Source organism: Pseudomonas sp. BW7P1, assembly GCF_024981055.1.
Classification (GTDB): Bacteria; Pseudomonadota; Gammaproteobacteria; order Pseudomonadales; family Pseudomonadaceae; genus Aquipseudomonas; species Aquipseudomonas bananamidigenes.
The window spans coordinates 5,337,501-5,394,108 of record NZ_CP103374.1; the positions used below are offsets into that span (position 1 = coordinate 5,337,501).

The 56,608-nt window shown below is 60.1% G+C and carries 55 protein-coding genes and 4 tRNA genes (2 of these 59 only partly in view); 34 read left to right on the forward strand and 25 right to left on the reverse strand.

Annotated elements, in window-relative coordinates; translation table 11 throughout:
• The 5 genes from msrP to NWV16_RS24040 all read right to left on the reverse strand — a co-directional run.
• Positions 1-941: the 5' portion of a protein-methionine-sulfoxide reductase catalytic subunit MsrP gene (gene msrP, locus NWV16_RS24020; RefSeq protein ID WP_260521020.1), read on the reverse strand. It extends 73 nt beyond the left edge of the window; only the first 941 of its 1,014 coding nucleotides appear in the window; its start codon is at positions 939-941; the stop codon falls past the left edge of the window.
• Positions 942-1,004: 63 nt separating this feature from the next.
• The gene (pssA, locus tag NWV16_RS24025; RefSeq protein WP_065261609.1) at positions 1,005-1,862 is read right to left on the reverse strand and encodes a CDP-diacylglycerol--serine O-phosphatidyltransferase; all 858 of its coding nucleotides are present in this window, start codon (positions 1,860-1,862) and stop codon (positions 1,005-1,007) included.
• A gap of 148 nt (positions 1,863-2,010) precedes the next feature.
• A complete protein-coding gene (gene ilvC, locus NWV16_RS24030; protein WP_017903922.1) occupies positions 2,011-3,027 on the reverse strand; it encodes a ketol-acid reductoisomerase in 1,017 nt (338 codons plus the stop codon).
• A 48-nt stretch (positions 3,028-3,075) separates the two neighbouring features.
• On the reverse strand, positions 3,076-3,567 hold the full coding sequence (gene ilvN, locus NWV16_RS24035; RefSeq protein ID WP_003205610.1) for an acetolactate synthase small subunit: 492 nt from the start codon (positions 3,565-3,567) through the stop codon (positions 3,076-3,078).
• Between the two features lie 2 nt (positions 3,568-3,569).
• Complete coding sequence (locus tag NWV16_RS24040) at positions 3,570-5,294, reverse strand: acetolactate synthase 3 large subunit (protein ID WP_065261612.1); 1,725 nt, start codon at positions 5,292-5,294, stop codon at positions 3,570-3,572.
• A 400-nt stretch (positions 5,295-5,694) separates the two neighbouring features.
• On the opposite strand from NWV16_RS24040, the gene NWV16_RS24045 reads away from it, so the two are divergent.
• The gene (locus NWV16_RS24045) at positions 5,695-6,111 is read left to right on the forward strand and encodes a DUF4124 domain-containing protein (RefSeq protein WP_065261608.1); all 417 of its coding nucleotides are present in this window, start codon (positions 5,695-5,697) and stop codon (positions 6,109-6,111) included.
• An 18-nt stretch (positions 6,112-6,129) separates the two neighbouring features.
• On the opposite strand, the gene NWV16_RS24050 is transcribed toward NWV16_RS24045, so the two are convergent.
• From NWV16_RS24050 to mrcB, 3 genes are read right to left on the reverse strand one after another with little or no spacing between them, the layout of a single operon-like run.
• Positions 6,130-6,465: a YqcC family protein gene (locus NWV16_RS24050; RefSeq protein ID WP_260521021.1), complete on the reverse strand. Its 336-nt coding sequence runs from the start codon at positions 6,463-6,465 to the stop codon at positions 6,130-6,132.
• Complete coding sequence (locus NWV16_RS24055; RefSeq protein WP_065261606.1) at positions 6,465-7,220, reverse strand: tetratricopeptide repeat protein; 756 nt, start codon at positions 7,218-7,220, stop codon at positions 6,465-6,467. The genes NWV16_RS24050 and NWV16_RS24055 overlap by 1 nt, the downstream gene beginning before the upstream one ends.
• 16 nt (positions 7,221-7,236) lie before the next feature.
• On the reverse strand, positions 7,237-9,561 hold the full coding sequence (gene mrcB, locus NWV16_RS24060) for a penicillin-binding protein 1B (protein ID WP_260521022.1): 2,325 nt from the start codon (positions 9,559-9,561) through the stop codon (positions 7,237-7,239).
• A gap of 117 nt (positions 9,562-9,678) precedes the next feature.
• On the opposite strand from mrcB, the gene NWV16_RS24065 reads away from it, so the two are divergent.
• The 4 genes from NWV16_RS24065 (at position 9,679) to NWV16_RS24080 (ending at position 12,957) form a co-directional block, all read left to right on the forward strand.
• Positions 9,679-11,235, forward strand: coding sequence for a bifunctional aminoglycoside phosphotransferase/ATP-binding protein (locus NWV16_RS24065; protein WP_260521023.1), 1,557 nt, complete (start codon positions 9,679-9,681; stop codon positions 11,233-11,235).
• A gap of 91 nt (positions 11,236-11,326) precedes the next feature.
• Positions 11,327-11,671 (forward strand): pentapeptide repeat-containing protein, encoded by a 345-nt coding sequence (locus tag NWV16_RS24070; RefSeq protein ID WP_065261603.1) that lies wholly within the window; start codon positions 11,327-11,329, stop codon positions 11,669-11,671.
• Positions 11,672-11,877: 206 nt separating this feature from the next.
• Positions 11,878-12,150 carry a TfoX/Sxy family protein gene (locus NWV16_RS24075; protein WP_003228231.1) on the forward strand — a complete coding sequence of 91 codons (273 nt, stop codon included), beginning with the start codon at positions 11,878-11,880 and terminating at the stop codon, positions 12,148-12,150.
• A 15-nt stretch (positions 12,151-12,165) separates the two neighbouring features.
• The gene (locus NWV16_RS24080) at positions 12,166-12,957 is read left to right on the forward strand and encodes a Crp/Fnr family transcriptional regulator (protein WP_260521024.1); all 792 of its coding nucleotides are present in this window, start codon (positions 12,166-12,168) and stop codon (positions 12,955-12,957) included.
• A gap of 225 nt (positions 12,958-13,182) precedes the next feature.
• On the opposite strand, the gene NWV16_RS24085 is transcribed toward NWV16_RS24080, so the two are convergent.
• Genes NWV16_RS24085 through NWV16_RS24100 form a run of 4 tightly spaced genes read right to left on the reverse strand, consistent with a single transcriptional unit; the run spans position 13,183 to position 16,726 of the window.
• The gene (locus tag NWV16_RS24085; RefSeq protein WP_260521025.1) at positions 13,183-14,031 is read right to left on the reverse strand and encodes a ChaN family lipoprotein; all 849 of its coding nucleotides are present in this window, start codon (positions 14,029-14,031) and stop codon (positions 13,183-13,185) included.
• Between the two features lie 21 nt (positions 14,032-14,052).
• On the reverse strand, positions 14,053-14,820 hold the full coding sequence (locus NWV16_RS24090; protein WP_260521026.1) for a heme ABC transporter ATP-binding protein: 768 nt from the start codon (positions 14,818-14,820) through the stop codon (positions 14,053-14,055).
• Positions 14,820-15,803 (reverse strand): FecCD family ABC transporter permease, encoded by a 984-nt coding sequence (locus NWV16_RS24095; protein ID WP_260523581.1) that lies wholly within the window; start codon positions 15,801-15,803, stop codon positions 14,820-14,822. Before NWV16_RS24095 ends, NWV16_RS24090 begins: the two co-directional genes overlap by 1 nt.
• 50 nt (positions 15,804-15,853) lie before the next feature.
• Complete coding sequence (locus NWV16_RS24100) at positions 15,854-16,726, reverse strand: hemin ABC transporter substrate-binding protein (protein WP_260521027.1); 873 nt, start codon at positions 16,724-16,726, stop codon at positions 15,854-15,856.
• Between the two features lie 163 nt (positions 16,727-16,889).
• Here NWV16_RS24100 and NWV16_RS24105 point away from each other — a divergent pair, with 163 nt between their 5' ends.
• Complete coding sequence (locus NWV16_RS24105) at positions 16,890-17,207, forward strand: Rieske (2Fe-2S) protein (RefSeq protein ID WP_260521028.1); 318 nt, start codon at positions 16,890-16,892, stop codon at positions 17,205-17,207.
• On the opposite strand, the gene sfsA is transcribed toward NWV16_RS24105, so the two are convergent.
• Both sfsA and NWV16_RS24115 read right to left on the reverse strand, forming a co-directional pair.
• Positions 17,204-17,917: a DNA/RNA nuclease SfsA gene (gene sfsA / locus NWV16_RS24110; RefSeq protein ID WP_260521029.1), complete on the reverse strand. Its 714-nt coding sequence runs from the start codon at positions 17,915-17,917 to the stop codon at positions 17,204-17,206. The two genes, NWV16_RS24105 and sfsA, sit on opposite strands and share 4 nt — an antisense overlap.
• Positions 17,917-19,089: a pyridoxal phosphate-dependent aminotransferase gene (locus tag NWV16_RS24115; RefSeq protein ID WP_260521030.1), complete on the reverse strand. Its 1,173-nt coding sequence runs from the start codon at positions 19,087-19,089 to the stop codon at positions 17,917-17,919. The genes sfsA and NWV16_RS24115 overlap by 1 nt, the downstream gene beginning before the upstream one ends.
• A gap of 333 nt (positions 19,090-19,422) precedes the next feature.
• Here NWV16_RS24115 and dksA point away from each other — a divergent pair, with 333 nt between their 5' ends.
• From dksA to NWV16_RS24195, 16 genes are all read left to right on the forward strand, one after another.
• The gene (dksA, locus tag NWV16_RS24120) at positions 19,423-19,866 is read left to right on the forward strand and encodes an RNA polymerase-binding protein DksA (RefSeq protein ID WP_260521031.1); all 444 of its coding nucleotides are present in this window, start codon (positions 19,423-19,425) and stop codon (positions 19,864-19,866) included.
• An 83-nt stretch (positions 19,867-19,949) separates the two neighbouring features.
• Positions 19,950-20,843: a tRNA glutamyl-Q(34) synthetase GluQRS gene (gene gluQRS, locus NWV16_RS24125; RefSeq protein WP_260521032.1), complete on the forward strand. Its 894-nt coding sequence runs from the start codon at positions 19,950-19,952 to the stop codon at positions 20,841-20,843.
• 77 nt (positions 20,844-20,920) lie between these two features.
• A complete protein-coding gene (locus NWV16_RS24130) occupies positions 20,921-21,097 on the forward strand; it encodes a hypothetical protein (RefSeq protein ID WP_003176118.1) in 177 nt (58 codons plus the stop codon).
• Positions 21,081-24,035, forward strand: coding sequence for a sensor histidine kinase (locus NWV16_RS24135; RefSeq protein ID WP_260521033.1), 2,955 nt, complete (start codon positions 21,081-21,083; stop codon positions 24,033-24,035). The genes NWV16_RS24130 and NWV16_RS24135 overlap by 17 nt, the downstream gene beginning before the upstream one ends.
• 22 nt (positions 24,036-24,057) lie before the next feature.
• Positions 24,058-25,494, forward strand: coding sequence for a sigma-54-dependent transcriptional regulator (locus NWV16_RS24140; RefSeq protein ID WP_260521034.1), 1,437 nt, complete (start codon positions 24,058-24,060; stop codon positions 25,492-25,494).
• A 731-nt stretch (positions 25,495-26,225) separates the two neighbouring features.
• Positions 26,226-27,614 carry a polynucleotide adenylyltransferase PcnB gene (locus NWV16_RS24145; protein WP_260521035.1) on the forward strand — a complete coding sequence of 463 codons (1,389 nt, stop codon included), beginning with the start codon at positions 26,226-26,228 and terminating at the stop codon, positions 27,612-27,614.
• Between the two features lie 3 nt (positions 27,615-27,617).
• A complete protein-coding gene (gene folK, locus NWV16_RS24150) occupies positions 27,618-28,103 on the forward strand; it encodes a 2-amino-4-hydroxy-6-hydroxymethyldihydropteridine diphosphokinase (protein ID WP_260521036.1) in 486 nt (161 codons plus the stop codon).
• Between the two features lie 320 nt (positions 28,104-28,423).
• Positions 28,424-29,224, forward strand: coding sequence for a 3-methyl-2-oxobutanoate hydroxymethyltransferase (panB, locus tag NWV16_RS24155; protein ID WP_065261588.1), 801 nt, complete (start codon positions 28,424-28,426; stop codon positions 29,222-29,224).
• The gene (gene panC / locus NWV16_RS24160) at positions 29,221-30,081 is read left to right on the forward strand and encodes a pantoate--beta-alanine ligase (RefSeq protein WP_260521037.1); all 861 of its coding nucleotides are present in this window, start codon (positions 29,221-29,223) and stop codon (positions 30,079-30,081) included. Before panB ends, panC begins: the two co-directional genes overlap by 4 nt.
• Before the next feature lie 144 nt (positions 30,082-30,225).
• Positions 30,226-30,423, forward strand: coding sequence for a hypothetical protein (locus NWV16_RS24165; RefSeq protein WP_260521038.1), 198 nt, complete (start codon positions 30,226-30,228; stop codon positions 30,421-30,423).
• 17 nt (positions 30,424-30,440) lie between these two features.
• On the forward strand, positions 30,441-32,105 hold the full coding sequence (gene pgi, locus NWV16_RS24170) for a glucose-6-phosphate isomerase (protein ID WP_260521039.1): 1,665 nt from the start codon (positions 30,441-30,443) through the stop codon (positions 32,103-32,105).
• Positions 32,106-32,219: 114 nt separating this feature from the next.
• Positions 32,220-34,157 carry an acetate--CoA ligase gene (acs, locus tag NWV16_RS24175; RefSeq protein ID WP_260521040.1) on the forward strand — a complete coding sequence of 646 codons (1,938 nt, stop codon included), beginning with the start codon at positions 32,220-32,222 and terminating at the stop codon, positions 34,155-34,157.
• Positions 34,158-34,207: 50 nt separating this feature from the next.
• On the forward strand, positions 34,208-35,077 hold the full coding sequence (locus NWV16_RS24180; RefSeq protein WP_260521041.1) for an oxygenase MpaB family protein: 870 nt from the start codon (positions 34,208-34,210) through the stop codon (positions 35,075-35,077).
• A gap of 54 nt (positions 35,078-35,131) precedes the next feature.
• The gene (locus NWV16_RS24185) at positions 35,132-36,148 is read left to right on the forward strand and encodes a class I SAM-dependent rRNA methyltransferase (RefSeq protein ID WP_260521042.1); all 1,017 of its coding nucleotides are present in this window, start codon (positions 35,132-35,134) and stop codon (positions 36,146-36,148) included.
• A gap of 109 nt (positions 36,149-36,257) precedes the next feature.
• Positions 36,258-39,209, forward strand: a complete 2,952-nt coding sequence (locus NWV16_RS24190) for a DUF748 domain-containing protein (protein WP_260521043.1) — start codon at positions 36,258-36,260, stop codon at positions 39,207-39,209.
• Positions 39,209-39,505 carry a DUF2845 domain-containing protein gene (locus NWV16_RS24195; protein WP_065261582.1) on the forward strand — a complete coding sequence of 99 codons (297 nt, stop codon included), beginning with the start codon at positions 39,209-39,211 and terminating at the stop codon, positions 39,503-39,505. The genes NWV16_RS24190 and NWV16_RS24195 overlap by 1 nt, the downstream gene beginning before the upstream one ends.
• Positions 39,506-39,666: 161 nt before the next feature.
• Here NWV16_RS24195 and NWV16_RS24200 read toward each other — a convergent pair whose 3' ends face one another.
• The gene (locus tag NWV16_RS24200) at positions 39,667-40,023 is read right to left on the reverse strand and encodes a BON domain-containing protein (RefSeq protein WP_065261581.1); all 357 of its coding nucleotides are present in this window, start codon (positions 40,021-40,023) and stop codon (positions 39,667-39,669) included.
• 299 nt (positions 40,024-40,322) lie between these two features.
• Positions 40,323-40,766: a pilin gene (locus tag NWV16_RS24205; RefSeq protein ID WP_065261580.1), complete on the reverse strand. Its 444-nt coding sequence runs from the start codon at positions 40,764-40,766 to the stop codon at positions 40,323-40,325.
• Positions 40,767-40,992: 226 nt separating this feature from the next.
• Here NWV16_RS24205 and pilB point away from each other — a divergent pair, with 226 nt between their 5' ends.
• The 5 genes from pilB to yacG are packed head-to-tail and all read left to right on the forward strand — an operon-like array spanning position 40,993 to position 45,604.
• A complete protein-coding gene (gene pilB, locus NWV16_RS24210; RefSeq protein WP_260521044.1) occupies positions 40,993-42,693 on the forward strand; it encodes a type IV-A pilus assembly ATPase PilB in 1,701 nt (566 codons plus the stop codon).
• A 2-nt stretch (positions 42,694-42,695) separates the two neighbouring features.
• Positions 42,696-43,913, forward strand: a complete 1,218-nt coding sequence (locus tag NWV16_RS24215; RefSeq protein ID WP_260521045.1) for a type II secretion system F family protein — start codon at positions 42,696-42,698, stop codon at positions 43,911-43,913.
• Position 43,914: 1 nt separating this feature from the next.
• Positions 43,915-44,787, forward strand: coding sequence for a prepilin peptidase (locus NWV16_RS24220; protein WP_260521046.1), 873 nt, complete (start codon positions 43,915-43,917; stop codon positions 44,785-44,787).
• Entirely contained in the window at positions 44,784-45,407 is a 624-nt protein-coding gene (coaE, locus tag NWV16_RS24225; protein ID WP_260521047.1) for a dephospho-CoA kinase, read from the forward strand. Before NWV16_RS24220 ends, coaE begins: the two co-directional genes overlap by 4 nt.
• Complete coding sequence (gene yacG / locus NWV16_RS24230) at positions 45,404-45,604, forward strand: DNA gyrase inhibitor YacG (protein ID WP_260521048.1); 201 nt, start codon at positions 45,404-45,406, stop codon at positions 45,602-45,604. The genes coaE and yacG overlap by 4 nt, the downstream gene beginning before the upstream one ends.
• 6 nt (positions 45,605-45,610) lie before the next feature.
• Here the strand turns inward: yacG and NWV16_RS24235 are convergent, their stop codons facing one another.
• Together NWV16_RS24235 and NWV16_RS24240 are read right to left on the reverse strand one after the other, a co-directional pair.
• On the reverse strand, positions 45,611-45,826 hold the full coding sequence (locus tag NWV16_RS24235) for a hypothetical protein (RefSeq protein ID WP_065261575.1): 216 nt from the start codon (positions 45,824-45,826) through the stop codon (positions 45,611-45,613).
• A 65-nt stretch (positions 45,827-45,891) separates the two neighbouring features.
• On the reverse strand, positions 45,892-46,581 hold the full coding sequence (locus NWV16_RS24240) for an energy-coupling factor ABC transporter permease (RefSeq protein ID WP_260521049.1): 690 nt from the start codon (positions 46,579-46,581) through the stop codon (positions 45,892-45,894).
• 133 nt (positions 46,582-46,714) lie between these two features.
• Between NWV16_RS24240 and NWV16_RS24245 the strand changes: the two genes are divergently transcribed.
• From NWV16_RS24245 to NWV16_RS24265, 5 genes are all read left to right on the forward strand, one after another.
• On the forward strand, positions 46,715-47,341 hold the full coding sequence (locus tag NWV16_RS24245; RefSeq protein ID WP_065261573.1) for a DUF1780 domain-containing protein: 627 nt from the start codon (positions 46,715-46,717) through the stop codon (positions 47,339-47,341).
• Entirely contained in the window at positions 47,338-47,865 is a 528-nt protein-coding gene (locus tag NWV16_RS24250) for an MOSC domain-containing protein (RefSeq protein WP_260521050.1), read from the forward strand. Before NWV16_RS24245 ends, NWV16_RS24250 begins: the two co-directional genes overlap by 4 nt.
• Before the next feature lie 51 nt (positions 47,866-47,916).
• Positions 47,917-48,090 carry a DUF3094 family protein gene (locus tag NWV16_RS24255; RefSeq protein ID WP_003228304.1) on the forward strand — a complete coding sequence of 58 codons (174 nt, stop codon included), beginning with the start codon at positions 47,917-47,919 and terminating at the stop codon, positions 48,088-48,090.
• A gap of 63 nt (positions 48,091-48,153) precedes the next feature.
• Positions 48,154-49,452, forward strand: a complete 1,299-nt coding sequence (locus NWV16_RS24260; RefSeq protein ID WP_065261570.1) for an NAD(P)/FAD-dependent oxidoreductase — start codon at positions 48,154-48,156, stop codon at positions 49,450-49,452.
• Positions 49,453-49,661: 209 nt separating this feature from the next.
• Positions 49,662-50,069: a hypothetical protein gene (locus NWV16_RS24265; RefSeq protein WP_065261569.1), complete on the forward strand. Its 408-nt coding sequence runs from the start codon at positions 49,662-49,664 to the stop codon at positions 50,067-50,069.
• 142 nt (positions 50,070-50,211) lie between these two features.
• Here NWV16_RS24265 and NWV16_RS24270 read toward each other — a convergent pair.
• From NWV16_RS24270 to rluD, 7 genes are all read right to left on the reverse strand, one after another.
• Positions 50,212-50,288 (reverse strand) — tRNA-Pro (locus NWV16_RS24270).
• A gap of 97 nt (positions 50,289-50,385) precedes the next feature.
• Positions 50,386-50,461, reverse strand: a tRNA-Lys gene (locus NWV16_RS24275).
• Between the two features lie 5 nt (positions 50,462-50,466).
• A tRNA-Pro gene (locus NWV16_RS24280) sits at positions 50,467-50,543 on the reverse strand.
• A gap of 9 nt (positions 50,544-50,552) precedes the next feature.
• A tRNA-Asn gene (locus tag NWV16_RS24285) sits at positions 50,553-50,628 on the reverse strand.
• A 286-nt stretch (positions 50,629-50,914) separates the two neighbouring features.
• On the reverse strand, positions 50,915-53,479 hold the full coding sequence (gene clpB / locus NWV16_RS24290) for an ATP-dependent chaperone ClpB (protein WP_065257483.1): 2,565 nt from the start codon (positions 53,477-53,479) through the stop codon (positions 50,915-50,917).
• A 130-nt stretch (positions 53,480-53,609) separates the two neighbouring features.
• Entirely contained in the window at positions 53,610-54,344 is a 735-nt protein-coding gene (gene pgeF / locus NWV16_RS24295) for a peptidoglycan editing factor PgeF (RefSeq protein ID WP_260521051.1), read from the reverse strand.
• Positions 54,341-55,303, reverse strand: a complete 963-nt coding sequence (gene rluD / locus NWV16_RS24300; RefSeq protein WP_065257485.1) for a 23S rRNA pseudouridine(1911/1915/1917) synthase RluD — start codon at positions 55,301-55,303, stop codon at positions 54,341-54,343. The genes pgeF and rluD overlap by 4 nt, the downstream gene beginning before the upstream one ends.
• 142 nt (positions 55,304-55,445) lie before the next feature.
• Here rluD and NWV16_RS24305 point away from each other — a divergent pair, with 142 nt between their 5' ends.
• Positions 55,446-56,462, forward strand: coding sequence for an outer membrane protein assembly factor BamD (locus tag NWV16_RS24305; protein ID WP_065257486.1), 1,017 nt, complete (start codon positions 55,446-55,448; stop codon positions 56,460-56,462).
• 128 nt (positions 56,463-56,590) lie between these two features.
• Positions 56,591-56,608: the start of a PP0621 family protein gene (locus NWV16_RS24310; RefSeq protein WP_260521052.1), read on the forward strand. 216 nt of this gene lie beyond the right edge of the window; the window shows 18 of its 234 coding nt (coding positions 1-18); it begins with the start codon at positions 56,591-56,593; its stop codon lies beyond the right edge, outside the window.

Consider the following 56,608-nt stretch of genomic DNA (forward strand, 5'->3'; position numbering starts at 1 on the left):
GTATCACGCACATTCGGCTTGAACAGACTATTGGGAAGACGTCGCTCCCGAGCCTGAGTCCAGCGAGGATGGTCAACCGTCGGGTTCACATTCGCGTAGAAGCCGTATTCATCCGCTGCAATGCTTTGCCAGGTCGTCTTTGGCTGCTCACTGACCAGACTGATACGCACGATGGATTTGACACTCTTGAAACCGTACTTCCACGGCACCACCAGACGCAACGGCGCACCGTTCTGATTCGGCAATTCCCGGCCATACATGCCCACAGCCAGGATCGCCAACGGATTCATCGCCTCATCCAGACGCAGGCCTTCTATGTAAGGCCAGTCGATCAGGGCAAACCCTGAACGCTGCCCAGGCATGCTCTTGGGATCCTGCAAGGTTTCAAAACGGATGTACTTGGCGTTGGACGTCGGCTCAACCTGCTTGAGCAGCGCTGAAAGAGGGAAACCGATCCAGGGAATCACCATCGACCACGCTTCGACACAACGCAGACGATAGATGCGCTCCTCCAACTGGTAAGGTTTCATGAAATCTTCCAGTGCATAGCGCCCCGGCTTACCCACCTCCCCGTCCACCACCACACTCCAGGGTTCGGTCTTCAGCGATCCGGCATTGGCCGCCGGGTCCCCCTTGTCGGTACCGAACTCATAGAAGTTATTGTAGTGAGTCGCGTCCTTATAGGGCGTGATCGCCTCATCCTTGACGTTCACGGCTCCCCATTTGATAGAAGACTGCTTCTCGGCAAACCAGGCGGGCGCATTGCCAGACTCGACATCGGCATAACGGGCGGCCTCTTCGGCACCGGCCCATCTCGGCAGACTGCTCATGGCCAGACCGGCCGCCGTAGCACCGAGCAATTGTCGGCGAGAGAGATAAATGGATTCAGGCGTGACGTCCGACTCGTGGCAATCAGACGCTTTGGGGAATTTGATCAGCATGACTACTCCGCAGTTTTGGAGGACAGATGCACCCATAGACTGCGGAGTATGAGGGAAATTACATCACTCGACGTTTTTGTGGCGACGAAGATGCAACAAGTACTGCACCGGCCCCGAAGCTGCATAGGCAAGGAACACCAATAGCAGAATGCGCGGAGGATCACTGAACACAACGGCGAACACCAGCACCACGGCCAGAATCGCAACGAACGGCACGCGCCCCTTCAGATCCAGTTCCTTGAAGCTGTTGTATTTGATGTTGCTGACCATCAGCATACCGGCAGCCGCGACCATCAGTGCAACGAGGAACGACATCTTCGAACCCTGGATCCCGTAATCGCTGAATGCCCAGACAATCCCGGCGACCACACCGGCAGCCGCCGGGCTGGCCAGACCGATGAAGTAACGCTTGTCGGCGGTCCCGACCTGAGTATTGAAGCGCGCCAGACGCAACGCCGCACCCGCTACATAAATGAAGGCGACCATCCAGCCGACCTTGCCCATGTCACCCAGCGCCCAGCCAAATGCGAGCAATGCGGGCGCGACGCCGAAGGCAACCATGTCCGACAGCGAGTCGTACTCGGCACCGAATGCACTTTGTGTATTGGTCATGCGCGCCACACGACCATCAAGACCATCGAGCACCATGGCGACGAAGATCGCGATGGCCGCGAAGGCAAAGTACTTGCTCGCGTTCGCCGCGTCCCCGGCGCTCAACGCAGCCTGAGCACTCATCGAGTTGATGATGGAGTAGAACCCTGCGAACAGGTTCGCGGTGGTGAACAGGTTCGGCAGAAGATAGATACCACGATGCCGGACTTTCCGACCTTCTGCGTCATGCCCTTCTTCGACATGTTCATCGATGGGCAGCAGGCTTTCGGCGTCTGAAGCCTGGTTCGGCTCTTCGGGGCGTTCGCTCATGAACATTACCTTGCAACGGATTGGACATTTTCGACAGGTGTCTGGGACGACGGTTCGACCACAAACGATGCAGCTTTATACCAGAACAGCCCGCCCATACGAAAAAACGCGGCCAGGGCCGCGTTTTTTTCTTACAAGGGTCGACGACTCAGTTTTTGGTTTTGTCGACGATCTTGTTGGCACTGATCCACGGCATCATGGAGCGCAGTTGCTCACCGATGATTTCGATACCGTGTGCAGCGTTGTTACGGCGCTTGGCGGTCATCGAAGGGTAGCCGGTAGCGCCTTCGCTGATGAACATCTTGGCGTATTCACCGTCCTGAATACGTTTCAGGGCGTTGCGCATGGCCTGACGGGATTCGGCGTTGATCACTTCCGGACCGGTCACGTACTCGCCGTATTCAGCGTTGTTGGAGATCGAGTAGTTCATGTTGGCGATGCCGCCTTCGTACATGAGGTCAACGATCAGTTTCAGTTCGTGCAGGCACTCGAAGTAGGCCATTTCCGGCGCGTAGCCAGCTTCGACCAGGGTTTCGAAACCGGCTTTCACCAGCTCGACGGTACCACCGCACAGAACAGCCTGTTCGCCGAACAGGTCGGTTTCGGTCTCGTCCTTGAAGGTGGTTTCGATGATGCCGGTACGACCGCCACCAACGCCCGCAGCGTAGGACAGCGCAACATTCTTGGCATTGCCCGAGGCGTCCTGATAGATCGCGATCAGATCAGGAATACCGCCGCCTTTTACGAACTCGGAACGTACAGTGTGGCCTGGCGCTTTCGGCGCGATCATGATCACGTCGAGGTCGGCGCGCGGAACGACCTGGTTGTAATGGATCGAGAAACCGTGGGAGAACGCGAGGGTAGCGCCTTTCTTGATGTTCGGCTCGATTTCGTTCTTGTACAACTGACCCTGGAACTCGTCCGGGGTCAGGATCATGACCAGATCGGCGGCAGCGACAGCGGTAGCCACGTCAGCGACTTTCAGACCGTGGGCTTCAGCCTTGGCAACGGTAGCCGAACCTTTACGCAGGCCAACGGTAACGTCGACACCGGAGTCTTTCAGGTTGCACGCTTGAGCGTGGCCCTGGGAGCCGTAACCGATGATGGCAACTTTCTTGCCCTGGATGATCGACAGGTCACAGTCTTTATCGTAGAAAACTTTCATGAATTTCCCCTTTATATCCAGGCCGCTCAGGCCATTCGCTAATTTGGTTTAGATGCTGAGTACTTTGTCGCCGCGGGCAATACCGGTCACGCCACTACGGACGGTTTCCAGAATCGAGGCGGTGCCGATGGACTGAATGAAGCTGTCGAGCTTGTCGCTGGTACCGGTCAGTTGAACGGTATACACGCTGGCACTGACATCGACGATCTGTCCACGGTAAATATCGGTGGTGCGCTTGATCTCGGCGCGCTGGGCGCCAGTGGCCTTGACCTTGACCAGCATCAGTTCGCGCTCGATATGAGCGCTTTCCGACAGGTCCACCAGCTTGACCACTTCGATCAGCTTGTTCAGGTTCTTGGTGATCTGCTCGATGATTTCATCGTGGCCGACAGTGGTCAGCGTCAGACGCGACAGAGTCGGGTCCTCGGTTGGCGCCACGGTCAGGCTTTCAATGTTGTAGTTGCGCTGCGAGAACAGGCCGACTACGCGAGACAAAGCACCAGGTTCGTTTTCCAGAAGCAAGGAAATAATATGCCGCATGATTAGGTACGCTCCGTCTTGCTCAGCCACATATCGCGCATCGAGCCGTCTTTAATCTGCATCGGGTAGACGTGCTCGCTGGTATCGACCGAAATATCGATCACGACCAGCCGATCCTTCAGGGCGAACGCTTCTTCCATCTTCGATTTCAAGTCTTTCGACTCGGTGACACGAATGCCGACGTGACCATAGGCCTCGGCGAGCTTGACGAAATCAGGCAGCGATTCCATGTAGGAATGCGAGTGACGGCTGTTGTAACTCATGTCCTGCCACTGGCGAACCATACCCAGCACGCCGTTGTTCAGAATGACGATTTTCACCGGCAAACCGTACTGCAGGCAGGTGGACAGCTCCTGGATGTTCATCTGGATACTGCCTTCACCGGTGACGCAGGCGACGTCAGCCTCAGGGAAGCTCAGGCTGATACCCATCGCCGCCGGCAGACCGAAGCCCATCGTGCCCAGACCACCGGAGTTGATCCAGCGGTTCGGCTTGTTGAACTTGTAGTACTGCGCAGCGAACATCTGGTGCTGGCCCACATCGGAGGTCACAAAGGCATCGCCCTTGGTCACTTCGCACAGGGTTTCGATCACGGTCTGCGGCTTGATCTTGCTGCCGTCGCCCTTGTCGTAAGGGAACAGACCGCGATCACCACGCCACTCATCGACCTGCTTCCACCAACTGGCCACGGCGTCCTTGTTCGGGGTTTCGCCGATTTCCTTGAGGATCGCAACCATTTCGGTCAGAACGCTTTCCACCGGGCCGACGATTGGCACGTCAGCCTTGATGGTTTTGGAAATCGAAGCCGGGTCGATGTCGATGTGAATGATCTTGGCGTTCGGGCAGAACTTTGGCGCGCCGTTGATCACACGATCGTCGAAGCGCGCACCGACCGCCAGGATCACGTCGGCGTGGTGCATCGCCAGGTTCGCGGTGTAACTGCCGTGCATGCCGAGCATGCCGATGAACTGACGATCAGTGCCCGGATAGCCGCCCAGGCCCATCAAGGTGTTGGTCACCGGCAGGTTGAGCATTTTCGCCAGCTCGGTCAGCGGCGCGGAGCCATTGCCGAGAATCACGCCGCCACCGGAGTACAACACAGGACGCTTGGCCGCCAGGAGCATTTCTGCCGCCTTGCGGATTTGTCCGGAGTGACCGCGAACGGCGGGGCTGTAGGAACGCAGTTTGGCTTTCTTCGGGAAGATGTATTCGAACTTCTCGGCCGGATTGGTCATGTCTTTCGGGATATCGACCACGACCGGACCCGGACGACCGGATTGCGCCAGGTAGAAGGCTTTCTTCATGACTTCCGGGATTTCCGAAGCGTGTTTGATCATGAAGCTGTGCTTCACGATCGGCCGGGAGATACCGATCATGTCGGTTTCCTGGAACGCATCGGTGCCGACCATGGTGCTTGGCACCTGACCGGAAATGATCACCATCGGAATCGAGTCCATATAGGCCGTAGCGATACCGGTGATGGCGTTTGTGGCGCCTGGACCGGAAGTCACCAGTACCACGCCGGCTTTACCGGTGGCACGGGCATAGCCGTCAGCCATATGGGTAGCCGCCTGCTCGTGACGAACCAGGATGTGGGTCACTTCCGGTTCTTTGAACAGGGCATCGTAAACATGAAGGAGAGCACCACCCGGGTACCCGTAGATATATTTGACGCCTTCGTCACGCAAGAAGCGGACGAGCATCTCACCGCCAGATAAAAGCTCCACGTTGTTCACCTCTAAAACGCCAGAATACCGTCCGCAAAAAGGCGAACGGGTCTTAATAGGTTTACTTCTCGGCAGAGCATGAGCGACGGTGGTCGCCGACTACGTCAGCACTGACTGAGCAAGTATTGGGATCGTCCCAAGTGTTGCGGGCCTTTCCCACCCAGCGCGAGGTAACGCGTTGCGGGTGTAACAGGTCGACGCGGATAGGCGCCTCATGATCTGCCGAGAGGGTCTGCTTCTGGCAGTCCCTGTACAGCGGACTTTGGATTCTTCTGTTTCGCCCTCTCCAAGTCAAGCCGTCAACGTGCTTAATTGTGGGTAACCACATGAGAACGCAAGAAAAAACCTGAAAAGCGCTACTCTGTTAGCGTCAATTGCGCAATTTTGCCAAGGAATCAGCATGCGAACGCTTCTCGCCGCTCTGCTGATCGGCCTCAGTCCCTGGTGCCTGGCCGGTCAGATCTACAAATGGGTCGATGCTCAAGGTGTCACGCACTTCGATGCACAACCGCCGCAAGGTCAGCCGGCAACGACAGTGCAAACGCCGCCCTCGCCTCCCCCGCGTCCGCCAGCCATACCCGGCAGCGGCCCGCTGGGTGATCAGAAAGCCATCGATGACAAGGTCAGAAAACAGGTCGCCGACCAACAGAACCAGCTCAAGGTCTTTTGCGAACAGGCACGCACGAATCTGGCGCAGCTGCAGAACAATCCGCGCCTGAGAGAGGAAACCGAAGGGGAGCTGCGCCGCCTGAGCGATACGCAACGTCAGGAGCGTATCGCGGAGACGCAGAAACAGATCGCCGAAAACTGCCAGTAATCACTGGCAGTCGGCGGTTCAATGAGCTGCAGTGATCAGCAGATCGAATTCTTTGAGCAACACCTGCAACTGCCGGTCCTGGCCCTGCAGATTGCGCTGGGCGAAGACCATCTGGGCCATTTCCTGAATGCCCGAGGCTTTGGGTAACGGCAGATCCTGCTCAAGGATCACCTTCATCCGCGGCAGAAAGATCCATTGCAGCCACTGCTCGAACTCGAGGGTGTCGACCGAGAACGGCTCGACACTGCTCAAGGCTTCGACAGAAGGCTGGACCTCGTCCCACCAACCCTGGGCACGCAGTTCACGCTCGATCAACAACAGTTGATCGGCGACTTTCGAGAGACGCGGGTCCATCACAGCGAAACCCTGGCTTTCTGACGGGCCAGTGCAGCGCCAGCAGAATCACCCTGCTTTTCGCGAGCCTGGGCGATCAGCTCCCAAAGGCTGGCCTGCAGGTCCGGACGACCGTTAGCCATGGTCAGCGCACGGCGCGCGGTTTGCTCGGCTTGCGGGGCATCGCCCTGGGCCATGCGCACTTGCGCCAGACGGTAAAGCACTTGCGGCTCACGCGGTGCAACGCGCTGAGCGCGCTCGAGGCTGGAGGATGCGCCATTCAGGTCGCCGCCGGCCTGCTGTTGCTGCGCAGTGGTCAGCAGAGCGAGTACCGGGCCGTCCAGTTGCTCATCAGCGGACAAACCGCCGCCACTGCTGGCCGAAGGAATGCCGCTCGGCGATGAAGGCATGCTGTAGCTGCCGGAGCTGATCGGCGCGGACTCGACCGGCGAAGGGTTGTAGGGGCCCGGTGTGATACCGCCAGAGGCCGGCCCCGGAACGATCGGCGAAGTGCTGATCGGTGCCGACGTCGCGGCGCCGCCACCGGGCACCATCACCACGACGCCAGTATCGCCCTGCGGGATGGCCTGGGATTGCGCCTGGCCTTGTACCGGGCGCTTGACCGTGGTTTTGCGAAAGCCGCCGTTGGCTGAAAGACGCTCGCTGTTGGACACGGTTGTGCCGGCGTCCACCACCGGGATCGAACCACGCTGTACGGTGGAGCAGCCGCTGAGCAAAGCCACGGCGGTCACCGCTGGAATCAACCACTTGTTCACTTGAAACCCTCTTCGCTTAATTCATCCAGCCCTTGACCCAATCCATCACCGACTCGCCCGATGCCGGGCTTTCGCCCGCACAGGATGCGCCGGGTGGCGGTTCGCTGCCGCGAATATACGGCATCTGCACGGCGCCGGGACAGTTGGCATCAGAGCCCTGGCCAGTACGTGAATCGACCCACGCCTGAACCACGTTGTCCGGCTGCGGCATGTCCAGCGGCAGCGGATCGGCCTTGCGCATGAAACTGGTCCAGACCTGCAATGCACCGGTGGCACCGGTGAACGGCGTCTTGCCGTTATCGTCGCGACCGAGCCAGACCACCGCCAGCAGATCCTGACTGAAACCGGCGAACCAGCTGTCGCGCGAATCGTTACTGGTGCCGGTCTTGCCGGCCAGTGTCAGGGTTTTTGGCAGCACGTTGTAGACCGAGCTGCCGGTACCTTCACGCATGACCCGCTGCATGGCGTTCTGGATCAGATAGATCGACGCCGGATCGAAACGCTGCTCGATCTGGAACGGATAACGTTTGAGCGGCTCGCCTTCGGCGGTCAGTACACTGCGAATCCCGCGCATCGGCGTATTGAAGCCGCCGTTGGCCAGTGTCTGGTACATGGTTGCCACTTCGATCGGCGTCATGCCACCGGCCCCCAGCAGCATCGACGGGAACGCCGGAAACTCTCGGGTCACGCCCAGACGCCCGATGGTCTTGAGCACGTTCGGAACACCCACTGCCAGCCCGAGACGCGAGGTCGACAGGTTGTACGAATGCGCCAACCCCTGATAAAGGAAAACCGTACCGTGGGAGCGACGGTCATAGTTCTGCGGTTTCCAGACCTGGCCGTCCGCGCCCTTGATGGAAAGCGGATCGTCCGACAACCAGCTGGTGAGCGTGTACTGGCTCGGTTTTTCCAGCGCCGTCAGATAAACCGCAGGTTTGACCAGAGAACCGATCGGACGCACCGCATCCAGCGCCCGGTTGAACCCGGCGTAACTGGCCTGACGGCTGCCGATCATCGCCTGGACTTCACCGGTCTCCGGGTTGGTCACGACCATTGCCGCTTCCACATCATCGGAACCCTTGCGGCCGGCAAGACGCTTGAAGGTGTCATTGACCGATGCTTCGGCTTTCATCTGCAGGATCGGGTCGAAGCTGGTGAAAATCCGCAGCCCCTCTTCGGTCAAGTCTTCGTCACGGTAGTCTTCACGCAGTTGACGCTTGACCAGATCGATGAAGCCCGGGAAGGAACTGTCGGCCAGTTTGCCGCGCGTGGTCACGCCCAACGGCATTTTCTTCGCGGCCTCCACCTGTTCGGCAGAAGCCACGCCTTGTTGCTCAAGTACATCGAGCACCAGGTTGCGACGCTCCAGCGCCCGCTCCGGGTTGCGACGCGGGTTGTAATAGGACGGGCCCTTGACCATGCCGACCAGCAACGCGACCTGATGCAGTTTCAGTTCGGACAACGGCTGGCCGAAGAAGAACTGGCTGGCCAGACCGAAACCGTGCACCGCCCGCTGCCCGTCCTGACCGACGAAGACTTCGTTGAGGTAGGCCTCCAGAATTTCCTTCTTGTCGTAATGCAGCTCCAGCAGCATCGCCATCATGGCTTCGGTGAGTTTGCGGGTCAGGCTGCGTTCGTTGGTCAGGTAGAAGTTCTTGACCAATTGCTGGGTCAACGTACTGCCACCCTGGGTCATCCTGCCGCCAGACGTGTTAACCCAGATTGCCCGGGCGATTGACTTCGGCGACACGCCCCAGTGGCTGTAATAATCCCGGTCTTCCACTGCAACCAGGGTTTCCAGCAGATACGGCGGTACCTGATCGAGCTTGATCAGAATCCGGTCTTCAAGGTTTTTCGGGTAGATCCCGCCAATCAGCAGCGGCTCCAGACGTACCACCGACAGCTTCGAACCATTGATCGCCGAAAGTTCGGCCACGTAGTCACCGGAGAATCGCACACGAACCGGCTGCGGTTTCTCGAGGCCTTCATAGAACTGGAAGCCGCGGGTGTTCAGATCGACGGTGTTGCCGTTGACCGCGGCTGCGCCGGGACCGTTGCTCACGGCTTCGCGGCGATAGCCCAGGGCATCGAGTTCGGTGAGGAAATCGTCCTTGCTCAGCTTCTGTCCGACGAACAGCTCGAGCGGGCGCGCGTACACCTTGGCCGGGATGGTCCAGCGCTTGCCGGAGAATTTCTCCTGCACCACGGCATCGAGGTAAACGGCGAAGCCGGCCAGCACCACAAGGCCGACCAGACTGAGTTTCAGGGCCCAGCCCAACCATGGGCGCAGGCCCCGGGAAGGTGGTTTTTTAGGAGTGCGGGGGGATCGAGTACGAGTCATGGCGGCGGATTATACGCACTTTATTCATACTCAACAGGAGCGCTCCGAGGTTTGCGTCGAGCGGGCGAGCGGCCATAATGGCGACCTCGAATTCCCCCAGTCTCTGAAGGATCGCCTGTGAGCCAGTCCCTGATCGCTGCCCTGCAAAACCCGGCCTTATACCCGCACCCTGTCGAAGGGTTCCAGGTCATCGAAACCCATATTTCGTGGGTCCTGCTCACCGGTCCTTATGCTTATAAAGTGAAAAAACCGGTGAACTTCGGCTTTCTCGATTTCACCAGCCTCGAATCCCGCGAGCATTTTTGCGGTGAAGAGCTGCGTCTCAACCAGCGCCTGACCGACGATTTGTATCTGGAAGTGATTCCGGTCACCGGCACTGCTGAAGCGCCGCAATTGGGCGGCGAAGGCCCGGCCATCGAATACGTGCTGAAAATGCGCCAGTTCCCGCAAACCGGGCTGCTGAGCACTCTGCAAGCCAATGGCGAGCTGACAACCACCCACATTGACGAGATGGCCGAGCAGATTGCCCGCTTCCACCTCAGCGCGCCGAAAGTCCGAGCCGAGCACGACGCCGGCACGCCTGAAAGCGTGATGGCGCCGGTTCGTCAGAACTTCGAGCAGATACTGCCATTTCTCAGCGACAAGGCCGATCTGCTGCAACTGGATGCCCTGCAAGCCTGGGCCGAAAGCAGCTTCGAACGTTTGAAACCACTGTTCGCACAGCGCAAGACCGAAGGCTTCACTCGCGAATGCCACGGCGACATTCACCTGGGCAACGCCACGCTGATCGATGGCAAGGTGGTGATCTTCGACTGCATTGAATTCAACGAGCCGTTCCGTTTCACCGATGTCTGGGCCGACACCGGTTTCCTGGCGATGGACCTTGAGGACCGGGGTCTGAAATCCCTGGCCCGCCGTTTGGTCAGCCAATACCTGGAACTGACCGGCGACTATCAGGGCCTGGAAGTGCTGAACTTCTACAAGGCTTACCGCGCACTGGTGCGTGCGAAAGTCGCGCTGTTCAGCATGCCGGCCGACGCAACTCCGGTACAGCGCGCCACCACTTTGCGCCAGTACCGCAACTACGCCAACCTGGCAGAAAGCTACAGCACCATTCCTTCGCGCTTCATGGCGATCACCCATGGCGTATCTGCCGTCGGCAAAAGCCACGTGGCCATGCGCCTGGTCGAAGCGCTGGGCGCGATTCGCCTGCGCTCCGATGTCGAGCGCAAGCGTCTGTTCGGCGAACAAACCGTCGCCAACGATGTACAGGCCGGGATCTACAGTGCCGATGCCAGCCTCGCTACTTATGCTCGTCTGCATGAAATCGCCAACGTGATCCTGCACGCCGGTTTCCCGGTTGTGATCGATGCCACTTACCTCAAGCGCGAACAACGTGACAGTGCAGCCAAGGTTGCCGAGGCCACCGGCACGCCGTTCCTGATCCTCGATTGCAACGCACCACAAGCGGTGATCGAGAGCTGGCTGGCGATTCGTCAGGCTGACAAGAAGGATCCGTCCGACGCCACGCTGGCCGTGATCGCAGCACAGCAAGCCAGCCGTGAAGCGCTGACCCCGGACGAAATCCTGCGCAGCAAACGCGTACAGACCAATGAATCCGGAACTCTGGATACCGTCGTGGCACAAATTCGCCAGCGTCTGCCGGGGCTGTAAGAAACTATTTCGGCCGTGAAGCCCTCGCTCGCTTCACGGCCGTCAAATAGTGGCACTATACTGGCGTCATAAAACCAACAGGTGATCTGACATGAGCCAGCCGAAACTTCTCGACACCCCGCTTTATGCCTTGCTGCACAAGGACGACATTGCCGGTTTCAACAAGGAACGCCCGAAAGACGGCCCGATCGACATGGTCGGTGGTGATTTCCGTGGCCTCGATCTGCGTGAACTGAATGCCGACGGCGTGGATTTCCGGGACGCCTACTTCCGTTCCGCCGACTTGCGTGGCATTGACTTTCGCAATGCATCACTGGAAGGCGCCAGCCTGGCCCATGCGCAGATTTCCGGTGCTTACTTCCCCCCGGAACTCAGTGCCGATGAAATCCTGATGTCGATGAATTTCGGTACGCGTCTGCGTTATCGCACCCGCTGAAACGCTTGAAATTAACCCGTCCAGCGCCCCCGCTTTGCGCTGGACAAGGTGCCATTAGTCTCTCTCCGCCGTATTCCTCAGTGAAAAACTGACACCTCTTAGAAGCTTTTGCGTCGAATCCGACCAAAGAACCACGCTTTTCCTACTGATGGCTACACTCCTGAGAAGATCGCCCACGCACCATTCGGCCGTCGCAAGGAGGCTTGATGAATGATGAACTGCAACACCTGAAGAATCTTGGCAAGACGTCGGCGCAGTGGCTGCATGCCGTGGGCATCCACAGCGCCTCGGATCTGCGTCGCCTGGGCGCCGTGGATGCCTACCGGGCCGTGCGTACGCGCGGGTTCCGGGCGTCGAAGGTGTTGTTGTATGCGATCGAAGGGGCATTGATGGATGTGCACTGGAACGACATTCCCGCTGAACGCAAGGATGCTCTGAACAAGCAGCTTGAAGCCATTTCTTCTCGCCACAAGAACTGACGGGCACTCACCTTCATGTACCTGCTCGGGGAACAATCGGCGTCGGCCGAGGCGCTCATCAATCATTTGCAGAGCCTGCCCGCTCAATGGCTGCCGGGGCTTGCGCCATGCGGCCCCGCCCTGGAACTGGAGGCCTCGCAGGATCTGCTGGCGCAATTGCCAGGCGATCAACTCTTTCTACTGACAGAGGGCACCGTCAATGGTCGCCTCGGTGGCCGCGCGTTGCTCTATTGGCAGGAAGGTGACCTGATCGGCCTGCAACAAGGCCCGGGGTGGGCGGACTGTATCCTTTGCTGCGATGCACCCGTGAGTCTGCAACCGTTCCGGCGCAATGACCTGTTTCAACATCTGCGTACGGATCCTGCACGCTGGGACTCATTTCTGAACTATCTGCTCGGGCAAATGGCACTGCTGACTCATGCCGTCGCCGAACTGAAGCCGAGAGAGTTTCGCAGCACCAATGGATTCAAACGGGTCGAGGCTGGAGAGGTCTTGATCCGTGAGGGAGACCCTGCCGACCACGTATTCGTGATCATCGAAGGACATGCGCAGGCATTCGTCGGCGGTCACAAGGTTGGCGACGTACCCAGGGACGAGATCTTCGGCGCCATGGCGATATTCACAGGGGAGCCGCGCAACGCCACTGTCGTCACTTGCGAACCGAGTACCGTGATGCTGATTCCCGGTGACCAGTTTTTGAGCATGACCCGCAGCAACCCGAAAATCGCCCACAGCCTGATCGAAAGCATGGCGCGGCGCATCGATCAGCTCAACAGGCAGCTCACCGCCCTTGAGCGTCCAGGCTGAAACCTGAATTTTCGAGAATTTTCAGCCATTCACCAGACGATTCAAAAGAAACGAAAAAACATCGATTGACATGTTAATGAGAATCGCTATGATTATCACAACTGGTCGCGAGATCAGTCGATATTCTGAAAAGCCCTTGGTTCGGACTCTCAGATTATCTCCTCATCAGGCTAATCACGGTTATTTGACCCGGTTCTTCCGGGTCTTTTTTTGCCCACAGGAAAGTCATTTGCCGAACTGTTTGCGCATTTCGGCACAGTAATCCGGTTTCGGTGTAGCAGGCGTGAACCAGACATAATCGGCCATGGCCGGCGTAACCTCGCTGCCCTGCTCCGCCAGCTTCAACACGGTCGGTGCTTCAGGTGCGCCCAGATCCAGCATATGCAGCGGTACGCCAATATCCTTGCGCGCGTGAAACGCACCGGCCAACAGCAATGCAGGCGCAGGTGCAGCCAACAAACGGACAGCCATGCGCCGATCCCGTTGTTGCTGAACCGCAACCATCGCCGGCATTTGCGATTGAGGCAGCAAGCCACAGTGAGAATCGCTGATCTGCCGTGCCAGTTCGTTTTTCACCCACGCAACGCTACTGCGCTCCCCTTTCAGAATGGGAGGCTTGCGATAAAACCCACGAATTTCCGTGTCATCGAGATTGGCCGACAGCAGCGGATAGGATTGTGTGAAGGCAAACCGGACAATCGGCCCATACAGATTCCAGTCCCAACCGTCCTGCCACGCCAGTTCGACCGCAAGGTCAGCGGGCGGCTTGGGTGCATGCCGCACTCCATCGACCCGCGCTTGTTGATCGGGCGTCAGCATTTCCAGCAACAGACTGCCCTGAGCACGCTTTTCGCCGAGATTCTGCAGCAGCCACAATTGCACGGCATGGTGATCGGCGTTGTCATGCTGCTCGCCGATGATCACCCGCGCCGGCTTGCCCAGGCGCGCCAAAAGCTCCTGCGAGGTCATCGCAGCTCCGGTGCGCAGATCAAGAATCTCGCCACTGACCGGAGGCGGGGTCACATGCTGGCAAGCGCCCAGTAACAACACTGCAATCAGCAGAATCCCGCGCATGTTTTCACCTTGATGATTGAATCAGCGGGCGATGATCAGCGGATGCCCGCGTTCAGGATGTGGCTGCACCAGTACTTCCAGACCGAAAACGGCCCTGAGCGACTCAGGACGCAACACATGCGCTGGTGTATCCAGCGCTACCGGGCGTCCGCCGTCAAGCAGCAGGATACGATCACAATAGCGCGCCGCCAGGTTCAGATCGTGCAGAATCACCATGACCGCCGCGCCACGAGCAGCAAATTCGCGCACCGCCTGCAACGTGGTGTGCTGATGCAATGGATCGAGCATCGAAGTCGGCTCATCCAGCAGCAAGGTCTGACCGGCCTGCCCCGGCCATAATTGCGCCAGCACGCGGGCCAGGTGTACCCGCTGGCGCTCGCCACCGGACAGCGCGAGATAACTGCGTCCACTCAGGTGTCCGACATCGGCGGCCGCCAATGCATCGGCCACAATCTCGGCGTCGCGAGCTCTTCCGCTCTGATAAGGCAAGCGCCCCATACCGACCACCTCTTCGACACGAAAGGCGAAATCCAGTGTCGATACCTGCGGCAGTACTGCCAGGCGCCGGGCACGCTGAGTGCCGCTCCAGCGATCCAGGCTTTCACCGTCGAGAAGAACATTGCCTTCGCTGCCACGGAGTTCACCGCATAACGCCCCGAGCAAGGTACTTTTGCCGGCGCCGTTGGGGCCCAGCACGCCGAGCACTTCACCCGATTCCAGTTGCAGGCTGACATCAGCCAGTACCGTCTTGTGACCACGACGGATGTGCAGATTGTGCGCACTCAGCATCAGGCACGTCCTCGCAGCAGCAGATACAGGAAGAACGGCGCACCAATGAATGCAGTGACGATACCGATCGGCAGTTCCGCCGGTGCCAGCGCCAGCCGGGCCACCAGATCCGCCAGCAACAGCAGACTGGCCCCAGCCAGCACGGAAGCCGGCAACAACACCCGATGATCCGGCCCGGCGAGCAAACGCACCAGATGCGGCACCACCAGCCCGACAAAGCCGATCATCCCCGCCGCCGCCACTGCGGCACCGACACCCAGCGCCGTACAGAACACCAGTTCACGTTTGAGCCGCTCGACATCAATCCCCAGATGCCCGGCTTCCGATTCCCCAAGCAACAACGCATTCAAAGCCTTCGCCCGGCGCGGCAACCACAACGCGACGCCGGCGCTGATGATCAGCAGCGGCCACAATCGCGCATAACTCGCACCATTGAGACTGCCGAGGTTCCAGAAGGTCAGGGTACGCAGGGTGGCATCGTCCGCCAGATAGGTGAAAAGCCCCACTGCCGAACTCGCCAGCGCCGTCAGGGCGATGCCTGCCAGCAACATGGTCGCGACATGGGTCTGCCCGTTGCGACGACCAAGACGATAGACCAGCGCCGTCACCCCAAGACCGCCGAGAAACGCACACACAGACAGCAGATACGGGCCGAACCATTCCGGCAAACCGCCGAAGAACGAACCACCGACAATCGCCACCGCCGCGCCTAAAGCAGCGCCACTGGATACGCCAACCAAGCCGGGATCGGCCAACGGGTTGCGAAACAGGCCCTGCATCGCCACACCGGATAACGCCAGCACGCCGCCAACGGCCAGCCCGAGCAAGGTCCGCGGCAGGCGAATCTGCCCGAGAATCAGCTCAGCCTGCTCCAGCCCGTCCGGCGCCAGCGGCACGCCGATCATGCGCAATGCCGCGCGCAAGGTATCGAACAGCGGCAGGCTGACCGGCCCCAAAGCCAGCGACAACCAGATCGCCAACAGACACAGCAGAATCAGGCCGATGAACAAGCCACGGGGTTTGACCAGCGTGCTCATTGGCCGCTCTGGGTCGGGTAGAAACCGTCAGACAGGGTTTTCAAAGCAGCAGGCAAACGCGGCCCGAGCCCGCCGACCAGCAGCGTCGGGTCCAGCTCCAGAACCCGTCCGGACCTGGCCGCACGGCTGGAATTGAGGATCGGGTTTTCCTTGAACAAGGCCGCTTTCGCCGCTTCGCCAGTCAGCGCACGATCAGCAAACACCAGCACTTCAGGATCGAGCCCGGCCAGCGACTCCACGGAAAACGGCTTGTAGCCGGTGTGAGTGGCCAGGTTATGTCCGCCCGCCTGTTGCAGCATCCAGTCGGCGGCGGTGTCCCTGCCGGCAATCAACGGTTTGCCGCCCGCATGCCCCAGCAGCAACAGCACACCCGGTGCTTTCTGTTTCGACTGCACCGCAACCACGAGCGCCTTCTGTGCGTCGAGTTGCTGTTGATAACTTTGCAGCAGTCGAGCCGCCTGAGTCTCGGCGCCCAGCAACCGCCCCAGACGGGTGACGTTCTTCTCCAGCGTCGGCAGATCCGGTCGGGCCGAAAACAGCTCCACCTGTACTCTGGCACTGCGAACCTGCGAAATCACCGGCGGCGGCCCCATTTCCTCGGTGCCGATCAGAATGTCCGGACGCAGGCTGAGAATACCTTCGGCCGACAGACTGCGCTGATAGCCGATACTCGGCAGCGATTTGAGGGATTGCGGATGCTGGCTGGTCGTGTCGACGCCCACCAGTCTGGCCTCGCCGCCCAGGGCACTCACCCACTCGGACAAGGCACCACCGGCGCTTACCCAGCGTTGCGGCAATTGGGCCGCAGTAGCCTGGTGACTGACCAGAAGTCCGACACACAGTGCGGCAACGCGAGTAATCAGGCGCATAGGCAGCATTCCTTCATGGGATTTTCCCGGGCATCGAGACGTCAGGCCAAGTATCCTCGGCAGCGCCACCGCACAACGGGCGAAGGCGGCCATTTGATAATTGTTTGCATTTGAACGTCAAGCTCGGACATATCCGGACACGACCTGACACTTGAGGATAGCCATGAAGTTTCTGTGCACGGGCGCCGATCTGGGCGAGGCCGGCAGCCGCGGGTTCGAGATCGACGGGAAAAGACTGTTCGCCGTGCGCCGGGCCGGAAGGGCCTACGTCTACCTCAACCGTTGCCCGCACCGCGGCGTCGGGCTCGAATGGCTGCCCGACCAGTTCCTCGATCCGAGCAACAGCCTGATCCAGTGCGCCACCCATGGCGCACTGTTTCTGATCGAGGACGGCGAATGCGTGGCGGGACCGTGCGCCGGGCAATCCCTGACGGCCATTGATTGCCGTGAAGACGCCCAAGGGCTGTGGGTCGACGTTTAACCGTCGAGCAATACATCCAGACGGCGATCGATCAACATTTCCTCATGGTTCAGTCGCACCCCATAAGCCAGCACCTCAACCCCGTTCGCCACCGCTTCGCGCAAGGCATCGGCGTAAGACGAATCGATTTCCACCGCTGGACGCACTGCCTCGATGCCGGTCAGGTTCACGCAGTACAGCTGCACGGCCCGAATTCCATCGCGCGCCAGATGTGCCAACTCACGCAGGTGCTTGGCGCCTCGCTGTGTCACCGCATCGGGAAATGCCGCCACCGCCGTACCGTCGAACCCCAGCGTGACACTCTTTACCTCCACGTACGCCGGTCCGCCCGGGTAATCGAGGCGAAAATCGATGCGGCTTTTTTCCTGCCCATAGGCCACTTCGCGTCTCAGCGCGGTAAAACCGCCCAGTTCGCTGATGACACCAGCCTGCAACGCTTCTTCGACCAACCCGTTGGCGCGACCGGTGTTCACACAGAACAATCGCCCCTGCGGGGTTTCGCCGATTTCCCAGGTACCGGGCAGCTTGCGTTTGGGGTCATTCGAGCGACTGAACCAGACCTGCCCGCCCTCGACCTGACAATTGAGCATCGAGCCAGTGTTCGGGCAGTGAATCGTCAGCAATTCGCCGTCAACGGTTTCGATATCGGCAAGAAAACGCTTGTAACGGCGGATCAATCGCCCTTCTTCGAGAGGAGGATGAAAGCGCATCAGCCTTGCCAGCTCTTCAAGCCGCGACCAATGCGTGCCACCGCTTCCTGCAGGCGAGGGAGGTCCTGCGTATAGGCAAAGCGCACATGATGGCTGGCCTGATAACGCCCGAAATCCAGGCCCGGCGTGAACGCCACATGTTCGGTTTCAAGGAAGTGGCGGCAAAACGCGAAGGCATCGCCACCAAACTGGCTGATATCGGCATACAAATAGAACGCCCCTTCTGGCTCGACTGCGATGGTGAAACCCAGCTCCCGCAACGCGGGCAGCAGGAAGTCGCGGCGACGGCCGAATTCGGCCCGACGTTCCTCGAGAATCGCAATGGTATCCGGCTCGAAGCAGGCCAGCGCTGCCTGTTGGGCCATGCTCGGCGCACTGATGTAGAGGTTTTGTGCGAGCTTCTCCAGCTCACTGATTGCTGCATCGGGCGCCACCAGCCAGCCGAGGCGCCAACCGGTCATGCCGAAATATTTGGAGAAACTGTTGAGCACAAATGCGCTGTCGTCGACTTCCAGCACACTCGCCGCCTCGGTGCCATACGTCAGGCCGTGATAAATCTCGTCCACCACCAGATGCCCGTGACGCGCCTTGAGGGCTGTGGACAACCCTGCCAGTTCGTCACGGGTCAGAATCGTGCCGGTCGGGTTGGCAGGCGAAGCGACCAGGGCGCCGACACTGTCGTGATCCCAGTAGCGCTCTACCAGATCCGGCGTCAGTTGATAGCGTACATCCGGCCCTACAGGCACAAGCTGCGCCGCGCCCTCGACCAGTCGCAGAAAGTGCCGGTTGCATGGATAACCGGGGTCGGCCAACAACCAGTGCTTGCCCGGATCCACCAGCAACGCACTGGCCAGCAGCAACGCCCCGGAACCGCCCGGCGTGATCAGAATCCGCCGGGGGTCGATATTCAGGCCGTAACGGGTCTGATAAAAGCCGGAAATCGCCTCACGCAGCTCGGGAATCCCACGCGCGGCAGTGTAACGGGTCTTGCCCGCCGCCAGCGCCGCCTGCCCTGCGCGAATGATCGGTTCGGCCGTAGTGAAGTCCGGCTCGCCGATTTCCAGATGGATCACATCATGGCCGGCGGCCTGCAATTCATTGGCCCGCGCCAGCAACGCCATCACATGGAAAGGTTCGATCGCACGACTGCGCGCACTGTAGGGCTGAGCCATTGGCCTTCCTTCAACGAGTGAAAAAAGACGATTCTACCCATCTGCCGGAACGAGCGAGAACCCGCCGTGGTCACAGCCTCAGGAACACTGGACTGTAACAAGACAAACGTACGCTCCAGGATTGACTAAAATCAGTGATTGTCAGGGCTCCAGCACCACCAGACATGGCTTGGCAAACATTTGCAGGCACCGCCGGCCGCGGGCTCGACATCCGGGAGTAGCGCGGGCCGGATTGATCTGGTAAGTTCGCCCGCTTGCAGTCGCAGGGCCGGCAGGTGTCGGTGATGGAGCAATCCTGCGCAATGGATTACAAGAGTAGAGGCGGTCCATTTCATGCCCACCCAAGCAAAGCAACAGGCAAGTCAGACACTCAGCGGTTTCGAGCCTTACGCCCCCAAAGAGGGCGAAGAGTACATGGGCGCTCCCATGCGCGCGCACTTCACCAAGATCCTGTCCAAGTGGAAACAGGAGTTGATGCAGGAAGTCGACCGCACTGTTGATCACATGAAAGACGAAGCGGCCAACTTCCCTGATCCGGCCGACCGTGCCAGCCAGGAAGAAGAGTTCGCCCTCGAACTGCGCGCCCGCGACCGCGAGCGCAAGCTGATCAAGAAGATCGACAAGACCCTGCAACTGATCGAAGACGAAGAGTACGGCTGGTGCGACTCCTGCGGCATCGAGATCGGCGTCAAGCGCCTCGAGGCCCGCCCGACTGCCGACATGTGCGTCGACTGCAAGAACCTTGCGGAAATCAAGGAAAAGCAGGTCGGCAAGTAATCCCGACCTGAACGAAGAACGGAGCGTGCGAACGCTCCGTTTTTGTTTCTGCTGTTTTTACACTCTCCAGTAGCATTGCTCTCATGACTGCCAACACCCCCGCCTACATCGGCCGCTTTGCCCCGACGCCCAGTGGACACCTGCACTTTGGCTCGCTTGTAGCGGCGCTCGCTTCTTATCTGGATGCCCGCTCGGTAAACGGCCGATGGCTGGTGCGCATGGAGGATCTCGATCCACCCCGGGAGGAGCCGGGCGCGCAAGCCGCGATTCTCAAGGCGCTGGAAAGCTACGGTTTCGAATGGGACGGCGAAATGGTCCGCCAGAGCGATCGGCATGAAGCCTACGCCCAAGTGCTGGACAGTCTGTTCAGTCATGGTCTCGCCTACGCCTGCACCTGCTCGCGCAAGCAACTGGAGCCTTATCACGGAATCTATCCGGGGCTCTGCCGAAATCTCGGCCACAGCCAGAACGACGCCGCGATCCGCCTGCGAGTGCCGGAGCTGGAGTATCACTTCCTGGACCGGGTGCAGGGTGAATACCGCCAGCACCTGGGCCGCGACGTCGGCGATTTCGTGATCCGCCGCCGTGACGGGCTCTACGCCTACCAACTGGCGGTGGTGCTCGACGACGCCTGGCAGGGCATCACCGACATCGTGCGCGGCGCCGATCTGCTCGACTCGACGCCACGCCAGCTCTATCTGCAAGAGCTGCTGGGATTGCGCCAACCCCGTTACCTGCATTTGCCATTGATTACTCAGCCGGACGGCCACAAGCTGGGCAAGTCTTATCGCTCGCCGCCGCTGCAGGCCGACCAGGCCACCCCGCTATTGTTGCGAGCCCTGCGTGCATTGGGACAAGACCCGTGGCTTGAGCTGGCCGACGCCTCGCCGCAGGAACTGCTGAAATGGGGCAGCGCCCACTGGGATGCAGCGAAGATACCGCGCACACTGACCCTGCCCGAAGCGCAACTGCTGTGACGACACTTGCAGTGGCGCGCCCATCCGTTACCATCGCCGCACGTTTTCGGGCACGCGCATAAAAAAGAGAGGCCGGGATGTACATCTATCGCTTGGTCCTGCTTCTGGTCGTGGGGATCTACCTGTTTTCTCCAGCCATCATGGATTGGTGGATCGACGCCACGGGCGCCTGGTATCGCCCTTATCTGCTCTGGCTGATCCTGATTGTCGTGACCTTCATCCTGCAGAGCCAAAAAGATGCCGATGAGCTTTAGCCTGACCCACATGCTGCTGATCAGCGCCGCCTACCTGGCCGCGCTGTTCGGGGTGGCCTGGATCAGTGAACGGGGCATGATCCCCCGGGCGATCATTCGCCACCCGCTGACCTACACCCTGTCGCTGGGGGTCTACGCCAGTGCATGGGCGTTTTATGGAACGGTGGGCCTGGCCTACCAGTACGGCTACGGTTTTCTCTCCAGTTATCTCGGGGTCTCCGGCGCCTTTCTGCTGGCGCCGGTGCTGCTGTATCCGATCCTGAAGATCACCCGCACTTATCAACTGTCGTCGCTGGCGGACCTGTTCGCTTTCCGCTTCCGCAGCACCTGGGCCGGTGCGCTGACCACGATTTTCATGCTGATCGGCGTCCTGCCGTTGCTGGCGCTGCAGATCCAGGCCGTGGCCGACTCCATCGGCATTCTGACCGGGGAGCCGGTGCAGAATCGCGTGGCCCTGGCGTTCTGTGTGCTGATCATCCTGTTCACGATCTTCTTTGGCTCGCGCCACATCGCCACCCGTGAAAAACACGAGGGGCTGGTGTTCGCGATTGCCTTCGAATCGGTGATCAAACTGGCGGCGCTTGGTGGCGTCGGCCTCTACGCCCTGTACGGCGTGTTCGACGGCCCGCAACACCTTGAACTGTGGCTGCTGCAGAACCAGACCGCCCTCGCCGCCCTGCACACGCCCTTGCAGGAAGGCCCATGGCGCACGTTGCTGCTGGTGTTTTTCGCCTCGGCGATCGTGATGCCGCACATGTATCACATGACCTTCACCGAAAACCTCAATCCGCGCTCGCTGGTCAGTGCGAGCTGGGGCCTGCCACTGTTCCTGCTGTTGATGAGTCTGGCAGTGCCGTTGATTCTCTGGGCCGGTCTGAAACTCGGTGCGACCACCAACCCCGAGTACTTCACCCTCGGCATCGGTATCGCCGCCAACAGCAAGGCTCTGGCCCTGCTGGCCTACGTCGGCGGTCTGTCGGCGGCCAGCGGCCTGATCATCGTCACCACCCTGGCGCTGTCGGGCATGGCCCTGAACCATCTGGTGCTGCCGCTCTACCAGCCGCCCGCCGAAGGCAACATTTATCGCTGGCTGAAATGGACGCGCCGCGCGTTGATCGTCGCGATCATCATGGCCGGTTTCTGTTTCTACCTGATGCTCGGCGCCGAGCAGGACCTGGCCAACCTCGGCATCGTCGCTTTCGTGGCGACCCTGCAATTCCTGCCCGGCGTGCTCTCCGTACTGTATTGGCCGACCGCCAATCGGCGCGGCTTCGTGGCCGGCCTGCTTGCCGGGATCGTGGTCTGGGTAGTGACCATGCTGCTGCCGTTGGTCGGCAATCTGCAGGGGTTCTATATTCCACTGCTGAACATGATCTACGTGCTGGACGACACCAGTTGGCATATGGCGGCCATCGCCTCGCTGGCAGCCAACGTTCTGATGTTCACGCTGATTTCGCTGTTCACCAATGCCAGCCCGGAAGAAGCCAGCGCCGCAGAAGCCTGCGCAGTGGACAACGTGCGTCGTCCGCAACGCCGGGAACTGCATGCCGCTTCGCCGCAGGAGTTCGCCACACAACTGGCCAAGCCATTGGGCGCCAAGGCCGCGCAAAAGGAAGTCGAACAGGCTCTGCGCGACCTTTATCTGCCTTTCGACGAACGCCGCCCGTACGCCTTGCGCCGATTGCGCGACCGCATCGAGGCCAACCTGTCCGGCCTGATGGGCCCCAGCGTTGCCCAGGACATGGTCGAAACCTTCCTGCCCTACAAGGCCGGCGGCGAAAACTACGTCACCGAAGATATCCACTTCATCGAGAGCCGTCTCGAGGACTATCACTCGCGCCTCACGGGTCTTGCCGCCGAACTCGATGCCCTGCGCCGCTACCACCGCCAGACCTTGCAGGAACTGCCGATGGGCGTGTGCTCGCTGGCCAAGGATCAGGAAATCCTGATGTGGAACAAGGCCATGGAAGAACTGACCGGGATTGCCGCGCAACGGGTGGTCGGCTCGCGCCTGAACACCATCGCCAATCCGTGGAAAGAGTTGTTGCAAGGCTTCATCAACCTGCCCGACGAACATTTGCACAAGCAACATCTGGCCCTCGATGGCCAGACCCGCTGGTTGAACCTGCACAAGGCCGCCATCGACGAACCTCTGGCCCCCGGTAACAGCGGCCTCGTGCTGCTGGTGGAAGACCTGACCGAAACCCAGATGCTCGAGGACAAACTGGTGCATTCCGAGCGACTGGCAAGTATCGGTCGTCTCGCGGCCGGCGTAGCCCATGAAATCGGCAACCCGATCACCGGCATCGCCTGCCTTGCGCAAAACCTTCGGGAAGAACGCGAAGAGGATGGCGAACTGACGGAAATCAGCGGGCAGATCCTCGAGCAGACCAAACGCGTGTCACGCATCGTGCAGTCGCTGATGAGTTTCGCCCACGCCGGCAGCCACCAGCACAGCGACGAACCCGTCTGTCTGGCGGAAGTGGCTCAGGACGCTATCGGCTTGCTGGCCTTGAACCGACGCAACTTCGAAGTCCAGTTCTACAATCTGTGCGACCCCGATCACTGGGTCGAAGGCGACCCGCAACGGCTTGCCCAAGTGCTGATCAACCTGCTCTCCAACGCCCGCGACGCCTCGCCTGCCGGCAGCGCGGTGCGGGTCAAGAGCGAAGCCGGCGAACACACGGTCGATCTGATCGTGGAGGACGAAGGCAGCGGCATTCCATCGAGCATCATGGACCGATTGTTCGAACCTTTCTTCACCACCAAGGATCCTGGCGAAGGCACCGGTCTGGGCCTTGCACTGGTCTATTCCATCGTTGAAGAGCATTATGGACAAATCACCATCGACAGCCCGGCCGATGTTCAAAGCCAGCGCGGCACCCGTATCCGGGTGACTTTGCCGCGCCATGTCGAAGCGACGTCCGCTGTGAACTGAGACCGTCGAGAGAATCGAATCAATGCCGCACATTTTGATCGTCGAAGACGAAACCATTATCCGCTCCGCCTTGCGCCGCCTGCTGGAACGCAACCAGTATCAGGTCAGCGAAGCCGGTTCCGTGCAGGAAGCACAAGAACGCTTCAGTATTCCCACATTCGATCTGATCGTCAGCGACCTGCGACTGCCGGGCGCCCCGGGCACCGAGCTGATCAAGCTTGGCCAGGGCACGCCGGTGCTGATCATGACCAGCTACGCCAGCCTGCGCTCGGCGGTGGACTCGATGAAGATGGGCGCGGTGGATTACATCGCCAAACCTTTCGACCATGACGAGATGCTGCAGGCCGTGGCGCGGATCCTGCGCGATCGACAGTCGGCACCGGCTGCCGGCGAAGTCGTTGCCGGTAAAACCGCCACTGGTCATGCCAAGTCCACCGCCGACAGCAGCAATGGCGAGATCGGCATCATCGGCTCCTGCCCGCCGATGCAGGACCTTTACGGCAAGATCCGCAAAGTCGCGCCGACCGATTCCAATGTCCTGATCCAGGGCGAGTCCGGGACCGGCAAGGAGCTGGTGGCCCGCGCCCTGCACAACCTGTCGAAGCGCGCCAAGGCGCCAATGATCTCGGTGAACTGCGCAGCCATTCCCGAAAGCCTGATCGAGTCCGAGCTGTTCGGCCACGAGAAAGGTGCGTTCACCGGGGCCAGCGCCGGTCGCGCCGGTCTGGTGGAAGCGGCGGACGGCGGCACGCTGTTCCTCGACGAGATCGGCGAACTGCCTCTGGAAGCTCAGGCCCGTCTGTTGCGTGTGCTGCAGGAAGGTGAAATTCGCCGGGTCGGTTCGGTACAGTCGCAGAAAGTCGATGTCCGACTGATTGCCGCCACCCACCGTGACCTCAAGAGTCTGGCGAAAATCGGCCAGTTCCGTGAAGACCTGTACTACCGCCTTCACGTGATCGCGTTGAAACTGCCGGCCCTGCGCGAACGCGGTGCCGACGTCAACGAAATCGCCAATGCGTTCCTCGCTCGCCAGAGCGCTCGCATCAACCGCACCGACCTCAAGTTTGCCGCCGATGCCGAACAGGCGATCCGGCACTATTCCTGGCCGGGCAACGTGCGAGAGCTGGAAAACGCAGTCGAGCGTGCCGTCATCCTGAGCGAAAGCCCGGAAATCTCCGCCGACCTGCTTGGCATCGATATCGAACTGGGGGATCTGGAAGACGATGAGTTCATCGGCCTGCCGGCACAACCGGCCGGTAACGCCGCCAACAGCAGCCACGAGCCGACCGAAGACCTGTCGCTGGAAGACTACTTCCAGCATTTCGTACTCGAGCATCAGGACCACATGACCGAAACCGAACTGGCGCGCAAACTGGGCGTCAGCCGAAAATGCCTGTGGGAGCGCCGTCAGCGTCTGGGCATTCCACGGCGCAAGACCGGGGTGGCCAGCGAGAGCTGAACGTTACCTGTCGAGTGTGCGGGTAACCGTTGAAACTGTGAAAAAACTGTTACCTCAGTCTTTTCACGTAACAGAAGCCGGGGTTATCGGTAACGAAACCCCGGCTTTTTTTCGCCCCCCAAAAACGGATATATCGACCTAACCCCTTGTTTTACTGGGGTTCGCAAAAGTTGGCACGGCACCTGCTATATGTCTGGTACAAGAACAATAACAAGCAATGCACAAGACAATAAAAATAAGACGAATCGACTCACGCACAATAAAAACAAGACGGCGAGAGGCGCAGCTAACTGATTCTTTTGGAGAGGCATTGTATTTGGGGCTTGCCCCACGACCAGGCCGAGAACAACAAAAAACTGTCCTAAGACAGAGCCTGTACTGGTTGGATCGAAAGATCACTGCAATTCAGCGACCAAAGCAATCCGTTTGCTCTTGGCTCCCGATTGGGAGGGTCATGAAGAAAAGCTTCATGGCGAGGGCGCTCAACAAAAACAAGAAGCCCGAATCAATAATAAAAAGAGCACGCAACTACTTCTTGGGGAGCTTCGGCTCCCCTTGTAGTTTCCCACCCCGCAAAATCCTCGAAATCCCCCCGCTTTACCCTTGCAGCTTGCGGCTTGCAGCTCATATCTGCCGTGTCCTACACCATCCCTCGACTAAATGCTAGAATCCTCGCCCATCATGCGGCCATTCTCTGGTATGGCCGAACATTCCTTCAAACAGTGCATCCCATGCTGAAGAAGCTGTTCCAGTCACTCCGAACGCCCCGGCGTCGTACGCAACACATCCGTAGCACGCCTGAAGTCCTCAACAGCGGCCAACATTCGCTGCAAAAGGCGCAATTCAGCCGATACGCGGTCAACATTGTCGAACGTCTGCAGGGCGCCGGCTATCAGGCCTATCTGGTCGGCGGTTGCGTGCGAGACATGTTGCTGGGCATCACACCCAAAGACTTCGACGTCGCCACCAGCGCCACCCCCGAACAGGTTCGCGCCGAATTCCGCAACGCGCGGATCATTGGCCGCCGCTTCAAGCTGGTACACATCCATTTCGGTCGCGAAATCATCGAGGTCGCGACATTCCGTGCCAATCACCCGCAAAACGAAGACGACGAAGACAACAATCAGTCCTCGCGCAACGAGAGCGGGCGCATTCTGCGCGACAACGTTTACGGCACCCTGGAAGAAGACGCGCAACGCCGCGACTTCACCATCAACGCCTTGTATTACGATCCGGTCAGCGAGCGCATCCTCGATTACGCCAACGGCGTGCACGACATCCGCAACCATTTGATCCGCCTGATCGGCGACCCGAAACAGCGCTATCAGGAAGACCCGGTGCGGATGCTGCGGGCCGTGCGTTTCGCCGCCAAGCTCAACTTCGGCATTGAAAGACACACCGTCCAGCCGATCCGCGATCTGGCACCGATGCTGCGAGAAATTCCTTCGGCGCGACTGTTCGAGGAAGTGCTCAAGTTGTTCCTCTCCGGACATGGCGCCATCACCTTCGAGATGCTGGTCGATCTGCAATTGTTCGCGCCGTTGTTCCCGGCCAGTTCCGACGCACTGGAATACAACCCGGAATACACCCATACGCTGATCAGCGAGGCACTGACCAACACCGATCTGCGGATCAAGCAAAACAAACCGGTGACCCCGGCGTTCCTGTTTGCCGCGCTGCTGTGGCCAGCCCTGCCGGCTCGCGTGTTGCGTCTGCAGGAGCGCGGCATGCCGCCGATTCCGGCGATGCAGGAAGCGGCCCACGAACTGATCGCCGAACAGTGCCAGCGCATTGCGATTCCAAAACGTTTCACCCTGCCGATCCGCGAGATCTGGGACATGCAGGAACGCCTGCCACGCCGCAGCGGCAAACGTGCCGATTTGTTGCTGGATAATCCGCGCTTCCGCGCCGGCTACGACTTCCTGCTGCTGCGTGAAAGCGCCGGCGAGCAGACCGACGGTCTGGGCGAATGGTGGACCGACTATCAGGACGCCAATGACAGCGAACGCCGCGACATGATCCGTGATCTCAGCGGCAAGGAAGACGGGACCGGCGCCCCACGCAAGCGTCGTCGCAGCAGCGGCGCCAAGCGCAAACGCGCCGGCGCTTCGGGCGAATAAGGCATGGAGCGTATCTACCTCGGCATGGGCAGCAATCTGGCTGACCCCGCCGAACAATTGCGCAGCGCGATCAATGCCTTGGCGCATCTGCCGGGTACAACACTGGTCGGTGTATCGGCCTTTTACCAGAGCGACTCGCTGCTGCCGGGTCAGCCGCGTTACACCAACGCGGTCGCCGCACTGGACAGCACACTCGCCCCGCTGGAATTGCTCGACGCCCTGCAAGCCATCGAAAACGATCAGGGTCGCGAACGCCTGGAGCGCTGGGGGCCTCGCACGCTGGATCTGGACATTCTGCTGTACGGTGATCGCCTGATCGACGAGCCGCGCCTCAAAGTCCCGCATTACCACATGCAGGAACGCGCGTTCGTCCTCTATCCCCTGGCCGAACTGGCCCCCGAAAATCTGCGCCTGGCCGATGGCCGGACACTTGCAGATCTGCTGGTTGCCTGCCCGTTCGTCGGCCTGGAACGCCTTTCCCACGCCTGACCCAAACCGCCGATGCGGGAGCAAAATGGCTCCCGCATTCAGCTTTCCTGTAGGACAAAAACTCCGCAGATCAGGCCCGCCGGCCCGCTGAATCGCATCAGTAACGCCGGTAACACTCCCGTCGTAACAATGCGGTAACACATGCAATTGACTTCCTGAGGCCTCATCACGACTATAGGCGTCCCGCTGCCGCCAACCCGGCATACAAGGGCGCAATCCAGGCCTTATAAGCACGACAAAAGAGCGTGCGCCTGAATAGATGACGAATCACGCGCGTTACTCGCAGTAGTTTCCAAAGCGCCTGAACGAGGATTTCTTACATGCCAGCCATCACCCTGACCACGCTCCAGAGCCTCAAGCAGAAAGGTGAAAAGATCACCATGCTGACCTGCTATGACGCGACCTTCGCCCACGCCTGCAACGAGGCCGGTGTCGAAGTGCTGCTGGTGGGCGACTCCCTCGGCATGGTCCTGCAAGGTCACGACAGCACCCTGCCGGTGACCATCGAGGAAATGGCCTACCACACCGCCTGCGTCAAGCGCGGCAACACCGACGCCCTGATCCTGGCCGACCTGCCGTTCATGGCCAACGCCACCCTCGAACAGACCATGACCAACAGCGCCAGGCTGATGCAGGCCGGTGCGCACATGATCAAGGTCGAAGGTGCGCTGTGGCTGGCGGAATCGATCCGCCTGCTGGCCGAACGCGGCGTACCGGTCTGCGCCCACATGGGCCTGACTCCGCAAGCCGTGAACATTCTCGGCGGCTATAAAGTGCAGGGGCGTAACGAAAACCAGGCGCGCCAGATGCGCGCCGACGCAATCTCTCTGGAGCAGGCGGGCGCCGCGATGTTGCTGCTGGAATGCGTACCGAGCGAACTGGCCGCCGAAATCACTCAGGCGGTGAAAATTCCGGTGATCGGCATCGGCGCCGGCACTGACACCGATGGCCAGGTACTGGTCCTGCACGACATGCTCGGCCTGTCGATCAGTGGTCGCGTTCCGAAATTCGTGAAGAACTTCATGCAGGACCAGAACAGCATCCAGTCCGCACTGAAGGCTTACGTGAACGAAGTCAAAGCCGCCACTTTCCCCGGGATCGAACACGGATTCTCCGCATGAACACCGTCAAAACCGTACGTGAACTGCGCGCAGCCGTAGCCCGCGCCCGCAGCGAAGGCAAGCGCATCGGCTTCGTCCCGACCATGGGCAACCTCCACAGCGGCCACATCGCACTGATCACCAAGGCCAGGCAACGCGTGGATTTCGTGGTCGCGAGCATTTTCGTCAACCCGCTGCAGTTCGGCGCCGGCGAAGACCTCGACAAGTACCCGCGCACGCTGGCGGCGGATCAGGAAAAGCTGCTGGAGGCCGGCTGCTCCCTGTTGTTTGCCCCGACCGTCGAAGAAATGTACCCCGACGGCATGGCCGGCCAGACCCGGGTCAGCGTACCGCTGCTTTCCGAAGGACTGTGCGGCGCCAGCCGCCCCGGGCACTTCGAAGGCGTGGCGACCGTGGTCAGCAAGCTGTTCAACATGGTCCAGCCGGACCTGGCGATCTTCGGTCAGAAGGATTATCAGCAACTGGCCGTGATCCGTGCACTGGTGCACGACCTGAACATGCCGATCCAGATCATCGGCGAGCCGACCGTACGCGCTGCCGACGGTCTGGCGCTGTCGTCGCGCAACGGTTTCCTCAGCGAACAGCAGCGTGCCGTGGCACCGGCGGTTTACCGCGCCTTGAGCAGCATCGCCGAATCGATCAGGCAGGGGGAGCGCGACTTCCCGGCCTTGATCCAGGCACAGCGCCAACAGCTGGAAGCCGCCGGCCTGCGCCCGGATTACCTGGAAGTCCGTCACGCCCTGACCCTGCGTCCGGCGACGGCAGAAGATCGTGACCTGGTGATTCTGGTGGCAGCGTTCCTCGGCACCACTCGGTTGATCGACAACCTGCACCTGAACCTCGATACCCCCGCCTGAACACCGCAACAGCAAAATGAGGGAGCAAGCCTGCTCGCTCCCTCATTCGTGCTGCATCCCCTTCCAGACCGTATTGCTGCCTACCCACCCATCGTGCAAACTGCCCGCCGTTCGAGGCGCGCGATCAGCAGGAGACTTGCTCGAATGACTCGCCGTCTGTCGGTCTTTCCTGTTATCGATGTTAAAAAAGTACAGGTAACAGGTCAGAAGAAGCCAAGACAGATCGCCGCGCCGGGTTTACTGTATTCGCCCTGCGCCAATGTAATCGTGTCGACGCAGTTGCCCCCCTCGCCCAAACATGGCGGGGAGGTCTTTTCAGTGTTCAAAAGGCCGTTCAAGTAAAAAGGAAAACCGCAGCGATGGCGTACTACCGCACTCCTCATGACGTTACCGCTCTGCCTGCCTGGCAGGCGTTGAAAGACCACCGCCAAGCCATGCAGGATTTCAGCATGCGCGAAGCCTTCAACGCCGATCCGCAGCGCTTCAATCAGTTCACCCTCAGCAGCTGCGGACTGTTTCTCGATTATTCGAAGAATCTGATCAACGCCGAGACCCGCAACCTGCTGGTGGGTCTGGCCAATGAAGTCGATCTCAAGGGCGCGATCAAGGCGCTGTTCGACGGCGAAATCGTCAACTCTTCCGAAGGCCGTCCGGCGCTTCACACCGCCCTGCGCCGCCCTGTCGGCGACAAGCTGTCGGTCAACGGCGTCAACGTGATGCCGGAAGTGCACAAGGTGCTGAACCAGATCACCGACCTGGTCGGCAAGATCCACGACGGCCTGTGGCGCGGTTACACCGAGAAGCCGATCACCGACGTGGTCAACATCGGCATCGGTGGTTCGTTCCTTGGCCCGGAGCTGGTCTCCGAAGCCTTGCTGTCCTACGCCCAGAAAGGCGTGCGCTGCCATTACCTGGCGAATATCGACGGCAGCGAATTCCACGAATTAACGCAGAAGCTGCGCGCCGAGACCACGCTGTTCATCGTGTCGTCGAAGTCGTTCAACACCCTCGAAACCCTGAAAAACGCCCAGGCCGCCCGCGCCTGGTATCTGGCCCAGGGTGGTTCGGAAGCCGAGCTGTACCGTCACTTCATCGCCGTATCGAGCAACAACGCGGCGGCTGTGGCATTCGGTATCCGCGAAGAGAACATCTTCCCGATGTGGGACTGGGTCGGCGGTCGTTACTCGCTGTGGTCGGCCATCGGTCTGCCGATTGCCCTGGCCATCGGCATGTCCAACTTCAAGGAGCTGCTGTCCGGTGCCTACACCATGGACCAGCACTTCCAGAGCGCGCCATTCGAACAGAACATGCCGGTCCTGCTGGCCCTGCTTGGCGTGTGGTACGGCAACTTCTGGGGCGCGCAAAGCCACGCGATCCTGCCGTACGACCACTACCTGCGTAACATCACCAAGCACTTGCAGCAGCTGGACATGGAGTCCAACGGCAAGAGCGTGCGTCAGGACGGCACCCCGGTGTCCACCGATACCGGCCCGGTGATCTGGGGCGGCGTCGGTTGCAACGGCCAGCACGCTTACCACCAGTTGCTGCATCAGGGCACCCAACTGATTCCGGCCGACTTCATCGTGCCGATCGTCAGCTTCAACCCGGTATCCGACCACCATCAGTGGCTGTACGCCAACTGCCTGTCCCAGAGCCAGGCGCTGATGCTCGGCAAAACACTGCCGGAAGCCGAAGCCGAACTGCGCGACAAAGGCATGAGCGAAGACCAGGTGCAGAAACTGGCACCGCACAAGGTGATCCCGGGCAACCGTCCGAGCAACACCCTGGTGGTCGAGCGCATCAGCCCGCGTCGTCTCGGCGCACTGGTGGCGATGTACGAACACAAAGTCTTCGTGCAGAGCGTGGTCTGGGGCATCAACGCCTTCGACCAGTGGGGCGTGGAACTGGGCAAGGAACTGGGCAAGGGCGTCTACAACCGTCTGGTCGGCAGCGAGGAAACCGCCGCCGAGGATGCGTCCACCCAAGGTCTGATCAACTACTTCCGCGGCCGTCACCGCGGCTGATCCAGCCCTTGACACACCCCCTCACCATGAGGGGGTGTTTGTTTACAGGTATTGAACCCTCACCGCTCTCGGCGCATCTTTATCCTTGTCGCACAACAAGAATAAGGAACCGTCATGTTCGATATCAGCACGTTCCCCAAAGCCGATGCCGTTCGCCGGGCTGCCCAGTTGAGTCAGGACGACTACCAGCGCCTGTACCGCGAATCCATTGAACACCCCAGCACCTTCTGGGCCGATCAGGCCACACGTTTCCTCGACTGGAGCACCCCGTGGCAGACCGTCCAGCGCTATGACCTGAAGACGGGCGAGGCTTCCTGGTTCGCCGGGGCGAAACTGAACGTCAGTCATAACTGCATCGACCGACACCTGGCAAAGCGCGGCGACCAGACCGCCATTGTCTGGGAAGGCGACGATCCCGCCGAATCCACGCAGATCACCTACAACCAACTCCATCATCACGTCTGTCGCCTGGCCAACGTGCTGAAAAGCCGTGGCGTAAAGAAAGGCGACCGGGTGTGCATCTACATGCCGATGATTCCCGAAGCGGCCTACGCCATGCTGGCCTGCGCGCGGATCGGCGCGATTCACTCGGTGGTGTTCGGCGGCTTCTCTCCTGACTCGTTGCGCGACCGTATCCTCGACGCCGACTGCCGCACCGTGATCACCGCCGACGAAGGCGTGCGTGGTGGCAAGTTCGTGCCATTGAAACAGAATGTCGACAAGGCCCTGCACAGCTGCCCCAACGTCAGCACTGTTGTCGTGGTCGAACGCACGCAAAACAAGGTCGACTGGGTCGAAGGCCGCGACCTCTGGTATCACCAGGCCCTGCGCGACGTCAGCGACGATTGCCCGCCGGAGCCGATGGACGCCGAAGACCCGCTGTTCATCCTCTACACCTCCGGCAGCACCGGCAAACCCAAAGGTGTGCTGCACACCACCGGCGGTTACCTGTTGCAGGCGGCGATGACCTTCAAATACGTGCTCGATTACCGCGACGGCGAAGTGTTCTGGTGTACCGCCGACGTCGGCTGGGTCACCGGCCACAGCTACATCGTCTACGGCCCGCTGGCCAACGGCGCGACCACGCTGATTTTCGAAGGCGTACCGAGCTACCCGAGCACTTCGCGGTTCTGGCAGGTGATCGACAAACACAAGGTCAACATCTTCTACACCGCGCCGACCGCCCTGCGCGCACTGATGCGTGAAGGTGCCGGCCCCTTGCAGGAAACATCCCGCGAGAGCCTCAGATTGCTCGGCAGCGTCGGTGAGCCGATCAACCCGGAAGCGTGGGAATGGTATTTCAACGTGGTCGGCGAACAGCGTTGCCCGATTGTCGATACCTGGTGGCAGACCGAAACCGGCGGCATCATGCTCAGTCCGCTGGTCAGCGCACAACGGATCAAACCGGGCTGTGCCACCCGGCCGATGTTCGGCGTGCAACCGGTACTGCTTGATGAGCACGGCAAGGAAATCAAGGGTGCCGGCAGTGGCGTGCTGGCGATCAAGTCGAGTTGGCCGGCGCAGATTCGCAGCGTCTACGGCGATCCGCAGCGCATGGTCGACACCTACTTCAAGCCCTACCCCGGCTACTACTTCACCGGCGACGGCGCCCGCCGCGATGAGGATGGCGACTTCTGGATCACCGGACGCATCGACGACGTGATCAATGTTTCCGGCCACCGCATCGGCACCGCCGAAGTCGAAAGTGCTCTGGTGCTGCATGACAGCATCGCCGAGGCCGCCGTGGTCGGTTACCCCCACGACGTCAAAGGCCAGGGCATCTATGCCTTCGTCACGCCCATGAACGGCGCCGAACCCAGTGACGAGTTGAAAAAAGAACTGCTGGCCCATGTCAGCAAAGAGATCGGCAGCTTCGCCAAACCGGACCTGATCCAGTGGGCCCCGGCCCTGCCGAAAACCCGCTCGGGAAAAATCATGCGCCGGATCCTGCGCAAGATCGCCTGCAACGAACTCGACAGCCTTGGCGATACCTCGACGCTGGCCGACCCGAGTGTGGTGCAGGGGCTGATCGACAAACGACTTAACCAGTAGAATCACGGGCGCGGTCAACCGGCCGCGCCGTCCGACACTGCCGAGTTGCCATGGAATTCATTCGCAGCCGTATCGAAAACCAACTCATGAGCCTGACCGGTCTGTCCCTCGGCCAGCTCGATCTGGAAAACCCCAAGGGCGATCCCGGCCTGTTCGGCCCGGACTCGATCAGCTGGCAAGTGCACGGCGACTTCGGCAGCATGTTGATCGGCGGCATCAGTGCCTTGCTGCTGCAGGCGCTGCATCCATTGGCGCTGGCCGGCGTCTGGGATCACTCGAACTTTCGCCAGGACATGCTCGGCCGCTTGCGCCGAACCAGTCAGTTTGTCTCCGGCACTACGTTTGGATCGCGTCGTGATGCCGAATGGCTGATCGAGAAAGTCCGCACCATTCACCTGCAAGTGGTCGGCACCGCGCCGGATGGCCGGCCCTATGCGGCCAGCGATCCGGATCTGCTGACCTGGGTGCATGTGGCCGAAGTCAGCAACTTTCTCGCCGCCCATTTGTGTTACCGCAACCCGCAACTGTCGCCCAAGGATCAGGACCGTTATTACGCGGAAATTTCCGTGGTTGCCGAGCGTCTGGGTGCCCGGGATGTGCCGAAATCGCGGCAGGCTGTGGCCGATTACCTGCAACGCATGCGTCCACAACTGGTATGCGACGATCGTAGCCGCGAAGTCTTGCGCCTGTTGCTCGATGCCCCGGCGCCCAGCGTTCTGGCGCGACCGTTTGGCGACCTGATGATGAAGGCCGGTATCGACCTGCTGCCGGACTGGGCAAGCGACATGCTGGATGCCCGGCAGAATCCGCTGCAACGTCAGCTGATTCGCGCCAGCGTCAAGCGCAGCGCCCCTATACTGCGCTGGGCGATGCGCAATGGCTCCGTGCAAAGGGCCCAACGGCGCATGGGGCTGAGATGAAGCTCAGTAGCTGCTAAACTCCCGCGCCCCGATTCCATCCAGTAAGGCGCCAGCATGTCTTCCCTGAATCAGGCGCTGCGCGCCGCCCTCGATCAACGCCAGGATATGCTCGCCGAGCTGCACAGCCAGGGCACGGATTGCTATCGCCTGTTCCACGGCAGCCAGGAAGGTGCCGGCGGACTGACCGTCGACCGCTACGGCCCGCAACTGATGGTGCAGAGTTTCCACCAGACACTGGAACTCGCCGACCTGCTGCAGCTGCACACCACGGTGAATGAAACGCTGGGATTGCAAACCCTGCTGGTCTACAACGACCGCTCCCGTGGCAACTCGCGCATCGATCGCGAAGATCGCATCTACCGCGCTGAAGAGGCTGCGCTGGTCGATCTGGTCGGCCACGAGTGGGGCCTGAACTACCGCGTACGCGGACGCCACGCCGGGCAGGATCCGCTGCTGTTCCTGGACCTGCGCAACACTCGCGGCTGGGTCAAGGACCACGCCAAGGGCAAAAGCGTACTCAATCTGTTCGCCTACACCTGTGGGGTCGGTCTCAGCGCGGCCGCCGGCGGTGCCCGCGAGGTGTGCAACCTGGACTTCGCCGAGGGCAACCTGGCAGTCGGACGCGAAAACGGCCTGCTCAATCCGCAACTGCCGACCATGGCATTCATCCAGTCCGACTACTTTCCGGCGATCCGCCAGTTGGCCGGCCTGCCGATCAGTCAGCGTCGCGGGCAGAAACTGCCGAGCTACCCACGTCTCGAACAGCGCCAATACGACCTGGTATTGCTCGACCCGCCCGCGTGGGCCAAAAGCGCGTTCGGTACAGTCGATCTGCTGCGCGATTATCAAAGCCTGCTCAAGCCCGCCCTGCTGACCACCGCCGAAAACGGCGTGCTGATCTGCTGCAACAACCTGGCAAAAGTCAGCATGGACGACTGGCGCGACCAGGTCCTGCGTTGCGCCGAAAAGGCCGGGCGCCCGGTACGCGAATGGAGCGTGATGACACCGGGCCGGGACTTCCCGTCCATGGACGGGCAACACCCGCTCAAGACCCTGATTCTCCAGCTCTGAAACCCGCACAGGACAAATCCCACAGAAAAATCAGGATGCTCCTGGCCTTGAGCAATTGCTTCGGAACCGCAATCGCGTGCCATACTCCAAGGCACTCCGATTCAGACAGATGAAGCCGCACATGCCCAAAGGATTGATTCGCGCGATTGGCGCCCTGTTGACCGCTCTGGCCCTCTACAGCCTGCTGGGGTTTCTGATTCTGCCGGGCATTGCGTTGCGTGTCGCCAACCAGCAACTGGCCAACTACGCCACGCTGCCTGCGCATCTTCAGCGTATCGAACTCAATCCGTTCAGCCTCGAAGTCACACTTTGGGGCCTGGTCATCGGCGAGCCGGGCAAGGAACAGGTCGGTTTCGAACGCCTGTACGCCAACCTGCAACTCGACAGCCTGTGGACAAAAGCCCTTCACCTGTCCGACATCGAACTGGACAAACCGAAGACCGAAGTCCTGTTCGCCAAGGACGGCAAACTCAATCTGCTCGGTCTGTTCAAACTGCCGGCCAGCGAACCGACGCCGGCCGATCCGAATGCCAAGCCGTTTCCGCTGCGTATCGACCGGATCAAACTTGCCGGTGGCAACGTGCATTTCGAGGATGCACGCCCGAGCGAGCCGATCGAATTCCTCTACGACAAACTCGATTTCGAACTGAACAACCTCAGCACCCTGCCTGACGACAACGCCGACATGACTCTGGTCGCCATCGGCCCGGCCGGTGGACAGATCGACTGGAAGGGCAACTTCAGCCTGATCCCGATTGCCTCCGAAGGCACGCTCAAGGTGACCGATGGCCAGATGAAAGCGTTCTGGCCCTATGTGCGCGACGCCGTACCGCTGGTGCTGGAAAATGGCGTGGTCAGTCTGAGCACCGACTACAAGCTCAACCTGTCCAAGGAAACCGAACTGCTGCTGAGCAACGTGGCGGTCAGCGTTGCGCCGTTTGCGATCAAGGCACCGGACGGACGTCCGCTGGCAAGACTCGACCGCCTCGACGTCAGCGACACCAGCGTGGACCTGGCCAAACAACAGGTGGTGGTCGGCAAGATCCGCAGCCAGAAACTCGAAACCTGGGCCGCCCTCGAAGCGGACGGGCAACTGGACTGGCAGAAACTGTTCGCCGGCCAGCCGTCCAGACCCGCCGCCAAAGCCGCGGCCGAACCAAAAAACACACCCGCCGCTGCCGACTCGCCGAAAGCGGAACCGACCACGCCGGGCAAACCCTGGCAAGTGCTGCTCAAGGACGTGCAACTGCGCGACTACAAAGTGCATCTGGCCGACCGCTCGGCAAAGCCTGAAGTCGCGCTGGATGTCACGCCGCTGAACATCGATCTGCAGAATTTCGACAGCCTCAACGGCTCGCCCTTCAACGTCAAACTCGACGCCGGCCTGGGCAAACAAGGCAAGATCAACGCCGACGGCGTGGTCAACCTGGCGCCGGTCACCGCCCAGCTCAACGTCAAGACCCAGGACATCGACCTGCGGGTCGCGCAGTCTTACATCAATCCGTTCATTCGCCTGGAATTGCGCAGCGGCATGCTCGGCAGCGACCTGAAAGTGAACCTGAAAAGCACCGAGCCGCTGGCTCTCAGTGTCACCGGTCGCGCCCAGGTCGATCAGTTGCACACCCTCGACACCCTGAAAACCCGAGACTTCCTCAAGTGGCAGCAGGTGGTGGTCGAAGGTCTGAACTATCAGCATGGCGACAGTCTGTCGATCGACAGGATCAACCTGTTCCAGCCGTATGCGCGCTTCATGATCAACGATGACCGCACCACCAACATCGACGACCTGCTCATCCCGCAACCTGCCGATTCCGGAACGAAAACCGCAGCGGCAAAACCTGCCGGCAATTCGAAACCGCTGGGCATTCACATTGGCGGCATCGTCATCAATGACGGCTCGGCCAACTTCGCCGACTTCAGCCTGACGCCGAACTTCGCCACTGCAATCCAGCAGCTCAACGGCCAGATCGGCACCATCGACAGCCGTCAGGCAAAACCGGCCAGCGTCGACGTCAAGGGCAAGGTCGATCGTTATGCGCCGGTGACCATCAAGGGCGCAGTCAATCCGTTCGACCCGATGGCCAGCCTCGATATCGCCACCAGCTTCAGACGGGTCGAGCTGACCACCCTGACGCCCTACTCCGGCAAATTCGCCGGTTACCGGATCCGCAAGGGCCGACTCAATCTCGACCTGCACTACCTGATCACCAAGGGCCAGCTCAAGGCCGAGAACAAGGTGGTGGTCGAGCAACTGCAACTGGGTGAGAAAGTCGACAGCCCGGATGCCGTGAGCCTGCCGCTGAAACTGGCGATTGCACTGCTCAAGGACGTGGACGGCAAGATTTCCATCGAACTGCCGGTCACCGGCGACCTCAACAACCCGCAATTCAGCGTGATGCCGATTGTCTGGCAGACCCTGCGCAATCTGATCGTCAAGGCCGCTGCCGCGCCGTTCAAACTGATTGGCGGGCTGGTCAGCGGCGGCGGGTCGGAAGATCTGGGCACCGTGTCCTTCGCCCCGGGCTCCAGTGAACTGAACAAGGATGCCGAAGCAGCACTGGTGAAGCTGTCGCAAGCGCTGAAGGAGCGTCCGGCCCTGCGTCTGGAAATCGAAGGCACTGCCGCCCAAAGCAGCGACGGGCCGTTGCTTGCCGAACAGCGTCTGGAACGCGAATACCAGTACAACTATTACAAGATGCTCCAGCGCCGTGGCGACAAGGTGCCGGCCCAGGCCTCGATGGTCCAGGTGCCGGACAATGAAAAAGGTCCGCTGCTCGAAGGCATCTACCGCACCCGCCTGAAAACCCAGCCGCCGGCGGAATGGAAAGATCTGGGCAAGGAAGAGCGCACCGCGAAAATGCGTGCGGACGTGATCAAGTTCTGGAGTTCCAGCGACGTGTTGCTGCGCCAGCTCGGTCAGGACCGTGCCAGCAGCATCAAGGACTATCTGGTGGACAAGGGCCAACTGGCGGACGACCGTGTGTATTTCATCGACGCCAATCTGGGCGAAGCGGAAAGCGACGGTCGCGTGGTGACACAAATGCATCTGGACGCCGAGTGATGAACAATCAATGGCTGGCCGCAATGGCGCTGGCGCTCGTCGCCAGCCAGGCTTCGGCATCCGATACCCTGCGCTGTGGCAGCCAGTTGGTAAGCCTCGGTGATCGCGCCAGCGAGGTGCTGCAGAAATGCGGAGAACCGGTCAGCCGTGATGTCCTCGGCTATAAGCGCAGTGCCAATCGCCGTGAAGAATTTCAGGTCGAGGAATGGACCTACGGTCCGAGCAACGGCATGTATCAATACCTGCGCTTCGAGGGCAATCGACTGCGGCAGATCAACAGCAAACGCGGCGACTGAACCATTTTCCCGCCCCTTGAATAGAACAGGCCCCGACACGAATGCCAGGGCCTGTAATGGCCACATTCCCTGTGGCCGTTCGCATGAACTCTAAAGTGCGGCAGACGTATTGCTCGGCCCGCCTGTCGCGTCTTCTCCCGGTCCAGGCGAGAAGTCTTGCCTTACTCGGCTTTCAGGCCGTCAGCGGAGACCGCTTTGACGCCCTTGATTTTCTTGGTGATGTCTACAGCCATTTTCTTCTGGGCTTCTGTCACTGCAACAGTGGAGGACAGAGACACAACGCCTTTGTTGGTTTCTACTTTGATGTCAGTGCCTGGAATGCCTTTTTCGGTAACCAGGTCGCTTTTGACTTTGGTGGTGATCCAGGTGTCGGAAGTGGCTTCTTTCGCCTTGGTCATTTCACCGGCAGCCAAGGTCATTGGAGCCTGGGTTGCCTGAGTGGATTGTGCGAATGCGCCGGTGGCCATGGTCAGGGTCAGCGCGGTAGCAGCAGCGGCAGTGATAGCGAACTTCTTCATACGAGTAACTCCTGTTTTTTCTGGAAAGTCTGCTGCGTGTCTTGTCAGCAGGGTTACCGGGTATGTTGCGAAGGCTGTGCCAACTTTCACGGAATAATTAAACCCTTATAAATCAATTACTTAATAGAATCCGAAATTTTCGGAATCATGCAATTTGCATGACCACCGAATTATCTACATGCAAGTTGCGGCTTTCCGGAAAGTTCCTAACACGCTGAAAAGATTGAAGCTTTTGAGCAATGCCGGGCAAAAGAAAATGCCCCGCAAAGCGGGGCATTTCATGATTCGGCAGCCTGGGATCAAGTACCGCTGCCCGGGCAGCCTTTAGGGGCATAGTCCGGGTTGACTGTCGAAGCACAGCTCCAGACACCGGCTGTATTACCCGTTGCCCCACCGGAGCGGGTCAACGTGATGGTTTTGCCCAGCACGGGAGCCGGCGCGTTGGCCAGCGTGCAAACGATGGTGCCGGCCCCTGAGGATGCAGTGCCCGACGCCGTCACGGTGCCGCAATTGGTTGTCGAGTAGGAAGCGCTGCCGGTCACCAGCGTCAGTGTCGGATCGGTACCTTGATTGATGGTGTCCTCGAACGGCACCTTCAGCGCGCTGATTTCCGCCAGCCCTGCCGTCACCTTCGACCGTGCCTGGTACTTGGTGTATTGCGGCAGCGCGATGGTTGCCAGGATGCCGATGATCGCCACGACGATCAGCAGCTCGATCAAAGTGAAACCCTGTTGTTTTTTCATAGACTTCCTCCATGCATGAGTCGGAATCTCATGATCTGAACAGGTATCAGCACAGCCCGTGCCAAAACGCTGAAAGCCCTGCGCGCTGGGCCTCACCACGTATGCGAGGTCTTTCCTACAACCTGCAACCGCACTATCTGACACTTTTTGTCACCTGCACCCCGCGTGTTTGGCGCTGTCACTTGACTAGGCTATAAGTCATGAACTGTCTGCATCCGGGATTCCCATGAATGACATCGCTCTGAGCGGCCTGGCCAAACAGCTGGTCAAGGCTGAACTGCTCACGGAAAAAAGCGCCCAGCAAGCCTGGCAGCAAGCCCAGCGCAATCGCCTGTCGCTGGTCAGCTATCTGGTCCAGAACAAACTGGTGAAGAGCTGGCAGGTCGCCGAGATTGCCTCGGAGCATTTCGGCATGGCGTTCCTCGACCTCAACTGCCTGGACAAGGAAACCCAGCCCAAAGGGCTGGTCAGTGAAAAACTGGTGCGCCAGCATCACGCCCTGCCCCTGTGGCGGCGCGGCAACAAGTTGTTCGTGGGCATCTCCGACCCGAGCAATCACCAGGCGATCAATGACATCCAGTTCAGCACCGGGCTTAGCACGGAAGCCATTCTGGTGGAGGACGACAAGCTCACCGACGCCATCGAAAAGTTCTTCGACACCCACGCTTCCGGTCTGGAAGACATGGCCGACGTCGATCTGGAAGGACTGGATGTCGAAACCGTCGATGACAGCAGGCAGGACACGATCGCAGGACTGGACGCCGATGATGCGCCGGTGGTGCGCTTCGTCCACAAGATGCTGCTGGACGCGATCAAGAGCGGCTCCTCCGACCTGCACTTCGAACCCTATGAAAAGAACTACCGGGTGCGGGTGCGAACCGACGGCATCCTGCGTGAGATGGCCAAACCACCGATTCAACTGGCCGGGCGCATCGCCGCGCGGTTGAAGGTCATGGCCAGCCTCGACATCTCGGAACGCCGCAAACCCCAGGACGGACGTCTGAAGATGCGCCTGTCGAAAACCAAGTCGATCGATTTCCGGGTCAACACCTTGCCGACGCTATGGGGCGAAAAAGTGGTGATCCGGATCCTCGATCCGTCCAGTGCGCAGATCGGCATCGACGCCCTCGGCTACGAGCCGGAGCAGAAAGAGTTGTACCTGGCCGCCCTGAAGCAACCGCAAGGCATGATTCTGGTGACCGGCCCTACCGGTTCCGGCAAGACCGTGTCGCTGTACACCGGGCTCAACATCCTCAATACCGTCGACATCAACATCTCCACCGCTGAAGACCCGGTGGAGATCAACATGGAAGGCATCAATCAGGTCAACGTCAATCCGAAGCAGGGGCTGGACTTCGCCCAGGCCCTGCGCTCGTTCCTGCGTCAGGACCCCGACGTGATCATGGTCGGCGAAATTCGGGACCTGGAAACCGCAGAGATCGCGATCAAGGCAGCGCAGACAGGTCACCTGGTGCTGTCCACGCTGCACACCAACAGCGCAGCGGAAACGTTGACCCGCTTGCACAACATGGGCATTCCCGGCTTCAACATCGCCACCTCGGTCAGCCTGATCATTGCCCAGCGCCTGGCGCGAAAACTGTGCAACCACTGCAAAAAACCCATCGAGATTCCCCGCGAAACCTTGCTCAAGGAAGGCTTCCCCGAGGAACGCATCGGCAGCTTCACGATCTATGAACCCGCCGGTTGCGATCAATGCAACGGCGGCTACAAGGGACGCACCGGGATTTATGAAGTGGTGAAAAACACCCCCGAACTTCAACGGCTGATCATGGCCGAAGGCAACGCACTGGAAATCGACAGCCAGATGCGTCTGGACGGTTTCAACGACCTGCGCACCTCGGGGCTGATCAAGGCCATGCAAGGCATCACCAGCCTCGAAGAAATCAACCGGGTCACCAAGGACTGAACATGGCGGTCAAGGCAGCGAAAATCAGCGTTTACGCCTGGGAAGGCACGGACAAGAAAGGCAGCCGGATCAGCGGCGAACTGAGCGGACAAAACCCCGCACTGATCAAGGCCCAGTTGCGCAAGCAAGGCATCAATCCCGGCAAGGTGCGCAAGAAGTCCGCGTCGTTGCTGAACTTCGGCAAACGCATCAAGCCGCTGGACATCGCCCTGTTCACCCGGCAGATGGCGACCATGATGAAGGCCGGCGTGCCGTTGCTGCAGTCTTTCGACATCATCGGCGAGGGATTTGAAAATCCGGCCATGCGCAAACTGGTGGACGAGATCAAACAGGAAGTCGCCGCCGGCAACAGTTTCGCGGCGGCCTTGCGCAAGAAGCCGCAATACTTCGACGAGTTGTACTGCAACCTGGTGGATGCCGGCGAGCAGTCCGGCGCCCTCGACACCCTGCTCGAACGTGTGGCGACGTACAAGGAAAAGAGCGAAAGCCTCAAGGCGAAGATCAAGAAAGCCCTGACCTACCCCACAGCCGTGGTTCTGGTGGCTGCCGTCGTCACCGGAATTCTGCTGGTAAAGGTGGTGCCGCAGTTTCAGTCGGTATTTTCCGGATTCGGTGCCGAACTGCCGGCGTTCACCGTGATGGTCATCGGCTTGTCGGAGTTCATGCAGCAATGGTGGTGGGCGATCCTTGGCGTGCTGGTCGTGGCGTTCTTCGGCACCCGCCATGCCCTGAAGAAATCCCAGGCCCTGCGTGACCGACGCGACGCCTGGCTGCTCAAGCTGCCGCTGGTGGGCACCATGATGTACAAATCTGCCGTGGCCCGTTTCGCCCGCACCCTGTCGACGACCTTCGCTGCCGGTGTGCCGCTCGTGGAGGCGCTGGATTCGGTGGCCGGTGCCACCGGCAATGTGGTGTTCAAGCGCGCGGTGCTGCGCATTCGCCAGGACGTGGCCACCGGCATGCAGCTGAATTTCTCGATGCGCACCAGCGGCATGTTTCCGAACATGGCGATACAGATGACGGCGATTGGCGAAGAGTCCGGGGCCCTGGACGACATGCTCGACAAGGTCGCCGGCTTCTACGAGGAAGAGGTGGACAACATGGTCGACAACCTCACCAGCCTCATGGAGCCATTCGTCATGGTGGTGCTCGGGGTCATCGTCGGCGGACTGGTGGTGGCCATGTACCTGCCGATCTTCCAACTCGGTTCAGCGATCTGACATGCCCATCGACGAACTCTTCGCGCTCTACCCGCTGGCCTTTGTCTTCACCGCTCTGATACTCGGGCTGGTGGTCGGCAGCTTCCTCAATGTGGTGGTCTGGCGCCTGCCGAAAATGCTCGAGCGCGATTGGCGCCAGCAGGCCCATGACGTGCTCGGATTGCCCGTGGAAACGCCGCTGCCGGTGTACAACCTGATGTTGCCGCATTCGCAGTGCCCCCACTGCGCCCACCGCATTCGCGCCTGGGAAAACATTCCTCTGCTCAGCTACCTGCTGTTACGCGGTCGCTGCTCGTCATGCGCGGCGCCGATCAGCAAGCGTTATCCCTTGACCGAACTGGCCTGCGGCCTGCTCTCGGCGTTCATTGCCTGGCATCTGGGCTTCGGCTGGCCGGCATGCCTGTTGATCGCGCTGACCTGGGGCTTGCTGGCGATGAGCCTGATCGATACCGAGCATCAATTGTTGCCCGACGTGCTGGTGCTGCCGTTGCTGTGGCTGGGTTTGATCATCAACAGCTTCGGGTTGTTCGTCTCGCTGCACGATGCGTTGTGGGGAGCGGTGGCCGGCTACATGACGCTATGGTCGGTGTTCTGGCTGTTCAAGCTGCTCACCGGCAGGGACGGCATCGGTCACGGCGATTTCAAGTTGCTGGCACTTCTGGGGGCCTGGGGTGGCTGGCAGATTCTGCCGCTGACCATCCTGCTGTCCTCGCTGGTGGGCGCGATTCTGGGAGTGATTCTGCTCAAGTTACGCGACCGCAATTCCTCGACGCCGATTCCTTTCGGCCCGTATCTGGCCATTGCCGGCTGGATTGCCTTGCTCTGGGGTGGTCAAATAACCGACTTCTATTGGCAGTTTGTCGGTTTGAAATGAATACCCCTGTGGAAAAACCCTGGATTCTCGGCCTGACCGGCGGCATCGGCAGCGGTAAAAGCGCGGCCGCCCAGCATTTCATCGATCTCGGCATTCATGTCGTGGATGCCGATCATGCGGCGCGCTGGGTGGTTGAGCCGGGTCGCCCGGCGCTGGCGAAGATTGCCGAGCACTTCGGCCCCGATGTATTGCAGGCCGACGGCACGCTCGATCGCGCAGCGTTGCGCAAGCTGATCTTCGAAGTGCCGGAACAACGCCGCTGGCTCGAGGCCCTGCTGCATCCGCTGATCGCCGAGGAAATCGCCCATCACCTGGCGCTGGCAAAATCGCCTTACGCCATTCTGGTTTCACCGTTGTTGATCGAATCCGGACAGTACGCGATGACCCAGCGGATCCTGGTGATCGATGCGCCACAACAATTGCAGATCGAACGCACCCTGCAGCGTGACCAGACCAGCGAACAGCAGGTTCACGCGATCCTGAAGGCCCAGTCCAGCCGCGAAGACCGCGTCAGCCGCGCCGACGATGTGGTGGTCAACGACCGTGACCTCGCCTGGCTGCACCGCGAGGTCGAGCGCCTGCATCACTTTTACCTGACTTTATCCGGAGGCCGATCATGAGCCAGACCCCAACCGTTGATTGCCCGACCTGTGGCGCCCCGGTGGAATTCACCCCCGAGAACAAATACCGGCCGTTCTGCTCGGACCGCTGCAAACTGATCGACCTCGGCGCCTGGGCGTCGGAAGAACACAAGATTCCGGTCGCCCCGGATGCCGAGGACGAATTGTTTTCCGGCGATTTCGACCCACGTCACTGATCCTGGTCAGGGCCGCATGAAGCCGTAGTCCTGATCGTCGTCGAGGTTTTCTGCCAGAAAGCGCAACTCGTCGGCCAGGTCCTCGGCGTTGCGCACCGCCTTGCTCTGTTGCACCACCGCACTGAGCAAGGCCCGCAGGCTCAATCCCGGATCGAACCCGACCTCCTGCGCCATTTGCAGACTCTGCCGGGTTTCCTGCCTCGCCCACTCGTAAACGCTCATGCCGCTGCTCCTGAAGGAATTTGGTCGAGCATGAAATACCGCGCGCGGTATGGATTTGATGTGAATCAAGACTTGGAATCGTCATCCTTCCAGGGCGCCGAAAGGTAACGGGTGCGGTTGAAAGTCTCCAGCCATTCCGGACTGAACACCACCAGAGCGCTGATGACCATGCCGTTGATGAACGCTTCCGGAAAAATCAACAGCCACAGGTATCCGATGAAGTCTTCCAGCCATTCCGGCATGGCAAAAAGGCCGTCATACCAGAGCAGGGTCAGGCTCAGCACCAGACACGCCAGCGCCGACAAGGCCGCTGCGAAGAAACCCGAGCAGAAGATATACACAAACGGATTGCGCGGTTGCGCCCGCTCGACCAGGATCGCCACGCCTTCGGTGATCAGCACCGGCAGCAGGATCAGCAACGCACCGTTGACCCCGACTGCCACAAGATCCTGGCGTCCCAGCAGAACCAGCCCGATCTGTGCGACCAGCCCGCCCACTATCGCCAGCGGCCAGTCGAGCAACAGCGTCACTGCGGTCATGCCGATGAAGTGATAGGACACACCGGTGTCGAAATCCCTGCGCACCATCCACAGCAGAAAAAGCGCGAACACGGTGCCGAACAGCAAGTGCTGACGACGGCTGTCGCTGAACAATTCGACCCATGGAGCGCGGCAGATCGCCCAGAGCAGCACCGGCAGGTAAATCAGCCAGCCGAGGGTCAGGCTCGTCGAAGACAGCAGTTCTGCACCGATCATGATCCCATCACCTTCATTCGCACCGCAGACTCCCTTGATTGGCGCTCCTGTGCCGAAGTCTACACCGCCGCCCGGGGGAAACAGCCGATGCAAAGCTTTCTGCTTGTCGCAATTGAACGCTAAGCTTGGGCCTATGGATGATTCGGATTATTTACGCCTGCTGACCATCGCGGCCGAGCAGGCCAACGCTTTCCTGTCCAATGCCCGCAAATGGGAGCGTGAGCGTTGGGTCTGCCAGCGCCTGCTGCAAGGCCTCAACATTCCCTATCGGGCCGACGAATTCGCCCCCGCCGGCGAGCCGCCGGACGTGTTGTTTCGCGATGCCAATTTCGAGGTGTTCTTCGTTCTCGACGAAGGGCGCCGCCTCAACGATGAATGGCGTGATGAACTGCAACGGCGGCGCAGCGCCTTTTCCCTGAGCCAACTGGTGCGCCGTGAAGCCAAGCCACGGCGGATCCCTGCCAACGAGTTCCTGTTGCGGCTGGCGCCGACGTTGCGCAAGAAAGCGCATAACTACAAGGAGCGCGGCATGGACCTGGGGGAACTGGACATCATCGCCTTCGCCAGCCTCAAGCGCGAAGTGCTCGACCTCAACAGCCACTTTCCGCCGCCCACCGAATACCTTCGTCAGGGCTGGCGCTCGTTGTCACTGGTAGGGCCGACGTTCGCCCGGGTGCTGTTCGCCCATCCTGATGCACCGGATTTCCTGCGCAGCAACCTGGGCCGCAGCATCCTGTTCGATGTCGGGATCAGTCTGTGACGCCGCTTCAGCAATTGATTGCCGATGTCCCGCAGACCGGACGCGTCTGCTGGATTGGCGTGCGCCCCGAATCCAGGGGACCGATGGTTGTGCTCGATGCGGTCGAAGCGCGGCTTGAAGCCGGTCTTACCGGCGACCATGCCCGGCCCGGGGTACGCAATGCGCGGCAGGTGACGCTGATTCAGTGGGAACATCTGGCCGTCATCAGCGCCCTGATGGGTCGTTCGGCAGAACAACCGGTCACACCTGAAGAACTGCGGCGCAATCTCGTTATCAGCGGAATCAATCTTTTCAGCCTCAAGGGGCGACGTTTTCGCATTGGTCAGGCGATTTTCGAAACCACGGGCTGGTGTCAGCCGTGCGCGCGCCTGCAGAACAACCTCGGCCCCGGAACATTCCAGGCGGTGCGCGGGCATGGCGGAATCACCGCGCGGGTGTTACAAAGCGGGGTCATTCGCCTCGAGGACAGGGTGGCTGTCGAACCGGTCCCGGACAGTGGCTATGCTGCATTCAATCCCGGTTGAAAACCGCTGTAGCTTGTTCACCTTCAGCAACGTCTACCTGACGAGGCCTTTATGACCAGCCGCCTGAACCCCGAAGACCAGAAACATGTCGAAGAGTACCTGCAGTTGTCCCAGCACCGTGTCGAGCGCCGGCCTTTCCGGCCATGGATGCTCCTGGTGCTGGTGCTGGCAGTGACCATTGGTCTGGGCCTGTTGAGCCGTTTGATCAGTTACCTGACGCTATGAGCAGCATCGCGCTCGCTCGGGTAACCGCACCGATTTCCTTTAAAAACCTTGCGAGCTATTCCCATGTCCCATCGTATTGTCATTGTCGGCGGCGGCGCCGGCGGTCTGGAGCTGGCTACCCGTCTGGGTAAGACTCTGGGCAAGCGCGGCACTGCCAGCATCATGCTGGTCGACGCGAACCTGACGCACATCTGGAAACCGCTGTTGCACGAAGTGGCCGCCGGATCGCTGAACTCTTCCGAAGACGAACTCAACTATGTTGCTCAGGCCAAATGGAACCACTTCGAGTTCCAGCTCGGGCGCATGAGCGGGCTTGACCGTGAACAGAAGAAAATCCAGCTCGCCGCCACCTACGACGAAAACGGCATCGAACTGGTTCCGGCACGAGAGGTGCCCTACGACACGCTGGTGATCGCCGTCGGCAGCACCACCAACGATTTCGGCACCCTGGGCGCAGCACAGCACTGCCTGTTCCTCGACACCCGCAAACAGGCCGAGCGTTTCCACCAGCAACTGCTCAATCACTATCTGCGCGCACACGCCGGGCAGACCGATGCGGTGCAGCAGATCAGCGTGGCCATCGTTGGCGCCGGCGCGACCGGCGTCGAACTGGCGGCAGAACTGCACAACGCGGCCCATGAGCTGGCGGCCTACGGACTGGACCGCATCAAACCGGAAAACATGCACATCACCCTGATCGAAGCCGGGCCCCGGGTGCTGCCAGCGCTGCCGGAGCGCATCAGCGGGCCGGTACACAAGACGCTGGAGAAACTCGGGGTCAATGTGATGACCAATGCGTCGGTCAGCCAGGTCACCGCCGACAGCCTGATCACTGCCGATGGCAATGAGATCAAGGCCAGCCTGAAAGTCTGGGCTGCCGGGATCCGCGCACCGGGTTTCCTCAAGGACATCGACGGCCTGGAAACCAACCGGATCAATCAGCTGCAGGTGCTGCCGACGTTGCAGACCACCCGTGACGAAAACATCTTCGCGTTCGGCGACTGCGCAGCCTGCCCGCAACCGGGTTCGGACCGCAACGTTCCACCACGGGCCCAGGCGGCACACCAGCAGGCATCGTTGCTGGCCAGGTCGCTTAAACTGCGGATCGAAGGCAAGACCCTGCCGGAGTACAAATACACCGACTACGGTTCGCTGATTTCGCTGTCACGCTTTTCGGCTGTGGGTAACTTGATGGGTAACCTGACCGGCACCGTGATGCTCGAGGGCTGGCTGGCGCGGATGTTTTACGTGTCGCTGTACCGCATGCACCAGATGGCACTGTACGGCCCTTTCCGCACCGCCATGCTGATGCTGGGCAGCAAGATCGGACGCGGCACCGAGCCACGGCTGAAGCTGCACTGATGTAAACGCCGTGGGGGCGGGCTCGCCTCCACGGCGTTTTGTCTTCTACTGTATCTGCCCCCCGCTTTCCCCACCTTCGCTTACAAACGCCCCAGCTCCTCGACACAGACGCGATACATCGCCACCGCCTAATGGCCACACCCGGGCGCACCTGCTCCGGCTGATCGCCCTTAACGTGTGGTTGCGCTGTGCAACCGAAGGAGAATGAAATGACCCGCACTTCGAAAATTGGCAAAACCTCCCTTGGCCTGGTCGGTGCCGTAATGGCTGGCGGCCTGATGCTGTCTGGCTCGGTCTTCGCTGCGCAGCCACTGGCTCAGGGTTACATGGTCGCGTCGGCCGAAACCTCGGTCAAAACCCCGGAGGGCAAATGCGGTGAAGGCAAATGCGGCGATGCGTCGATGGCCAGGACCGATACCGATGGCGACGGCAAAGTCTCTCGCGCCGAATTCCTGAAGGTCGCGCCGCACTCGGACTTCGACAAGATCGACACCAACCACGACGGTTTCATCGACGAACAAGAGGCTTACGACAACGTCAAAGCCAACTACGAAGCCAATGGCAAGAAAATGCCCAAGGGACTGTTCGAACACCTGAAAGACCGCGACGGCGCCTGATATCCAGCCCTTCCCGACAAAACAAAGCCGCGCATGCCTTGATGGCGTGCGCGGCTTTGTTTTGTCCGATAGCGCTGAAAGAAAAAATATTTTCCGCAGGCAAAAAAAATCCCCGTATCTTTCGATACGAGGATTTTTTATATGGTCGGGGTAGGGGGATTCGAACTCCCGACATCCTGCTCCCAAAGCAGGCGCGCTACCGGACTGCGCTATACCCCGGTAAAAAAAAGGCGACCTTTCAAAGATCGCCTTCTTCGATCAGCGCTTTTGGCCTCTGATCTTAAGATTCGATCCCAGCGCAAACTGGTTTCAAAAATGGTGGGTCGTGTGGGACTCGAACCTACGACCAATTGGTTAAAAGCCAACTGCTCTACCAACTGAGCTAACGACCCAAAAATGGTCGGGGTAGGGGGATTCGAACTCCCGACATCCTGCTCCCAAAGCAGGCGCGCTACCGGACTGCGCTATACCCCGATTTGAAATTGGCTCCGTGACCAGGACTCGAACCTGGGACCCAATGATTAACAGTCATTTGCTCTACCGACTGAGCTATCACGGAACTACATATTTCAAGTTACTGCGGTGAAACTTGCAGCTTCTCGACATCGTTTTCGCATCGCTGCGTTCGTGTGTCTGAGGCGCGCCATTCTACAACCTGGATCACCTTTGTCAACCCCCAAATCGCTTTCAAGTTAATGATTTGCAACTTGTTTCGGATTTCAGCTCAGTGAGCTGAGACCCTGTGGGTGACTGACTGCGGGGCGCACTTTACAAGCCTTTTCCTTAGAGTTCAACAGCCTGGCGAAAAAAAAGGCCTCGCAGTGCGAGGCCTTCCAGTTTCAGTATCAGTTGAACGTGATCTCGTCGTTCTCCACGACACCGGTTGCAGTTTCGCCGGGCAGGAAACGCCCCGACAGAATCAACTGCGCCAACGGGTTCTCGATCCAGCGCTGGATCGCACGCTTCAGCGGCCGTGCGCCATAGACCGGGTCGTAACCGACGGCAATCAGCTTGTCCATCGCCTCCGGACTGAGCTCCAGCTTCAGTTCGCGCTCGGCCAGACGACTGCGCAGCCGACCGAGCTGGATCTCGGTAATGCCCGCGATCTGATCCCGCGCCAATGGTTCGAAGATCACCACTTCGTCGACCCGGTTGATGAACTCCGGACGGAAGTGAGTGGAAATCGCATCCATCACCGCTGCACGTTGTGCCTCACGATCGCCGACCAGTTCCTGAATCTGCATCGAACCCAGGTTGGAGGTCATGACGATTACGGTATTGCGGAAATCCACCGTACGCCCGTGGCTGTCGGTCAGACGACCATCCTCCAGCACCTGCAGCAAAATGTTGAACACATCCGGGTGGGCCTTCTCGACTTCGTCCAGCAGGATCACCGAGTAAGGCTTGCGCCGTACCGCCTCGGTCAGATAACCACCCTCTTCGTAACCGACGTAGCCTGGCGGCGCACCGATCAGACGTGCCACGGAGTGTTTCTCCATGAACTCGGACATGTCGATCCGCACCATGGCCTCTTCAGTATCGAAGAGGAATTCCGCCAGTGCCTTGCACAGTTCGGTTTTACCGACGCCGGTCGGCCCGAGGAACATGAACGAGCCACTCGGACGGTTCGGGTCAGCCAATCCGGCACGAGAACGCCGCACCGCGTTGGCCACGGCGACCACCGCTTCGTCCTGACCGATCACGCGTTGATGCAACAGGCTTTCCATCTTCATCAGCTTGTCGCGCTCGCCTTCGAGCATTTTCGACACGGGAATACCGGTCCACTTCGAGACGACTTCGGCGATTTCCTCTTCGGTCACCTTGCTGCGCAGCAACTGGTTTTCGGCCTTGCCATGCTGGTCGACCATTTGCAGGCTGCGTTCCAGATCCGGGATCACCCCATACTGCAACTCGGCCATCCGGTTCAGGTCGCCTTTGCGTCGCGCGGCTTCCAGTTCCTGACGGGACTGTTCGATCTTCTGCTGAATCTGCGCAGAACCCTGCACTTCGGCTTTTTCCGAGTTCCAGATTTCCTCCAGATCCGAATACTCACGCTCGTGGCGATCGATTTCTTCCTGGAGTTTTTCCAGACGTTTCTTCGCCGCGTCATCGCTTTCTTTCTTCAGCGCCTGGGATTCGACTTTCAGTTGAATCAGGCGACGCTCCAGACGATCCAGCACTTCCGGCTTGGAGTCGATTTCCATGCGGATGCGGCTGGCGGCTTCGTCAATCAGGTCGATCGCCTTGTCAGGCAGTTGCCGATCGGTGATGTAACGATGGCTGAGCCTGGCCGCCGCGATGATCGCGCCGTCGGTGATCGCCACCTTGTGGTGAACCTCGTAACGCTCCTTGAGGCCACGCAGGATCGCGATGGTGTCTTCTTCGCTCGGCTCGTCCACCAGCACTTTCTGGAAGCGCCGTTCGAGGGCTGCGTCCTTCTCGATATATTGGCGGTACTCGTTGAGCGTGGTCGCACCGACGCAATGCAATTCGCCACGGGCCAGAGCCGGCTTGAGCATGTTTCCGGCGTCCATCGAGCCTTCGCCCTTCCCGGCGCCGACCATGGTGTGCAACTCGTCGATGAACAGAATGATCTGCCCTTCCTGCTTCGACAATTCGTTGAGCAGCGCCTTCAGGCGCTCTTCGAACTCGCCGCGATACTTGGCGCCGGCAATCAGCGCCCCCATGTCGAGGGACAACAGGCGTTTGCCGCGCAGGCCATCCGGCACTTCACCATTGATGATGCGCTGGGCCAGCCCCTCGGCAATCGCGGTTTTACCCACGCCAGGCTCGCCGATCAGCACCGGGTTGTTCTTGGTCCGGCGTTGCAGCACCTGAATGGTGCGACGGATTTCATCGTCACGACCGATCACCGGATCGAGCTTGCCGTCTTCGGCACGCTTGGTCAGGTCGACCGTGTATTTATCCAGGGCCTGACGCGATTCTTCGTGGTTGGCGTCGTTGACCGCCTCGCCACCACGCAGGTTGTTGATGGCGTTTTCCAGCGCCTTTTTGCTCACGCCCTGGCCGAGCAGCAACTTGCCGAGTTTGCTGTTTTCATCCATTGCGGCGAGCAGTACCAGTTCACTGGAAATGAACTGGTCACCTTTCTGCTGAGCCAGACGATCAGCTTGGTTGAGCAGACGCGCCAGATCCTGCGACATGTTCACGTCGCCGGTCGGGTTCTGGATTTTCGGTAATTGATCGAGCTCTTTGGTCAGCTCTTTACGCAGGCTGTTGACGTCGAAGCCCACCTGCATCAACAGGGGTTTGATCGAACCACCCTGCTGATCGAGCATGGCCTGCATCAAGTGCGCCGGCTCGATGGCCGGATGATCGTGGCCGACAGCCAGGGATTGGGCATCGGACAACGCCAACTGTAATTTGCTGGTTAAACGGTCTATACGCATGGGTCACCTTCCTTTTGAGCAGGCCGGACCTGAAAACCATCCTGAATAAAGAAACCTGCCAGATACCGCTATAGATGCGGTCGATTCTGGAAGATTCAAGCGTCAGGGAGTTGATGCAGATCAGACAAGCTTAGCGGGCGCCGGGCGACTCAAGCCAGACGAGGGAGGCGAAGCGACCAGTGCGCGACGCACGGCGATAAGAGAAGAAGCGCGGATCGGTCACGGTACAAAAACCGCCACCATACACAGCGGTGACACCGCGAACCGCCAGACGCAGTCGCGCCAGCTTATAGATGTCGGCCATGAACTTGCCCGCGTTATGGCTCGGGACAAAAGCTGTCTCGGCTTCGGGCAGTTGATCGATGAAGACTTCCCGGACTTCCGGGCCGACTTCGAAGGCTTGCGGGCCGATGGCCGGTCCGAGCCAGACCAGAATGTCTTCGGCCGGCACATCCAGGCTATCGAGGGTGGCTTCCAGCACGCCGGCCGCCAGTCCGCGCCAACCGGCATGCGCCGCAGCAACGCGAGTACCGGCACGGTCGCAGAACAGCGCCGGCAGGCAATCGGCGGTCATTGCCGCACAGGCGATACCGGGTGTTGCCGTCCAGCTGGCATCCGCCGTGGCTACAACGGACGGATCGGCATGCGCCACGTCCGTTCCGTGGACTTGCTGCAACCACGCAGGCTTTATAGAAAAGTACTCGGTCAGACGCCGACGGTTTTCGGTGACGGCTTGCGGGCTGTCATCCACATGATCGCCCAGATTGAGACTGTCGAACGGCGCCTCGCTGACACCGCCCTCGCGGGTGGTGACACAGGCCTTGACGCTGGCCGGCGCGGGCCAGTCCGGCGTCAGCCAGTTCATCCGACGAAAGCCTCGCGATCCTGCTTGAGCAGGGTCAGCAGCCAGACCAGATCCTCCGGCAACGGCGATTCCCAGCTCATGCGCTCACCGGTGGTCGGGTGATCCAGCTCCAGGAACCGCGCGTGCAGCGCCTGACGCGGGAAGTGCTTGAGGGACTCGACCATGGTCGGGCTCGCCGCCGGCGGGATGCGGAAACGACCGCCGTAGGCCGGGTCGCCGACCAACGGAAAGTTGATGTGCGCCATGTGTACGCGGATCTGGTGGGTACGACCGGTCTCCAGCTTCACCCGCACGTGGGTGTGGGAACGGAAACGCTCCAGCACACGGTAATGGCTGACGGCAGGCTTGCCGCCTTCCATCACTGCCATGCGCTGGCGCTGCTGGCCGTGACGACCGATAGGTGCATTGATCTTGCCGCCGGCCGTCACCACGCCGATCACGATGCATTCGTAGATCCGGCTGACACTGCGGCTTTGCAACTGCGCGACCAGTTTGGTCTGCGCCTGAATGGTCTTGGCCACCACCATCAGACCGGTGGTGTCCTTGTCCAGACGATGCACGATGCCGGCGCGCGGAACATTGATGATGTCCGGCACGTGGTGCAGCAAGGCGTTGAGCAAGGTGCCGTCGGCATGACCGGCAGCCGGGTGCACCACCAGCCCTGCCGGCTTGTTGATGACCAGAATGTCGTCGTCTTCGTAGACGATATCGAGCTCGATGTCCTGGGCGACCCATTCACCCTGGGCCTCCTGCTCGGCGGTCAGTTCAAGGACGGCACCGCCATGAACGATGTCGCGCGGGCGGATGACCGCCCCGTCCACAGTCAGGCGACCTTCTTTGATCCAGGCGGAAAGGCGCGAGCGGGAGTGCTCTGCGAAGAGTTGGGCGGCGACTTGATCGAGGCGTTGGCCGCCCAATTCGGACGGCACCTCTGCGCGAAGTTCAATTTTATCGGACATGCTCGGACTGGGCGTCGGCTACAGCCTTTGGTTTCGGCTGCGCGCTTGTGGTTAAATACGGCGTCTTTTGCCCCAACGGGGCGCTCATCATAACAGGACGGCCCCGCCCAAGACAGCGGCCGTCATAGGGACGCAAGCCGCCATGCAAGTGAAACACCTGCTGCTGATCGCCATCCTCGCATTGACCGCCGCTTGCTCATCGAAGGAAGTCGTTGACGAAAACCTGAGCGAAACCGAGCTGTACCAGCAGGCTCAAAAGGACCTGGACAACAACAGTTATACCAGCGCCACCGCCAAGCTGAAGGCTCTTGAGTCGCGCTATCCGTTCGGTCGCTACGCGGATCAGGCACAGCTCGAACTGATTTATGCCAACTACAAGAACTCGGAGCCGGAAGCTGCAAAATCCGCTGCCGAGCGCTTCATTCGTCTGCACCCACAGCATCCGAACGTCGACTACGCCTACTACCTCAAGGGTCTGACCTCGTTCGACCAGGACGTCGGCCTGCTGGCGCGCTTCCTGCCGCTGGACATGACCAAGCGTGACCCGGGCGCTGCCCGCGACTCCTACAACGAGTTCGCCCAGCTGACCAGCCGCTACCCCAACAGCCGCTACGCGCCGGACGCCAAGCAGCGCATGATCTACCTGCGTAACCTGCTGGCCGCCTACGAAATCCATGTGGCCGACTACTACCTGACCCGTCAGGCCTACGTCGCCGCAGCCAACCGTGGCCGCTATGTCGTGGAAAACTTCCAGGAAACCCCGTCGGTCGGCGATGGCCTGGCGGTCATGACCGAAGCCTACCAGCGTCTGCATCTGGACGAGCTGGCAGCCACCAGTCTGGAAACCCTGAAACTCAACTACCCGAACCACCCGAGCCTGAAAGACGGCCAGTTCGTACCGTCGGTGGCCGAAGCCGACAACCGTTCGTGGCTGAGCAAGGCGACTCTGGGTCTGATCGAGTCCCGTCCACCGCTGCCACCGGGAGAAACCCGCGCCAACCAGGACGTGCAGAAGCAGTTCCAGGACGCGAAAGACGCGATCCCGAACGAGCTCAAGCCCAAAGACGAAAACGGCGAAGTGATCGAGCCGCCGGAAACCGAGTCGAGCAATACCGACCGTTCCTGGTTCAGCTACATGACCTTTGGTCTGTTCGACTGATCAACTCAGTGATGTTGAAAAAAGGGAGATCTTCGGATCTCCCTTTTTCATTGCCACCTTTTATTACGCTGTGCGCCTGTCGAGTCCTTGGCTAAACTGCCGGATCATCAGCCAAAAAGCCGCCCATCATGCTTCGTTTACTCTTC

Bases quoted from the DNA above. Each gene is read 5' to 3' on its own strand.
- pssA (WP_065261609.1), bottom strand. From the start codon at position 1,862: ATGAGCGAACGCCCCGAAGAGCCGAACCAGGCTTCAGACGCCGAAAGC.
- ilvC (WP_017903922.1), bottom strand. From the start codon at position 3,027: ATGAAAGTTTTCTACGATAAAGACTGTGACCTGTCGATCATCCAGGGC.
- ilvN (WP_003205610.1), bottom strand. From the start codon at position 3,567: ATGCGGCATATTATTTCCTTGCTTCTGGAAAACGAACCTGGTGCTTTG.
- NWV16_RS24045 (WP_065261608.1), top strand. From the start codon at position 5,695: ATGCGAACGCTTCTCGCCGCTCTGCTGATCGGCCTCAGTCCCTGGTGC.
- NWV16_RS24050 (WP_260521021.1), bottom strand. From the start codon at position 6,465: ATGGACCCGCGTCTCTCGAAAGTCGCCGATCAACTGTTGTTGATCGAG.
- mrcB (WP_260521022.1), bottom strand. From the start codon at position 9,561: ATGACTCGTACTCGATCCCCCCGCACTCCTAAAAAACCACCTTCCCGG.
- NWV16_RS24070 (WP_065261603.1), top strand. From the start codon at position 11,327: ATGAGCCAGCCGAAACTTCTCGACACCCCGCTTTATGCCTTGCTGCAC.
- NWV16_RS24075 (WP_003228231.1), top strand. From the start codon at position 11,878: ATGAATGATGAACTGCAACACCTGAAGAATCTTGGCAAGACGTCGGCG.
- NWV16_RS24080 (WP_260521024.1), top strand. From the start codon at position 12,166: ATGTACCTGCTCGGGGAACAATCGGCGTCGGCCGAGGCGCTCATCAAT.
- NWV16_RS24085 (WP_260521025.1), bottom strand. From the start codon at position 14,031: ATGCGCGGGATTCTGCTGATTGCAGTGTTGTTACTGGGCGCTTGCCAG.
- NWV16_RS24090 (WP_260521026.1), bottom strand. From the start codon at position 14,820: ATGCTGAGTGCGCACAATCTGCACATCCGTCGTGGTCACAAGACGGTA.
- NWV16_RS24100 (WP_260521027.1), bottom strand. From the start codon at position 16,726: ATGCGCCTGATTACTCGCGTTGCCGCACTGTGTGTCGGACTTCTGGTC.
- NWV16_RS24105 (WP_260521028.1), top strand. From the start codon at position 16,890: ATGAAGTTTCTGTGCACGGGCGCCGATCTGGGCGAGGCCGGCAGCCGC.
- sfsA (WP_260521029.1), bottom strand. From the start codon at position 17,917: ATGCGCTTTCATCCTCCTCTCGAAGAAGGGCGATTGATCCGCCGTTAC.
- NWV16_RS24115 (WP_260521030.1), bottom strand. From the start codon at position 19,089: ATGGCTCAGCCCTACAGTGCGCGCAGTCGTGCGATCGAACCTTTCCAT.
- dksA (WP_260521031.1), top strand. From the start codon at position 19,423: ATGCCCACCCAAGCAAAGCAACAGGCAAGTCAGACACTCAGCGGTTTC.
- gluQRS (WP_260521032.1), top strand. From the start codon at position 19,950: ATGACTGCCAACACCCCCGCCTACATCGGCCGCTTTGCCCCGACGCCC.
- NWV16_RS24130 (WP_003176118.1), top strand. From the start codon at position 20,921: ATGTACATCTATCGCTTGGTCCTGCTTCTGGTCGTGGGGATCTACCTG.
- NWV16_RS24135 (WP_260521033.1), top strand. From the start codon at position 21,081: ATGCCGATGAGCTTTAGCCTGACCCACATGCTGCTGATCAGCGCCGCC.
- NWV16_RS24140 (WP_260521034.1), top strand. From the start codon at position 24,058: ATGCCGCACATTTTGATCGTCGAAGACGAAACCATTATCCGCTCCGCC.
- NWV16_RS24145 (WP_260521035.1), top strand. From the start codon at position 26,226: ATGCTGAAGAAGCTGTTCCAGTCACTCCGAACGCCCCGGCGTCGTACG.
- folK (WP_260521036.1), top strand. From the start codon at position 27,618: ATGGAGCGTATCTACCTCGGCATGGGCAGCAATCTGGCTGACCCCGCC.
- panB (WP_065261588.1), top strand. From the start codon at position 28,424: ATGCCAGCCATCACCCTGACCACGCTCCAGAGCCTCAAGCAGAAAGGT.
- panC (WP_260521037.1), top strand. From the start codon at position 29,221: ATGAACACCGTCAAAACCGTACGTGAACTGCGCGCAGCCGTAGCCCGC.
- NWV16_RS24165 (WP_260521038.1), top strand. From the start codon at position 30,226: ATGACTCGCCGTCTGTCGGTCTTTCCTGTTATCGATGTTAAAAAAGTA.
- pgi (WP_260521039.1), top strand. From the start codon at position 30,441: ATGGCGTACTACCGCACTCCTCATGACGTTACCGCTCTGCCTGCCTGG.
- acs (WP_260521040.1), top strand. From the start codon at position 32,220: ATGTTCGATATCAGCACGTTCCCCAAAGCCGATGCCGTTCGCCGGGCT.
- NWV16_RS24180 (WP_260521041.1), top strand. From the start codon at position 34,208: ATGGAATTCATTCGCAGCCGTATCGAAAACCAACTCATGAGCCTGACC.
- NWV16_RS24185 (WP_260521042.1), top strand. From the start codon at position 35,132: ATGTCTTCCCTGAATCAGGCGCTGCGCGCCGCCCTCGATCAACGCCAG.
- NWV16_RS24190 (WP_260521043.1), top strand. From the start codon at position 36,258: ATGAAGCCGCACATGCCCAAAGGATTGATTCGCGCGATTGGCGCCCTG.
- NWV16_RS24195 (WP_065261582.1), top strand. From the start codon at position 39,209: ATGAACAATCAATGGCTGGCCGCAATGGCGCTGGCGCTCGTCGCCAGC.
- NWV16_RS24200 (WP_065261581.1), bottom strand. From the start codon at position 40,023: ATGAAGAAGTTCGCTATCACTGCCGCTGCTGCTACCGCGCTGACCCTG.
- NWV16_RS24205 (WP_065261580.1), bottom strand. From the start codon at position 40,766: ATGAAAAAACAACAGGGTTTCACTTTGATCGAGCTGCTGATCGTCGTG.
- pilB (WP_260521044.1), top strand. From the start codon at position 40,993: ATGAATGACATCGCTCTGAGCGGCCTGGCCAAACAGCTGGTCAAGGCT.
- NWV16_RS24215 (WP_260521045.1), top strand. From the start codon at position 42,696: ATGGCGGTCAAGGCAGCGAAAATCAGCGTTTACGCCTGGGAAGGCACG.
- NWV16_RS24220 (WP_260521046.1), top strand. From the start codon at position 43,915: ATGCCCATCGACGAACTCTTCGCGCTCTACCCGCTGGCCTTTGTCTTC.
- coaE (WP_260521047.1), top strand. From the start codon at position 44,784: ATGAATACCCCTGTGGAAAAACCCTGGATTCTCGGCCTGACCGGCGGC.
- yacG (WP_260521048.1), top strand. From the start codon at position 45,404: ATGAGCCAGACCCCAACCGTTGATTGCCCGACCTGTGGCGCCCCGGTG.
- NWV16_RS24235 (WP_065261575.1), bottom strand. From the start codon at position 45,826: ATGAGCGTTTACGAGTGGGCGAGGCAGGAAACCCGGCAGAGTCTGCAA.
- NWV16_RS24240 (WP_260521049.1), bottom strand. From the start codon at position 46,581: ATGATCGGTGCAGAACTGCTGTCTTCGACGAGCCTGACCCTCGGCTGG.
- NWV16_RS24245 (WP_065261573.1), top strand. From the start codon at position 46,715: ATGGATGATTCGGATTATTTACGCCTGCTGACCATCGCGGCCGAGCAG.
- NWV16_RS24255 (WP_003228304.1), top strand. From the start codon at position 47,917: ATGACCAGCCGCCTGAACCCCGAAGACCAGAAACATGTCGAAGAGTAC.
- NWV16_RS24260 (WP_065261570.1), top strand. From the start codon at position 48,154: ATGTCCCATCGTATTGTCATTGTCGGCGGCGGCGCCGGCGGTCTGGAG.
- NWV16_RS24265 (WP_065261569.1), top strand. From the start codon at position 49,662: ATGACCCGCACTTCGAAAATTGGCAAAACCTCCCTTGGCCTGGTCGGT.
- clpB (WP_065257483.1), bottom strand. From the start codon at position 53,479: ATGCGTATAGACCGTTTAACCAGCAAATTACAGTTGGCGTTGTCCGAT.
- pgeF (WP_260521051.1), bottom strand. From the start codon at position 54,344: ATGAACTGGCTGACGCCGGACTGGCCCGCGCCGGCCAGCGTCAAGGCC.
- rluD (WP_065257485.1), bottom strand. From the start codon at position 55,303: ATGTCCGATAAAATTGAACTTCGCGCAGAGGTGCCGTCCGAATTGGGC.
- NWV16_RS24305 (WP_065257486.1), top strand. From the start codon at position 55,446: ATGCAAGTGAAACACCTGCTGCTGATCGCCATCCTCGCATTGACCGCC.